Source organism: Marinomonas phaeophyticola (genome assembly GCF_026966905.1).
GTDB lineage: Bacteria > Pseudomonadota > Gammaproteobacteria > Pseudomonadales > Marinomonadaceae > Marinomonas > Marinomonas phaeophyticola.
The window spans coordinates 1-57,671 of sequence record NZ_JAPUBN010000018.1 but is presented as its reverse complement, the minus strand read 5'-3'; the positions used below and the strand labels follow the sequence as shown (position 1 = coordinate 57,671).

Below are 57,671 nucleotides of genomic sequence, written 5' to 3'. Positions count from 1 at the left end.
ATGGTTAGCTTTTCGGGTAATGCGGCTCTTGAATATGTCGATTATCGTTTAGGTAAACCAGTGTTTGATGTTAAAGAGTGTCAATTGCGTGGTGTTACTTACGCAGCACCTTTACGTGTCCGTGTTCGACTCATTATTTATGATAAAGAGTCTTCTAACAAGGCAATCAAAGACATTCGCGAGCAAGAAGTCTACATGGGTGAAATTCCACTCATGACAGAAAATGGTACCTTTGTAATTAACGGCACTGAACGTGTAATCGTTTCTCAATTACACCGTTCACCAGGTGTTTTCTTCGACCATGACCGTGGCAAGACTCACTCATCTGGTAAATTGCTACATTCTGCTCGTGTTATTCCTTATCGTGGTTCATGGTTGGACTTCGAGTTTGATCCAAAGGATTGTGTTTTTGTTCGTATTGACCGTCGTCGTAAGTTACCAGTAACAATCTTACTGCGTGCTTTAGGGTTCAGTACAGAGCAAATCCTAGAGCAATTTTTTGAAACAACATCTTTCTATGTAAGTCGTGATGGCTTCGAGATGGAGTTGATTGCAAACCGCCTGCGTGGTGAAACGGCTTTATTTAATATTGCTGATGCAAATGGTGAGTTAATTGTAGAAGAAGGTCGTCGTATTACGGCTAAGCATATTCGTTTGATAGAAAAAGCGGGCTTAGAGCGATTGACGGTTCCTTTGGAATACTTGCTGGGTAAGGTTTCAGCGAAAAACTTAGTTCATCCTGCAACGGGTGAGTTAATCGCAGAGGCAAATACTGAGCTGTCTGTTGAGTTGTTGGAAGTGTTGGTTTCTGCTGGAATTACAGAAGTTGCAACATTGTTTACGAACGATCTGGATAATGGTCCATTTATTTCGGATACATTACGTATTGACCCAACAAACAATCAGCTTGAGGCATTGGTTGAAATATACCGTATGATGCGCCCAGGAGAGCCGCCAACAAAAGAGTCGGCAGAGAGCTTGTTCCAAGGGTTGTTCTTCACTGAAGATCGCTATGATCTTTCGGGTGTTGGTCGTATGAAATTTAACCGCCGTTTAGGGCGTGATGAAGATACTGGTTTGGGTATCTTGGATAATGACGACATCATCGCAGTGTTAAGAACCTTGCTAGACATTCGTAACGGTAATGGCATGGTCGATGATATCGATCATTTAGGTAACCGTCGCGTACGTTCTGTAGGTGAAATGGCTGAAAACCAATTCCGTGTTGGTTTGGTTCGTGTTGAAAGAGCTGTAAAAGAGCGTTTGTCAATGGCAGAGGCTGATGGCTTAATGCCACAGGATTTGTTAAATGCGAAGCCTGTTGCTGCTGCAATCAAAGAATTCTTTGGTTCTAGTCAGTTATCACAGTTTATGGACCAGAATAACCCGCTTTCTGAGATTACGCACAAACGTCGTGTTTCAGCATTAGGGCCTGGTGGTTTGACTCGTGAAAGAGCGGGCTTTGAGGTTCGAGATGTGCATGCGACTCACTATGGTCGTGTTTGCCCAATCGAAACGCCTGAGGGACCGAATATCGGTTTGATTAACTCTTTATCGACGTATGCTCGTACAAACAGTTATGGCTTCTTAGAGACTCCATACCGTAAGATTGTTGATGGCAAGATGACAGATGATACTGTTTATGTATCTGCTATTGATGAAGCGAAATACGTCATTGCCCAAGCATCTGCAAATGTGGATGGTGAAGGGCGTTTGGTTGATGAGTTGGTGCAGGTGCGTCACATGCATGAAACCACTTTGCTACCAAAAGAGAAAGTAAACTTGATGGACGTATCTCCACGTCAGGTTGTTTCTGTTGCGGCGTCATTGATTCCATTCCTTGAGCATGATGATGCGAACAGGGCCTTGATGGGATCAAACATGCAACGCCAAGCGGTTCCAACGTTGAAGGCAGATAAGCCTGTAGTTGGTACTGGTATGGAGCGTAATGTAGCAAAAGACTCTGGCGTTTGTATCGTTGCTCGTCGTGGTGGTGTTATTGAGTCTGTTGATGCAAGTCGTATTGTTGTACGTGTAAATACAGAAGAGACGGTCGCTGGTGAAGCGGGTGTGGATATTTACAATCTAACAAAATACGTTCGATCAAACCAAAATACCTGTATTAACCAGCGTACCTTGGTAATGAAGGGTGAGTCTGTTGCCTCTGGCGATATTATGGCCGATGGTCCTTCAGTTGATATGGGTGAGTTGGCATTAGGCCAAAACATGCGTATTGCTTTCATGCCTTGGAATGGTTTCAACTTCGAAGACTCGATTCTTGTGTCTGAGCGCGTAGTTGAAGAAGATCGCTTTACATCGATCCATATTCAAGAGCTTACTTGTGTCGCTCGTGATACTAAGCTTGGGCCTGAAGAAATTACCGCCGATATTCCTAATGTTGGTGAAGGTGCTTTGTCTAAATTGGATCAATCGGGCATTGTGTATATCGGTGCTGAAGTTGAGCCAGGTGATATTCTTGTTGGTAAAGTAACACCGAAAGGTGAGACTCAGTTGACTCCTGAAGAGAAGCTTTTGCGAGCTATCTTTGGTGAAAAGGCGTCTGATGTTAAAGATACCTCTCAGCGTGTTAAAACGGGTACTCGCGGTACAGTTATTGATGTGCAGGTGTTTACTCGTGACGGAATTGATAAAGATGAACGTGCGAAATCAATTGAGAAATCTCAGTTAGATCAAGTCCGTAAAGATTTAAATGAAGAATTCCGTATTGTTGAGCAAGCCACATTTGAGCGTTTGGCTGAAGCGTTAATTGGTCAGGTGGCTGATGGTGGTCCGGGCTTGGCGAAAAATGCTGTTATTGCTCAAGACTATCTTGATGCGTTGGATCACCCTGATTGGTTTAAGATCCGTGTTGCTGATGAAAGTGCAAGTGAGCAATTAGAAAAAGCTCAAGCCGCATTAGTAGAGCGTCGTAAAGAACTGGATGCGAAATTTGAAGATAAGAAACGTAAGCTTCAATCTGGTGATGATTTAGCTCCAGGTGTTCTTAAGATTGTTAAGGTCTACGTAGCAATTAAGCGCCGAATTCAGCCGGGTGATAAAATGGCCGGTCGTCATGGTAATAAGGGTGTAATCTCAAAAATTATGCCAGTTGAAGATATGCCATACGATGAGAACGGTGATCCAGTTGATATCGTGCTTAACCCATTAGGTGTTCCGTCTCGAATGAACGTTGGTCAGGTGCTAGAAACTCACTTAGGTGCAGCTTCTAAGGGCTTGGGTCGTAAAATAAACGAAATGCTTGCTGTAGAGCGTGAGAAGGCTGAAAAAGTAGCTGAAGTGCGTGCTTTCCTTGATGAAGTTTATAACGGACATGAAGGTAGTGTGCCTCGTTGTGCTCGTTCTGAAGAGCTAGACACTTTTTCTGATGAGGAAATTCTTCATCTTGCTGAGAACTTGAAAGGCGGTGTGCCGATGGCTTCTGGTGCGTTTGATGGCGCCAAAGAGATCGAAATTAAGCGTATGCTTCGCCTTGCTGGTATCAATGAAAGTGGCCAAATCACTTTGTTTAACGGACGTACGGGCGTAGCTTTCCAGCGACCTGTAACCGTAGGCTACATGTATATTTTGAAATTGAACCATTTGGTTGATGATAAAATGCATGCTCGTTCTACTGGTTCTTATAGTCTTGTTACGCAGCAGCCATTGGGCGGTAAAGCTCAATTCGGTGGTCAGCGTTTTGGTGAGATGGAAGTATGGGCGCTTGAAGCTTATGGTGCGGCTTATACTTTACAAGAAATGCTAACAGTTAAGTCTGATGACGTTAATGGTCGTACTAAGATGTATAAAAACATCGTAGATGGCGATCATAGAATGGAGCCAGGCATGCCAGAATCCTTCAACGTATTGGTGAAGGAAATTCGTTCTTTAGGTATCGACATCGAGCTTGAAAACGAATAAGAGCAATCACATTTGACCTGCTGGGGAAGGTGAACCTTCCTCAGCATTACGACGGGGCGAATATCCATGAAAGACTTATTAGGTCTTCTAAAGTCACAGGGGCAGTCAGACGAGTTCGAAGCGATTCGTATCGGTCTTGCGTCTCCAGACATGATACGTTCATGGTCTTTTGGCGAAGTTAAAAAGCCAGAGACTATTAACTATCGTACTTTCAAGCCAGAGCGTGATGGTTTGTTCTGTGCAAAAATCTTTGGTCCTATTAAGGATTATGAGTGCTTGTGCGGTAAATACAAGCGCTTGAAACACCGTGGTGTTATTTGTGAAAAATGTGGTGTAGAGGTAGCTCTGTCTAAAGTGCGTCGTGAACGTATGGGACATATTGAGCTTGCTTCACCAGTTGCTCACATTTGGTTTTTGAAATCGTTACCATCTCGTATTGGTCTTATCTTAGATATGACTTTGCGTGATATTGAACGAGTTTTGTACTTCGAATCTTTTATCGTTATTGATCCTGGTATGACAACCCTTGATAAAGGTCAGTTGTTAAACGATGAGCAATATTTTGAAGCGTTAGAAGAATTTGGTGATGAGTTTGATGCTCGCATGGGTGCTGAAGCAATTCAGATGCTATTGCGAGATCTTGACATGGGTGAAGAAATCACGCAAATGCGTGAAGAACTGAATTCGACTAATTCAGAAACTCGTATCAAAAAACTTTCTAAACGCCTTAAGTTGATTGAGGCATTTAATGCGTCTGGTAACAATCCTGAGTGGATGGTTCTAGAAGTATTGCCAGTACTACCGCCAGACCTTCGTCCGTTGGTTCCTCTTGAAGGTGGTCGATTCGCAACGTCTGATCTTAATGATCTTTATCGTCGTGTAATTAACCGTAATAACCGATTGAAGCGTCTACTTGAGTTGTCAGCTCCAGATATTATCGTACGTAATGAAAAACGTATGTTACAAGAATCTGTTGATGCTTTGCTTGATAATGGTCGTCGCGGTCGTGCAATTACAGGTTCGAATAAGCGTCCTTTGAAATCTCTCGCCGATATGATCAAAGGTAAGCAGGGTCGTTTCCGTCAAAACTTGTTGGGTAAACGTGTTGATTATTCTGGTCGTTCTGTAATTACAGTGGGTCCTTCTTTACGTTTGCATCAATGTGGTTTGCCTAAAAAAATGGCTCTAGAGCTATTTAAACCATTTATTTTCTCTAAATTAGAGCTTCGCGGAATGGCAACAACCATTAAGGCGGCGAAGAAAATGGTTGAGCGTGAAACGCCAGAAGTTTGGGATATTTTAGATGAAGTGATTCGTGAGCATCCGGTTATGTTAAACCGTGCACCAACACTTCACCGTTTAGGTATCCAAGCATTTGAGCCGATGTTGATTGAAGGTAAAGCGATTCAATTACACCCATTGGTATGTGCGGCTTATAACGCCGATTTCGATGGAGACCAAATGGCGGTTCACGTACCGTTAACAATTGAGGCTCAATTGGAAGCGCGTGCGCTAATGATGTCGACTAATAACATTTTGTCTCCTGCGAATGGTGAGCCGATCATTGTTCCTTCTCAGGATGTTGTATTAGGTTTGTACTACATGACTCGTGAGCGCATTAATGCTCGCGGTGAAGGCATGATGTTTGCAGATATTAAAGAAGTTCATCGTGCATATGGCGCTGGTCAAGTAGAACTTCATGCAACATGTAAAGTTCGTATCAGTCAAGTAGATACCACGTTGGAAGGTGAAAAAATACCATCCACATTTGTTGCGGACACAACAGTTGGTCGTGCATTATTGTTTGATATTGTTCCTGATGGCCTACCGTTCTCCGTTGTTAACCAAACAATGAAGAAAAAGGCGATTTCTAACCTAATTAACGAATGTTATCGTAAGGTTGGTTTGAAAGAGTCTTGTGTATTTGCGGATCAGTTGATGTATACCGGATTCCAGTATGCAACTGAATCTGGCTCATCTGTTGGTGTTGACGACTTCGTTATTCCACCAGAAAAGGCCGGTATCATTGATCAGGCCGAGGCTGAAGTTAAAGAAATCGAATATCAATATGCTGATGGTTTGGTAACACAGGGTGAAAAATACAACAAAGTAATTGATTTATGGTCTCGTACCAATGAGAAAGTTACTGAAGCCATGATGAAAAACTTGGCGAAAGAGTATGTTGTAAATAAAGCTGGAGAAACTGTTGAGCAACAATCGTTCAACTCAGTATATATGATGGCTGATTCCGGCGCCCGTGGTAGTGTTGCTCAGATGCGTCAGTTGGGTGGTATGCGTGGTTTGATGGCGAAACCAGATGGTTCTATCATCGAGACACCAATTACCGCTAACTTCCGTGAAGGCTTGTCGGTTCTTCAGTACTTTACGTCTACTCATGGTGCACGTAAAGGTTTGGCCGATACGGCGTTGAAAACGGCTAACTCAGGTTATTTGACGCGTCGTTTGGTTGATGTGGCGCAGGATCTTGTTGTTACTCAGGTTGACTGTGGTTCTCAAAATGGCTTAACCGTAAGTGCTATGATTGAGGGTGGTGATGTTGTTGTTCCTCTTGGTCAGCGTGTTCTAGGGCGTACGACATCTATCGATGTACTTGATTCTAAAGGCGATCTGATATTGCCGGCTGGCACACTAATTGACGAACACAATGTTCGTACAATTGAAGCGGCGGGTGTAGATGAAATGTTGGTTCGTTCTGTTATTACTTGTGATACTAAGCACGGAGTTTGTGCTAAGTGTTATGGTCGTGACTTGGCGCGCGGACATTTGGTCAATATCGGTGAAGCGATTGGTGTAGTTGCAGCCCAGTCTATCGGTGAGCCAGGGACACAGTTAACAATGCGTACCTTCCACATCGGTGGTGCGGCGTCTCGAGCGTCTGCAGTTGATAGTGTTCAAGTTAAAAACGGCGGTACAGTTCGTTTCCATAAGATGAAGATCATCCCTCGTGGAACGGGTCACTTAGTGGTTGCGTCTCGTTCTTCTGAATTGGCTATTGCGGATGACGCAGGTCGTGAAAAAGAGCGTTATAAACTGCCTTACGGTGCTGTATTAACTGTTAAAGAAGGTGATGAGGTTGTTGCAGGACAAGTAATTGCTAACTGGGACCCTCATACACACCCAATTGTTTCGGAGATGGAAGGTCGTCTAGAATTTAGCGGCATGCAGGAGGGCGTTACAATACGTCGTCAATCTGATGAAATGACTGGTTTGACAACAATTGAAGTATTGGAGCTGAAAGATCGACCTGCTGCGGGTAAGGATTTACGTCCAATGATTGCGGTTGTTGATGTTGAAGGTAATCCAGTTCTGATTCCGGGAACAGAATCTCCTGTACAATATTTGCTACCTGAGAAAGCACTATTAAGTCTTGATCATGGTGCAACCATCAAATCTGGTGAAGTACTTGCGCGTATTCCACAAGAATCGATTGGTAACAAAGATATTACCGGTGGTTTGCCGCGAGTAGCGGATTTATTTGAAGCCCGTCGCCCGAAAGATCCTGCTATAATGGCAGAAGCATCGGGTGTTGTGAGTTTCGGTAAAGAAACTAAAGGTAAGATTCGATTGATCATTATTCCACAAGATGGATCAGATCCAATTGAAACCTTGATCCCTAAATGGCGCCAAATCAACATCTTTGATGGTGAAGAAGTGTCACGTGGTGAGATTATTGCTGATGGCCCTTTAAACCCGCATGACATATTGCGTCTGCAGGGTGTTGAGGCTTTATCAGATTATATCGCTCTTGAGATTCAAGAGGTATACCGCTTACAAGGCGTTGTGATTAACGATAAGCATATTGAAGTTATTGTGAATCAGATGTTGCGTAAAGTTGATATCGTTGAGCCTGGAGATACTACGCTTATTCAGGGTGACCAAGTGGAGCTTACTCAAGTGCTTGAGGCAAATGAGAGGGCTGAAGCTGAGTCTCAATTCCCTGCTAAGTATGAACGAGTATTGCTTGGTATTACGAAAGCCTCTTTGGCTACTGAGTCATTTATTTCTGCAGCTTCTTTCCAAGAAACTACACGAGTATTGACGGAAGGTGCTGTCACGGGTAAGAAAGATTACCTAAGAGGTTTGAAAGAAAACGTTGTGGTTGGTCGACTTATTCCTGCAGGAACGGGCTTGGCTTATCACAGTGAACGCAAGCGTAAAAAAGAGCTTGCGGCAGCAGCGAAAGATGGTGGTAGTGTGACAGTTAGTGCTTCAGATGTTGAAGAAGCGCTAAGTGCAGCACTAAAAGACTAACTTTTCGTTCTTTATTGGTCAAGGAGGCGATTTTTTAGTCGCCTCCCTATTGACTGTTTTATAGGCGCAAATTAAACTTGCGCCTCCTTAATGTTGGCGATTTCCGCCAAGTGTATTGGATTCAGTGGAGCTTGTTTAATGGCAACCATTAACCAGTTGGTTCGTAAACCACGTAAACGTAAAGTGGCAAAGAGTGACGTACCTGCGTTACAGGCTTGTCCGCAACGCCGCGGTGTCTGCACACGCGTATATACTACTACACCTAAAAAGCCTAACTCGGCTTTGCGTAAAGTATGTCGTGTTCGCTTGACTAACGGCTTTGAAGTAACATCATACATCGGTGGTGAAGGTCACAACCTACAAGAACACAGCGTAGTGCTGATTCGTGGCGGTCGTGTAAAAGATTTACCAGGTGTTCGTTATCACACAGTTCGTGGTAGCTTAGATACTTCAGGCGTACAAAATCGTAAGCAAGGTCGTTCTAAGTACGGTACTAAACGTCCTAAGAAATAAGTATTTATTACTGTCTTAGAAAAGTACGTTTAGAAATAAATTAAATCGAGTAAGGCCAAGCCAGATATTCTTGTCTTGGGCTAACCTGAAGAGGATATAAATATGCCTAGAAGACGCGTCGTCGCTAAGCGTGAGATACTTCCTGATCCTAAGCACGGAAGTCAAGTTCTTGCAAAATTCATTAACCATGTAATGGTTAGTGGCAAGAAATCAGTTGCTGAGACAATTGTTTACACAGCTTTAGAAAAAGTTTCTGAGCGCGCAAAAACAGAAGAGCCAATGGCTATTTTTGAAAAAGCTTTAGAAGCGATCCAGCCTATGGTTGAGGTTAAATCTCGCCGTGTAGGTGGAGCAACATACCAAGTTCCTGTTGAAGTACGCCCTGCGCGTCGCTCAGCATTGGCTATGCGTTGGTTGGTTGATGCATCACGTAAGCGTGGTGAAAAATCAATGGCTTTGCGTTTGGCTGGCGAAATCGTAGATGCGGCTGAAAATAAAGGCTCTGCGGTTAAGAAACGTGAAGACGTTCATCGCATGGCTGAAGCAAACAAAGCATTCTCACACTACCGTTTCTAAGCGATCGGAGAGTATATCGTGGCACGTAAAACACCTATCAATCTATATCGCAATATTGGTATTTGTGCGCACGTGGATGCTGGTAAAACGACTACTACTGAGCGTGTTTTGTTCTATACAGGTCTATCTCATAAAATTGGTGAAGTGCATGATGGTGCAGCAACAATGGATTGGATGGAGCAAGAGCAAGAACGTGGTATTACCATAACTTCAGCGGCAACAACTTGCTTCTGGAGTGGTATGAGTAAGCAGTTTGAGCAACACCGCATTAATATCATTGATACGCCTGGGCATGTTGACTTTACTATTGAAGTTGAACGTTCTTTGCGGGTTCTTGATGGTGCGGTTGTTGTCTTGTGTGGTTCTTCAGGTGTTCAGCCTCAAACTGAAACTGTTTGGCGTCAAGCTAATAAGTATGAAGTTCCGCGCATGGTTTTTGTCAATAAAATGGACAGGACTGGCGCTGATTTCTTTATGGTTGTTGATCAACTGAAAAGTCGTTTAGGTGCGAATCCTGTACCAATTCAAATTAACATTGGCTCCGAAGATAATTTTCAAGGCGTTGTGGATTTGGTTTTGATGAAAGCCATTAAATGGAATGAAGAAGATCAAGGTATGACCTTTGTCTATGAAGATATTCCATCTGATTTGATTGATGAGGCGACTGAGTGGCATGAAAATATGGTGGAGGCGGCAGCTGAAGCTAATGATGAACTGATGGATAGGTACCTAGAAGAAGGGGATTTATCTGTTGATGATATTAAGGCAGGGCTTAGGGCTCGAACGCTTGCGAATGAGGTGGTCTTAGTAACATGCGGTTCTGCATTTAAGAATAAAGGTGTTCAGGCTGTTTTGGATGCGGTTGTTGAATATATGCCTTCACCGTTAGAGGTGAAACCTATTGATGGTTTATTAGAGGATGGAGAAACTCCTGTTCATCGCGAAGCCGATGATGATGCTCCGTTTTCTGCTCTGGCATTTAAAATTGCAACTGACCCATTTGTTGGGACATTAACTTTTATTCGTGTGTACTCAGGTGTTTTGGTGACAGGTGATGCAGTATATAACTCGACTAAATCTAAGCGAGAGCGTGTGGGCCGAATGGTGCAAATGCATGCAAATGATCGCGAAGAGATAAAAGAGGTGCGTGCTGGTGATATCGCAGCGGCAATTGGTATGAAAGACGTGACTACGGGAGATACTTTGTGTCATCCGGGGCATGTTGTGGTCTTGGAGCGTATGGAGTTTCCAGAGCCAGTGATATCTGTTGCTGTTGAACCTAGATCTCAAGCAGATCAGGATAAGATGGCGATTGCTTTGGGTAAATTGTCCCAAGAAGACCCATCTTTCCGAGTGGAGACTCATGCAGAGACTGGTCAAACTATTATTTCTGGAATGGGCGAGCTGCATTTAGATATTCTTGTTGAGCGAATGAAGCGCGAATTTAAAGTTGAGGCAAACATTGGTAACCCTCAAGTTTCTTATCGTGAAAAAATTCGTAAAGAAGTTGAAGTAAATCATAAATTTGTTCGTCAATCTGGTGGTAAAGGTCAGTACGGTCACGTTATTATGAAACTTATTCCGACTGATGGTGAGGGATTGGAGTTTATTAACGAGATTGTAGGTGGTGCTATTCCTAAGGAATATATCCCCGCAGTACAAAAAGGCATTGAAGAGCAAATGAAGAACGGCGTTATTGGAGGTTTTCCTTTATTGGGGCTGAAAGTGGTGTTGTTTGATGGTTCATTCCATGATGTTGACTCTAATGAGATGGCCTTTAAAATAGCAGCTTCTCAGGGTTTAAAAAAGGGTGCGGCGGAAGCTGATGCCTGTATTTTAGAGCCAGTTATGAAGGTAGAAGTTGTTACTCCTGAAGAATACATGGGTGATGTGATGGGTGACTTGAATCGTCGTCGAGGTATTGTTCAGGGAATGGAAGATTCCCCATCAGGGAAAATAATCCGAGCTGAGGTGCCTCTAGGCGAAATGTTCGGCTATGCAACTGATGTGCGTAGCTTGTCGCAAGGGCGTGCAAGTTATGCAATGGAATTTGAAAAATACGCTGAAGCACCGGCTAGTGTGGCAGATGCGATTATCAAATATGAATATTAATCATCATACTTACTAATTCATTAAGGTGTATGTATCATGGCAAAGGCTAAATTCGAACGTAATAAACCACACGTTAACGTTGGTACTATCGGTCACGTCGACCACGGTAAAACTACTCTAACTGCTGCTCTTACTCGCGTATGTGCAGAAGTATTTGGTGGAACTGCTGTTGCATTTGATGGTATCGATAACGCTCCTGAAGAGCGTGAGCGTGGTATCACAATCTCTACTTCTCACGTAGAGTATGATTCTACAGATCGTCATTATGCACACGTAGACTGCCCAGGACACGCCGATTATGTTAAAAACATGATCACTGGTGCTGCTCAAATGGATGGCGCTATCCTTGTATGTGGTGCGACTGACGGTCCTATGCCACAAACTCGTGAGCACATCTTGTTGTCTCGCCAAGTAGGTGTTCCATACATCGTAGTTTTCTTAAACAAAGCTGATTTGTTGGCTGAAGACTGTGGTGGTGCGGATTCTGAAGAATACGCTGAAATGCTAGAGTTGGTTGAAATGGAATTGCGTGACCTGTTGTCTGAATATGACTTCCCAGGTGATGACACTCCAATTATTGCTGGTTCTGCTTTGATGGCGTTGAATGGTCAAGACGAAAATGGCATGGGTACTACTGCTGTTAAAACTCTTGTTGAAACTCTGGATTCTTATATTCCTGAGCCTGTTCGTGTTATTGACAAGCCATTCATCATGCCAATTGAAGATGTTTTCTCTATCCAGGGTCGTGGTACTGTTGTAACTGGTCGTGTAGAGCAAGGTATTATCAAAGTTGGTGAAGAAGTAGAGATTGTTGGTGTTAAAGACACTACTAAAACTACTTGTACTGGTGTTGAGATGTTCCGTAAGCTTCTCGATGAAGGTCGTGCTGGTGAGAACGTTGGTGTACTACTACGTGGTACTAAGCGTGATGATGTTGAGCGTGGTCAAGTTTTGGCTAAGCCTGGTTCTATCACTCCTCACACAGATTTCGAATCTGAAGTTTATGTATTGTCTAAAGATGAAGGTGGTCGTCATACTCCATTCTTCAAAGGTTACCGTCCACAGTTCTACTTCCGTACAACTGACGTAACTGGTGCTTGTGAGCTTCCAGAAGGCGTAGAAATGGTAATGCCTGGTGATAACGTACAGATGGTTGTATCTCTAATTCACCCAATCGCGATGGACGAAGGTCTACGTTTCGCGATTCGTGAAGGTGGTCGTACAGTTGGTGCTGGTGTTGTTGCTAAAGTCATCAAATAATAAGTTTTATACTTATTGTTGAATTGGTTTTTAAAAAGGCCGCTTGAATAACAAGCGGCTTTTTTTGTCACTATTAAAAACGCATTAGTTTTTATTGGTTACTTGACAACCAGTTTTAGGCTCGCTATTATTCGCCGTCCTTAAAAAAAGGATGGTGCCTTAATTAAATTACGATTAAGTCATCAAAACATTGTATTTGGAGTTGGAAATGCAAAGCCAAAAAATCCGTATTCGTCTGAAAGCATTTGATCACCGTCTGATTGATGCTTCGACACAAGAGATTGTGGACACAGCGAAGCGTACTGGTGCGCAAGTGCGTGGTCCTATTCCGCTTCCTACTCGTAAAGAGCGTTATACAGTATTGATTTCTCCACACGTAAATAAAGATGCGCGTGACCAATATGAAATCCGTACACACAAACGTGTTCTAGATATTGTTGAGCCAACTGAAAAAACAGTTGATGCTTTAATGAAGCTAGATCTTGCGGCAGGCGTGGAAGTTCAAATTTCTTTAGGTTAATTTCTAAAGATTGGGGTGCGAGAATCGGCTGGTTATCAGTCGACTTATGCACAATAGTGGAATGATCTGGAATGATCAGCCGTAGCGGGTGATAGCCCCTTACACAACTGGCAAATGAGGTATAAAATGGCTATTCAATTAGTCGGACGTAAAGCCGGTATGACAAGAGTCTTCACTGAAGATGGTCAATCCGTGCCAGTAACCGTCATCGAGGTAGAACCGAATCGCGTTACACAAGTGAAAACTGCAGAGGTTGATGGCTATCAAGCTATTCAAGTTACTGTTGGTTCTCGCCGTGCGAGCCGTGTAAACAAAGCAGCAGCAGGTCATTTTGCTAAAGCGAATGTTGAAGCTGGTCGTGGTTTGTGGGAGTTCCGCCTGACAGGTGACGAAAAAGAAATTAGTGTTGGTGATGAGCTAACAGTTGCTGATTTCGAAGCCGTATCTATGGTTGATGTAACTGGTCAATCAAAAGGTAAAGGTTTTCAAGGTGCCATTAAACGTCACAACTTCTCTATGCAAGATGCGACTCATGGTAACTCATTGTCTCACCGTGCTCCTGGTTCTATTGGCCAATGTCAAACACCTGGTCGTGTTTGGAAAGGCAAAAAGATGGCAGGTCACATGGGCGCTGAACAAGTAACTACACAATCTCTAGAAGTTGTTCGCGTAGATTCAGAACGCAACTTGATTCTAGTTAAGGGTGCGGTTCCTGGCGCTGTTGATGGTGACGTCATTCTTCAAACAGCAGTTAAATCTCGCTAAGAGAGGGGTAGACAATGAACTTGAATCTTACAGGCTCTGAAGGAACGATTGACGTTTCTGAAAGTACCTTTGCACGTGAGTATAACGAAGCGCTAGTACATCAGGTAGTTACAGCTTACCTAGCTGGTGCTCGTCAAGGTACTCGTGCTCAAAAAACTCGCTCTGAAGTGGCAGGCGGCGGACGCAAACCTTGGAAACAAAAAGGTTCTGGTCGTGCTCGTGCAGGAACTATTCGTAGTCCTATCTGGCGTTCAGGTGGCGTAACATTCGCTGCTAAACCGCAAGATCACTCACATAAAGTGAACAAGAAGATGTATCGTGCAGCAATGCGCACCATCTGGTCTGAACTTGTACGTCAAGACCGTCTTGTTGTAGTAGAAGAATTGTCTTTGGAAGCTCCAAAAACAAAACTCTTCAAAGCAAAAATGGCAGAATTGAATATTGAGAATGCATTAGTTATTACACAAGATTTTGTGGATAATGTTTTCTTGGCAGCTCGCAATATTCCTAACGTAGATGTACGCGATGCGGCGTCTATTGACCCTGTTAGCTTGATTGCTTACGACAAAGTGTTGGTGACAGTTGGTGCTCTTAAGCAAATTGAGGAGTCACTGGCATGATCGGCGAACGCATTTATAAAGTTTTGTTGGGACCACACATTTCTGAGAAAGCAACAATTGTTGCAGAAGGTAATGGTCAATACGTTTTTCGTGTTGTAAGTGATGCAACGAAACCTGAAATTAAACAGGCAATCGAAGCACTATTTGAAGTTAAAGTTGAAGATGTACGCACCTTGAATCAAAAAGGTAAAACTAAGCGTACAGCTCGTGGCCTAGGTAAGCGTAGCGACGTTAAAAAAGCGTACGTTCGTTTAGCTGAAGGTCAAGAAATTGATTTCATAGACGCTGAATAAGGGGAGATAGGTCAATGGCTGTTGTAAAATGTAAGCCAACGTCTGCAGGCCGTCGTCACGTTGTTAAAGTTGTAAACGATGAGTTGCACAAAGGCGCACCTTATGCACCTCTTCTTGATAAGAAGAGTAAGTCAGGTGGTCGTAACAACAACGGACGCATCACTACGCGTCACGTAGGTGGTGGTCATAAGCAGCATTACCGTATGGTTGATTTTCGTCGTAATAAAGATGGGATTCAAGCGGTAGTTGAGCGTTTGGAATATGATCCAAACCGTTCTGCAAACATTGCATTAGTATTGTATGCTGATGGTGAACGTCGTTACATCATTGCCTCTAAAGGCATGGTAGCAGGTACTGTAGTTTTTAATGGTGCAGATTCACCTATTAAACCAGGTAATAGCTTGCCTTTGCAAAATATTCCTGTAGGTAGTCTTGTACACTGTGTAGAGTTGAAGCCAGGTAAAGGTGCGCAGGTTGCGCGTTCTGCCGGTGCATCAGCTCAGCTTGTTGCTCGTGAAGGTCGCTACGTTACACTTCGCCTACGTTCAGGTGAAATGCGTAAGGTTTTGACTGAATGTCGCGCAACTTTAGGTGAAGTATCTAATTCTGAGCATAGCTTGCGCGTGCTTGGTAAAGCAGGTGCTAACCGCTGGCGCGGTATCCGTCCTACTGTACGTGGTGCGGCTATGAACCCGGTTGATCACCCGCATGGTGGTGGTGAAGGTCGTAGTAAAGGTGGTCGTCACCCTGTTACACCTTGGGGTGTGCCTACTAAAGGCTACAAAACACGCAGTAACAAGCGTACTGACAAACTTATTGTACGTCGTCGTACTAAGTAACAAGAGGAAACGACTGTGCCACGTTCACTAAAAAAAGGTCCTTTCATCGACCTTCATTTGTTGAAAAAGGTAGAGGCTGCGGTAGAGAAAAACGATCGTCGACCAATAAAGACTTGGTCACGCCGTTCTACTGTCTTCCCTGAATTTGTAGGGTTGACTATCGCGGTCCATAATGGTCGCCAACATGTACCAGTTATTGTAACTGAAGACATGGTCGGTCATAAATTGGGTGAGTTCGCTCCAACCCGCACGTATCGCGGCCATGCTGCGGATAAGAAAGCCAAACGCTAAATAGGGGATTATTATGAGTGAAGTAAGCGCTTCATTAAAAGGTGCTCGCCTCTCAGCACAGAAAGCCCGTTTGGTTGCTGATCAAATCCGTGGTAAGTCTGTGAGCGAAGCACTGAACATCTTGGCGTTCAGTCCTAAAAAGGCGGCAGCTATTGTCAAAAAAGTACTAGAGTCTGCTGTTGCAAATGCTGAGCATAACGATGGTGCTGATATAGATGACTTGCGTGTTTCTACGATCTTCGTTGATGAGGCTATGACTCTGAAACGTATTAAGCCACGTGCGAAAGGACGTGCAGATCGTGTATTCAAACGCAGTTGCCATATTACAGTCAAAGTCGCTGACTAATTAGGAGAAACCCAATGGGTCAGAAGGTTCATCCAACTGGAATACGCTTAGGAATAGTTAAAGATCATACTTCAACTTGGTATGCTAATAATCAAAACTACTCCAAGCTGCTATTAAACGATCTTCAAGTGCGTAAGTTCTTGGAGAAAAAATTAGTACAGGCTTCTGTTTCTCGTATTGAGATCCAGCGTCCTGCTCAAACTGCTCGTATTACTATTCATACGGCTCGTCCGGGTATTGTGATTGGTAAGAAAGGCGAAGATGTTGAGAAATTGCGTAATGCTATTTCTACAATGATGGGCGTGCCAGTCCACATCAACATTGAAGAAATTCGTAAGCCTGAATTAGATGCTAAATTGGTTGCGCAAAATATCGCGGGTCAATTGGAGCGTCGTGTAATGTTCCGTCGTGCCATGAAGCGTGCTGTGCAAAATGCAATGCGTGGTGGAGCGAAAGGTATTAAGGTTCAGGTTAGTGGGCGTTTAGGTGGTGCTGAGATAGCACGTGCTGAATGGTACCGCGAAGGCCGTGTGCCGCTACACACTCTGCGTGCTGACATTGACTACGCTACTTATGAAGCAAACACTACTTACGGCATTATTGGCGTAAAAACGTGGATCTTCAAAGGCGAAATCTTGGGCGGTATTGAACAAGTGCGAGCTAATAAAGGCGCACAAAAGAAGAAGTCTAAGTAGGGGGTGAGTCATGTTACAACCGAAACGTACTAAGTTCCGTAAGATGATGAAAGGCCGTAATCGTGGTCTAGCTATTCGCGGCTCTCAAGTTAGCTTTGGTGAATACGGATTGAAGTCGACCCAGCGTGGTCGAATTACTGCTCGTCAAATTGAGGCGGCGCGTCGTGCAATGACTCGTCACATCAAGCGTGGTGGTAAAATCTGGATTCGTGTATTCCCTGATAAGCCGATTACCCAAAAACCTCTTGAGGTTCGTCAGGGTAAAGGTAAGGGTAACGTAGAATATTGGGTTGCACAAATTCAACCTGGTAAGATGCTTTATGAGGTTGAGGGTGTTTCTGAGCAACTTGCACGCGAAGCATTCGCGCTAGCAGCTGCTAAGCTTCCTTTGTCCACAACTTTCGTAACGCGTACGGTGATGTAGATGAAAGCAAAAGAACTACAAACAAAGACTGTAACTGAGTTGCAGCAAACTTTGATTGAATTGCTTAAAGAGCAGTTCACTCTGCGTATGCAGAAGGCAACTGGCCAGCTAACGCAAACTCATTTGCTTCCTCAGGTTCGCCGCAATATCGCACGAGTTAAGACCGTGCTAAACGATAAGGCAGGTAACTAAGATGGCAAGTGCAGAAACAAAACCTCGTATTGCTACTGGTAAAGTAGTAAGCGATAAGATGGATAAAACCATTACAGTACTGGTTGAACACACGGAAAAACATGCTCTTTATGGTAAGTTTATTCGTCGTTCTACTAAATTACACGCTCACGATGAAAACAACGAATGCCAAATTGGCGACACTGTAAAGGTCGTGGAAGCGCGTCCTTATTCTAAGTCCAAGACTTGGAAGCTAGTGCAAGTTGTTAACAAAGCAGCAGCTATTTAAGCTGCTCCTTCGTGAGACTTGTTATCTAATTTGATTGGAGAGCAGTTATGATTCAAACAGAATCGATGCTTGATATTGCAGATAACAGCGGTGCAAAGCGTGTTCAGTGTATAAAAGTACTGGGTGGCTCACATCGTCGTTACGCTGGTATCGGTGACATTATTAAAGTCACAGTGAAAGAAGCGATTCCTCGTGGTCGTGTTAAGAAAGGGCAAGTTCTAAACGCAGTTGTTGTTAGAACTAAAAAAGGTGTTCGTCGTCCAGATGGCTCCGTGATCCGTTTTGATGTAAACTCTGCGGTTCTATTAAATGCGTCTGGTCAACCAATTGGTACTCGTATCTTTGGCCCAGTTACCCGTGAGTTGCGCTCTGAGCAGTTCATGAAAATTATTTCTCTTGCACCTGAAGTGTTGTAAGAGGGAGGGGGCTAAATATGCGTAAGATCAAAAGTAATGACGAAGTTGTTGTAATTGCTGGTAAAGATAAAGGCAAGCGCGGCAAAGTTGTTAAAGTTGTTGACGAAAACCGTGTTCTTGTTTCTGGTATCAATTTGATGAAGAAACACGAAAAGCCAAACCCTATGAAGGGTACGACTGGCGGTATCGTTGAGAAAGAAGCACCTATCCAGGTTTCGAATGTAGCTATATTTAATGCAGCTACAGGAAAAGCGGATCGCGTCGGCTTTAAAGTGACTGAAGATGGTACTAAAGTACGTATCTTTAAATCAAACAGTGAAGCGATCGACGCCTAAGAGCGAGAATTATAGCCATGGCGAGACTTAAGCAAGTTTATAAAGATCAAGTAGTAACTCAACTGTCTGAACAGTTTGGTTACGAAAATGTAATGCAAGTGCCGAAAATCACTAAAATTACATTGAATATGGGTGTGGGTGAAGCAATCGCTGACAAGAAACTTCTTGAAAATGCGGTTAATGATCTACAAGCACTTAGCGGCCAGAAAGTAGTCGTAACTAAAGCGCGTAAATCAGTAGCAGGCTTTAAGATCCGTGACGGTTATCCGATCGGTTGTAAAGTTACTCTACGTGGTGAGCGTATGTGGGATTTCTTTGACCGTTTGGTTGATGTTGCTATCCCTCGTATCCGTGACTTCCGTGGTTTAAACCCGAAGTCATTTGACGGACGTGGTAACTACAGCATGGGTGTTAAAGAGCAGATCATCTTCCCTGAAATCGATTACGATAAAGTAGATCGTGTACGTGGTATGGATATTACCATTACGACTACAGCTCGTACCGACGAAGAAGGTCGTGCTTTGCTAGCCGCCTTTAGTTTCCCTTTCAAGAAATAAGAGGTAAGGAATCATGGCTAAAATATCAATGATTCAGCGCGAAGCAAAACGCACAAAATTAGTAGCTAAGTATGCTGAAAAGCGTGCGGCTCTAAAAGCAATTATTAGCGATGTGAATGCATCTGATGATGAAAAGTGGGAAGCAACGCTTAAATTGCAAGCTCTTCCACGTGATTCATCTTCTTCTCGCCAGCGTAACCGTTGTCAAATAACGGGTCGCCCACATGGTGTTTATCGTAAATTTGGTTTGTCAAGAATCAAATTGCGTGAAGCAGCTATGCGTGGTGATGTACCTGGCTTGAAGAAAGCTAGTTGGTAAGCAAGTAGAGCGCGATCATACTACATTGCAGTGAAGAGATGTTCAGTTCTTCTGGACATTTCGTTCGCTGCTGTGTACTATGCGCGAGCTCTATTTGCTGCACAATGGTTTTAATTTAGGAGCTCTTAAATGAGTATGCAAGATACACTTGCGGATATGTTTACACGTATTCGTAATGCGCAGATGGCTTCAAAAACCTCTGTTAGCATGCCTTCATCTAAAATGAAGGTTTCAGTTGCTTCTGTTCTACGCGAAGAAGGTTATGTAACTGACTTCTCTGTAACTGAAGAAGCAAAACCGACTCTTACAATCGATCTTAAGTATTTCGAAGGTAAGCCGGTAATTGAAGTAATTAAACGCGCTTCTCGTCCAAGTTTGCGTCAATACAAGACAGCTACAAACCTTCCAAAGGTTGAAGCTGGTCTAGGTGTTGCTATCATCTCAACTTCTAAAGGTGTGATGACAGACCGTGCGGCCCGTGCCGCTGGTATTGGTGGCGAAGTAATCTGCACTGTATTCTAGGAGTTAGTATGTCTCGTGTTGCTAAAAGTCCCGTGACGCTTCCTACTGGTGTAGATGTAACTCTAAATGGTCAACACTTAGTCGTTAAAGGCGGCAAAGGTTCATTAGAGTTAAATGCCCACCAGAATGTTGAAGTTGCTCAACAAGATAATGTAATCACTTTTGCTCCTCGTGATGGAGCAAAACAAAGTCGCGCTTTGGCTGGTACAATGCGTTCTTTGGTGAATAACATGGTTATCGGCGTAAGCCAAGGTTTTGAGAAGAGATTATTGTTGCAAGGTGTTGGTTATCGTGCGGCAGTAAAAGGCAATGTTTTAAACTTAAGCCTTGGTTTCTCACACCCTGTTGAATATGAATTACCTGCTGGCGTTACTGCTGAGTGTGCTTCTCAAACAGAAGTTGTTCTTCGTGGCATTGACAAGCAAGTGATTGGTCAAGTTGCTGCTGAAGTTCGTGGTTTTCGTCCTCCTGAGCCTTATAAGGGTAAAGGTGTTCGCTATGCTGACGAAGTTGTTCGTCGTAAAGAAGCTAAGAAGAAGTAGGTAAGTATTCATGAACACTAAAAAACAATCTCGAATTCGTCGCGCACGTCGCGCACGTTTGCATATTCGTGAGTTAGGTGCGCATCGTCTTACTGTACATCGCACACCACGTCACATGTATGCACAAGTTATTTCTCCATGTGGTAGTCAAGTGCTAGTAAGCGCCTCTACTTTAGATGGGGACCTGCGTTCAGAAGCGACTGGTAACAAAGATGCTGCACAAAAAGTTGGCACTTTAATCGCTACTCGCGCGAAAGAAGCAGGTATCACAGCGGTCGCGTTTGATCGTTCTGGTTTTAAATACCACGGTCGTGTTCAAGCTTTGGCTGACGCAGCTCGTGAAGCCGGTCTAGAGTTCTAAGGGGCAGCAAATGGCAGTTAATGATCAACAAACTAGCGACCTCCAAGAGAAGCTAGTTCAAGTCAACCGTGTTGCAAAAGTTGTTAAGGGTGGTCGTATCTTCTCTTTCACAGCTTTAACAGTGGTTGGTGATGGTAATGGTAAAGTTGGCTTCGGTCGTGGTAAAGCGCGTGAAGTTCCACAAGCTATTCAAAAAGCTATGGAACAAGCTCGTCGTAACATGATCTCTGTTCAACTTAATGGTGATACTCTTCAGTACCCAGTAAAAGCGGCTCATGGTGCATCTAAAGTTTATATGCAGCCAGCGTCACAAGGTACAGGTATCATTGCAGGTGGTGCAATGCGTGCAGTTCTTGAAATTGCAGGTATTCACAACGTTTTGGCTAAGTGTTACGGCTCTACAAACCCAGTTAATGTTGTTCGTGCAACTATTAAAGGTTTGCAAGATATGCAAGCTCCTGAGCAAATTGCAGCTAAACGCGGAAAGTCAGTCGATCAAATTTTGGGGTAATGTGTTATGGCAAATAAAACCATCACAGTTGAACTAACCCGCAGTCCGATCGGTCGTCTTCCTAAGCACCGTGCGACTGTTCAGGGCTTAGGTTTACGTAAAGTCGGCCAGCGCCGTGAATTAGAAGATACACCTTCTGTTCGTGGTATGGTTAATAAAGTTTATTACATGGTTAAAGTGGTAGGGGAATAAAATGTTCTTAAATACTATTAAACCTGCTGAGGGCAGCAAGTCTGCTCCTAAACGCCGTGGCCGTGGTATTGGTAGTGGTTTAGGTAAGACAGGTGGACGTGGCCATAAAGGTCTTAAATCTCGTTCAGGTAGCTCTGTTAAACCAGGTTTCGAAGGTGGTCAAATGCCTTTACAGAAACGTCTACCTAAATTCGGTTTTACATCTCGTCAAGCAAAATATGTTGCTGAAGTTCGTTTAAACGAATTGGCGTCTGTAAATGCTGAAGTTATTGATTTAGCTGCTTTGATTAGCGCAAATGTTTTTGGTCATCAAATTAAGACTGCACGTGTAATCTTGTCTGGTTCTATCGACAAAGCAATTACCGTTCGAGGTCTTAAAGTGACTAAAGGTGCTCGTGCTGCTATTGAAGCGGCTGGCGGAAAAGTCGAGGAATAAATGGCAAAGCGTGGCTCACTACCTGCAAATGCACAAAAAGGCTTAGGGGAACTTTGGTCTCGTATTCGTTTTGTGTTTTTAGCAATTATTGTATATAGAATAGGTGCACACATTCCGGTTCCAGGTATAAATCCTGATCGCTTGTCTGCTTTGTTTGATCAAAATGAAGGCACAATCCTGAGTCTATTTAATGTATTCTCTGGTGGGGCACTTGAGCGCATGAGTATTTTTGCGCTGGGCATACTCCCTTATATTTCTGCCTCTATTATTATGCAGTTATTAACGGTAGTTAGTCCGCAGCTAGAACAACTCAAGAAGGAAGGTGAAGCTGGGAGACGTAAAATCACTCAGTATACTCGTTATGGCACAGTCCTTCTTGCGTTAGTTCAGTCTGCTAGTATGGCAGTTGGTCTGGCTAGTCAAGGTATCTCGTTTACTAGTGGTATAGAGTTTTATGCAGTTGCTGTCATAACTCTTGTTTCTGGTACGGTGTTCTTGATGTGGCTGGGAGAACAGGTTACTGAAAAAGGTATTGGCAATGGTATTTCTATACTTATTTTTGCTGGTATTGTTGCAGGCCTGCCTTCTGCGCTTGGCAGATCTTTTGAGTCGGCTCGTCAAGGCGATATAAATATTCTAGCGTTGTTGTTGATTGGCATAATGGCTGTAGCCACTGTAGCGTTTGTTGTCTTTATTGAAAGAGGGCAGCGTCGCATTACAGTTAATTATGCTAAGCGTCAGCAAGGTAAGAAAGTGTTTGCTGCACAAAAGAGTCATCTACCGCTTAAAGTGAATATGGCTGGTGTTATACCTCCAATATTTGCTTCAAGTATTTTGTTATTTCCTGCATCGATTGGCCAATGGTTCGGCCAAGGTGAAGGTATGGAATGGCTGCAGGATGTATCTTTGGCTCTTGCCCCTGGGCAACCGCTCTATGTGTTGTTATTCTCGATAGCGATTGTTTTCTTTTGCTTCTTTTATACGGCACTTGTGTTTAATCCTAAGGATGTGGCAGATAACTTAAAGAAATCCGGCGCTTTTTTACCGGGAATTCGTCCAGGCGATCATACCGCTCGATACATTGACGGTGTAATGACCCGTTTGACGCTTTTTGGTGCTTTATATATCACCTTGGTGTCTTTGATGCCTCAGTTCTTTGTAGTTGCATGGAATGTACCTTTCTACTTCGGTGGAACATCTATGTTAATCGTAGTTGTAGTGGTTATGGATTTCATGACGCAAGTGCAAAGTCATTTAATGAGCCATCAGTACGAGTCATTAATGAAGAAATCTAATCTGACTGGTTATGGTCCAAATGGCCTGATGCGTTAAGCATAGGTTTGGAGTTGAACATGAAAGTACGTGCATCTGTTAAAAAAATCTGTCGTAACTGTAAAATCGTTCGTCGTAACGGTTCAGTTCGAGTGATTTGTATTGAACCAAGACATAAACAACGTCAAGGTTAATACTTATTAACTCTTTGATGGGGAAGGGTGGTTGATTTTTCGTCTGAAAGACGGCATAATCGCCGCCCTAATGAAAGCAAAGTGGTGATATGTATCACCCTAACAACGGAGTAAAGTGAATGGCCCGTATAGCCGGTGTCAATATTCCTGACAATAAACATGCGGTCATTTCTCTGACTTACATCTTCGGAATCGGTCGCACCCGTTCACGCGCAATTTGTGCGACTACTGGGGTTCAGGAGACAGCAAAAATTGGTTCATTGAGCGATGAAGTTCTTGACCAATTACGCGGAGAAGTTGGTAAGTACACGGTTGAAGGTGATCTTCGACGTGAACTAAGCATGTCTATCAAACGTCTGATGGATATGGGTTGTCATCGCGGTATTCGTCACCGCCGCAGCCTACCTGTTCGTGGTCAACGTACCAAAACGAACGCTCGTACACGTAAAGGCCCTCGTAAGCCTATTCGTAAGTAATATAAACGCGTTTCGCTCTAGCCACAATGTCGCTAGAGCTGAGCATTTAAAATAGGAAAAGTGCAATATGGCTAAGCCAGCTACGCGCAATACCAAGAAAAAGTCAAAAAGTCAGTTGTTGACGGTGTTGCTCATGTACACGCGTCTTTTAACAACACTATTGTGACTATCACCGATCGCCAAGGCAATGCTTTGTCTTGGGCTACTGCAGGTGGTTCTGGTTTTCGCGGATCTCGTAAAAGTACGCCTTTCGCAGCTCAAGTTGCTGCCGAACGTGCCGGTGCTGTTGCTCAAGAATTTGGTTTAAAAAACGTAGACGTTATGATTAAGGGTCCTGGCCCTGGTCGTGAGTCCGCAGTTCGTGCATTGAATGCATTAGGATTGCGTATCAATAACATTACAGATGTGACGCCGATACCACACAATGGTTGTCGTCCACCTAAGAAACGTCGCGTTTAATTGAGGAGACAGATACATGGCTCGTTATATAGGTCCAACTTGTAAGTTGTCTCGTCGTGAAGGTACGGACTTGCAATTAAAGAGCGGCTCACGTGCTCTAGAATCAAAATGTAAATTAGAAGCAGCTCCAGGTGTTCATGGCGCACGCCGTGGTCGTTTGTCTGATTATGGTTTGCAGTTACGTGAAAAACAGAAAGTTCGTCGTACATACGGCATTCTTGAAAAACAGTTCCGTAATTATTATAAAAGTGCTGCTCGCTTGAAGGGTGCTACAGGTGAAAACTTGTTACAACTTCTTGAGTCTCGCTTGGATAATGTTGTTTACCGCGCTGGTTTTGGCTCTACACGTGCTGAAGCTCGTCAATTGGTCGGACATAAAGGTGTTCTGGTCAACGGTGCAACAGTTAATATCGCGTCTTACCAAGTTAAATCTGGTGACGTTGTATCTATTCGTGAAAAAGCTAAGAAGCAACTTCGTGTACAAAATGCACTTGAACTTGCTAAGAATCGTACAGCTGTTCATTGGATTGAAACTGACTCTACTAAATTGGAAGCAGTTTATAAATCAGTTCCTGAGCGTGGCGATTTGTCAGCTGAAATTAATGAGAACCTAATTGTTGAGCTTTACTCTAAGTAAGGTTGAGCAGTTGGGAGAAGAAATAGGTGGATCTATGCAGCGTTCAGTGAGCGAATTGTTAACCCCACGCAACATTGAAGTGCAAGAGTTGGGCAAAACACGCGCTAAAGTTACTCTGCAACCACTAGAACGTGGTTTTGGACATACTTTAGGTAATGCTTTGCGTCGTATACTATTGTCTTCAATGCCTGGTTGTGCGATTGTTGAAGTTGAAATCGACGGTGTATTGCATGAATACAGCGCAATTGAAGGGGTGAAAGAAGACGTAATTGAAATTCTTCTTAACCTTAAAGGAGTTGCAATCGCTCTACACGGGCAAGATGAAGCAACTCTTACTTTAAGTAAAAAAGGTCCTTGTGTTGTTACTGCTGGAGATATTCAGTTAGTAACTGACGCTGAGATCGCTAACCCTGACCATATAATTGCACATTTGGATGAGTCTGCAGAGCTTAATATGCAGATCCGAGTTGCACGTGGTCGTGGTTATGAGCCTGCTGATGCTCGTATTGCAAGTGATGATGAGACTCGTCCTATCGGTCGCTTGCAGCTGGATGCTTCATTCAGCCCTGTACGAAGAGTAGCTTACAGTGTTGAAAATGCTCGTGTAGAGCAACGTACTGACCTAGATAAACTTGTCCTAGACATTGAATCTAACGGTACTATTGACCCTGAAGAAGCGATTCGACGTGCAGCTACTATTCTGCAACAACAAATTGCTGTGTTTGTCGCCCTTGAAAGCGAAAGCGAAGCGCCTGTTGTGGAAGAAGAGGATGAAATCGATCCAATTTTGCTACGCCCGGTTGATGATCTTGAATTGACCGTTCGAAGTGCTAACTGTTTAAAAGCAGAGAACATTTATTACATCGGTGATTTGATACAACGTACTGAAGTTGAGCTTCTTAAGACGCCTAACTTAGGTAAAAAGTCGTTAACTGAAATCAAAGATGTTTTAGCACAGCGTGGTTTGTCTTTGGGAATGCGTTTGGAAAACTGGCCTCCAGCTAGTTTGAAAGACGATAGCAAGGTACTAGCTCGCTAGGTCATTGTTCCCTGACCACCGTAGTTTGGTAAGGAATTTATAATGCGTCATCGTAAGAGTGGACGTCACTTAAACCGTACTAGCTCGCATCGTAAAGCGATGTTCAAAAATATGGCTGCTTCTTTATTCGAGCACGAAGTTATTAAAACTACGTTGCCGAAAGCCAAAGAACTTCGTCGCGTTGCTGAGCCATTGATCACATTGGCTAAAAATGATTCCGTAGCGAATCGTCGTTTAGCTTTTGCTCGTACTCGTAGCAAAGATGCTGTTGGTAAATTATTCACTGAACTTGGTCCTCGTTACCAAGCTCGCCCAGGTGGTTATGTTCGCATTCTTAAATGTGGCTTCCGTGCTGGTGATAATGCCCCTATGGCTTACGTTGAATTGGTCGATAGACCTGTTGCTGACGTTGAAGATGCTGCTGAATAAGCAAAGTCTTATAAAAAAACCAGACTTTATGTCTGGTTTTTTTATGTCTAAAGTTTGGTAGTTACATTAAAAAACCTAAACAGTACAATGTGGCGTTCCACTTTATGGGGTTACTTCCAGTCCATTTAGGTTTTAATTATGCTAGCATTTACCTTACACTTTGTTTAATAAAGGCTTTAAGAATCTCGCGGTATGTGACGTCTCGACTTCTGCAATTTCTTCAGGCGTACCTTGCGCTAGGATATAGCCACCGCCACTGCCGCCCTCTGGGCCTAAGTCAATAATCCAATCTGCTGTTTTAATGACATCGAGATTATGTTCTATTACGACAACTGTATTTCCGTGATCTCGCAATCTATGCAATACTTTTAGTAGTTGTTCAATATCGGCAAAGTGTAAACCTGTCGTAGGTTCATCTAATATATAGAGAGTTTGTCCTGTATCTCTTTTAGACAGCTCTTTCGATAGTTTCACGCGCTGAGCCTCACCACCAGACAATGTCGTTGCAGACTGCCCCAATCGGATATAACCTAGGCCTACGTCCATTAATGTCTGAAGTTTGCGAGCTATAGATGGTACTGGATCAAAAAACTCTCTGGCGTCTTCAATTGTCATTTCAAGACAGTCATGAATGTTCTTTCCTTTATATTGTATCTCTAATGTTTCACGGTTGTAGCGTTTACCTTTACATACATCACATGGAACATAAACATCGGGTAAAAAGTGCATTTCTACTTTAATAACTCCATCACCTTGACATGCTTCACAACGTCCGCCTTTCACATTGAAACTGAATCGACCTGGCTTATAACCACGAGATCTTGCTTCTTGAGTCGCTGAAAACAGCTCTCTCATTGGAGTGAATATGCCTGTGTAGGTTGCTGGGTTTGATCTTGGTGTTCTACCTATTGGACTTTGATCGATATCAACACACTTATCAAAATGTTCAAAACCTTCAATTCTGTCATATGGTGATGCTTTTAAAGTTGTAGCATTATTAAGTGCTGTGGCAGCTAATGGGTACAATGTGCTGTTGATTAGAGTTGATTTTCCTGAGCCAGAGACACCTGTAACACAGGTCATGACACCAATTGGTATATGTAGATCAACGTCATTTAAATTATTCCCACAAGCCCCATAAAGCGACAAATGTAGACCATCCTTAGCCATTATTCTCTTATCTGGTAATTCTATTCGACGAGTACCATTCAAAAATTGGCCGGTAATGGAGTTAGGGTTGTTCATGACGTCTTCAGGTGTACCACTCGCAATCACTTGTCCACCGTGAACACCGGCTCCTGGACCAATATCGACAACAAAATCCGCTACTCGAATCGCATCTTCATCATGTTCTACAACGATAACTGTATTGCCGAGGTCTCTTAGTCGGGTCAATGTTGAGATCAATCGTTCATTATCTCTTTGATGTAATCCAATAGAAGGCTCATCCAGTATGTACATTACACCAACTAGCCCTGCACCTATTTGACTTGCAAGGCGAATGCGTTGAGCTTCACCACCTGATAATGAGTCTGCTTTACGATTAAGGGTGAGATATTCTAGCCCAACATTAGCTAAAAAGGTTAGGCGATCTCTAATTTCCTTTAGTATTTTTGAGGCGATTTCGCCCTTAGCTCCAGGTAGTGAAAGGGCGCTAAAATAGTCTAAACAATCAGCAATAGGTTTTGCCGTAATTTCAGGAATAGTAAGCTCTTCAATAAAGACGTTTCGAGCGGCTTTATTTAGTCGTGCACCATCACATTCGGGGCAAGCTTGAACACTTATGTATTGTGATAAATCATCACGAACGGAGTCTGACTCGGTTTCATGATAGCGACGTTGCAAATTAGGAATTACTCCCTCGAATGCATGGGAGCGAGTCATTTTATCTCCACGTTCATTGATATAAACAAAGGATATTTTGTCTTTACCTGATCCGTTTAGAATATGATTTTTGTGGTTGTCTGGGATGTCTTTGAAAGGGAGCTCAATATCAAACCCATAGTGTGTTGCTAGTGCTTGTAGCTGTTGGAAATAGAAGATGCTACGCCTTCCCCAGCCTCGAATTGCCCCTTCTGCAAGTGTTAATGTGTCATCAACGACAATTAAACTTGAATCAAACAGTTGGTGCGTACCTAAACCATCACAAGTCGGACAAGCGCCGTTAGGATTATTAAATGAAAACAATCTGGGTTCCAGCTCGGTAATACTATAGCCACAGACAGGGCACGCAAATTTACTGGAAAAAATATGGATTTCATCTGGAGCGTCCATATTAATGACTTTAGCGATGCCATCTGAAAGTGCTAAGCAGGTTTCAAAAGATTCGGCCAGTCGTAATTGTAAATCGTCTCTGACTTTGAATCGGTCAATAACCACTTCAATAGTGTGTTTTTTGTTTTTTTCTAGCGTAGGCGCATCATCTAGGTCAACAACTAAACCGTCAATGCGAGCACGTATAAATCCTTTAGATAAAAGATCGCTAATGGTGTGTAGGTGCTCGCCTTTCCGGTCCTTCACTACAGGGGCTAATAGCATCATTTTTGTTTCAGTCGGCAGAGAAAGAACTTTATCGACCATTTGAGAAATCGTCTGCGCTTCTAAAGGCTCTCCATGATCAGGACAACGAGGCTGTCCTGCACGAGCGAAAAGAAGACGTAAGTAGTCATAGATCTCGGTAATAGTACCAACGGTAGATCTAGGATTATGAGATGTAGATTTTTGCTCTATAGAAATAGCGGGAGACAAGCCTTCAATATGATCAATGTCTGGTTTTTCCATCATGGATAAAAATTGACGAGCATAGGTTGAAAGTGATTCCACATAACGTCTTTGTCCTTCGGCATAGAGAGTATCAAAGGCTAAAGACGATTTTCCTGAGCCAGATAACCCAGTAATGACAATTAACTTGTCTCTTGGGATATCTAGGTCGATATTTTTGAGGTTATGGGTACGTGCCCCTCGAATGGTGATATTATCCATTTGTCTCCGGCCCTGTAGTAAAACAAAAAATCATTATACGTATTTGTTAAAATAACTGTCTATTTTTACAGTAGTTAAGATAGAGCTTCAACGCTATTTTTTGTAAAATACCATTTTATAAACTTTTCATTTTTAAATTTGCGCGGTTATAACCTTTTTATGGATGCATTTGAGCGTCGTTCAGTTGTTGCTTTAGCTTCGGTTTATTTATTTCGTATGCTGGGACTGTTCCTTATTATGCCTGTCATCAGCCTTTCAGCGGTTGATTTAAACGGTTCCAGTGCTGCGTTAATTGGGACAGCAATTGGTATTTATGGGTTAACGCAAGCTTTGTTTCAAATTCCTATGGGGATGTTGTCAGACAAAGTGGGACGTAAACGTATTATTGTCATTGGTCTTATTTTATTTGCTTTGGGCAGTGTTATTTGTGCGAATGCAGATGACATTATAAATTTAATTATTGGTCGTGCCGTACAAGGTGCGGGAGCGATTGCTAGCACATTAATGGCATTGTTGAGCGACGTTACACGAGAGCAAAATAGAACCAAAGCTATGGCAACGGTTGGGATTAGCATTGGTGTCTCTTTTATGTTGTCTTTGGTATTAGGTCCTTGGCTATATTCGCTTGTTGGTTTATCTGGCTTATTTTATCTGTCTTTTATTTCTTCCTTGATCGGCATTTGTTTGATTGTTTGGATGGTACCGAGTGTTAAACAACATACTTTTAGGAGAGATACGACACCAAGTTTATCGGCCTTACGGAGTGTCCTTCAAAATGAACATTTACGTTCGCTAAATATCAGTGTGCTACTATTGCATGCTAGCTTAACCGCGTTATTTGTTTGTATTCCTAGTTTGTTGGTAAACCAGTTTGATTTTGCAATAGTCAATCATAGTTGGCTTTACTTATTTGTCATGGGATTGGCCTTTGTTGGTATGATACCATTAGTCATTATTGCGGAAGCAAAAGGTAAAATGAAACAAGTCATGACCAGCGTAATGCTGCTGTTATCGGTTTCAACGGTATTTATGGGTGTTGTACAGAGCCTCTGGCTGTTTGCTGTATTGCTCTGGGCTTACTTTGTTGCTTTTAATACATTAGAAGCGACCTTACCTTCCGTTGTGAGTAAATTAGCTCCTGTAGGCTATCGTGGTACCGCAATGGGGGCGTTTTCTACTCATCAGTTTTTCGGTGCTTTTATTGGTGGTGTAGGCGGTGGTTGGCTATTACAGAATACGTCCATAGAAACCTTATTTATTACTGTGGGGGGGGTTATTTATTTGGGCCTTGCTTTTTTTACGTCAACCTGCACCACCTCAGTTAACCAGCTTGGCTTTTAGTCTCGGCGGCTTAAGTCAACATGATATAAAAGAGTTATCATCAAGATTAATGACAATCCAGGGAGTGGAAGATATGCAATTATTTGAAGATGAACAAACAGCGTATTTAAAAATTAATAAGAAACAACTAGATAGAGATGGTTTGCTGCGTGTTGTACCGCAAGTAACGCTTTAAAGAACATAAATAGACAGAATCGGAGAACGTCATGGCACGTGGAATAAATAAAGTTATCTTAATAGGTAACGCTGGTAATGATGCAGAAGTACGCTTTATGCCGAATGGTGGTGCAGTTGCTAATGTAAGTTTAGCGACTTCTGAAAGCTGGAGAGACAAGCAAACCGGTCAGATGCAAGAACGTACAGAGTGGCATCGTGTTTCTTTTATGGATCGTGGTAATTTTCGCTTAGGACAGATTGCTGGAGATTTTATCAAGAAAGGTTCCAAAGTTTACGTAGAAGGTTCATTGAGAACTCGCGAATGGGAAAAAGATGGCGTTAAACGTTATACAACGGAAATCATTGCCAACGAAATGCAATTGTTAGATGGCCGAAATGATCAAGGTGGCCAAGGGGGTTACGATAACAACAATAACCAAGGTGGTTATCAACAACGTCCTGCTGCACAGCCTCAAGGTGGCTACGGTAATCAACAGCCTAATCAAGGTTATGGTCAACCAGCCGCAGGCGGATACGGACAATCGCCACAACAGCCTCCGCAGCAATCAGCACCAGCACAACCACAGTCTTTTGGCAGTTGGGGTGATGCACCACAACAAGCCGCACCACAGCAGCCAGCTCAACGTCCTGCGGCACCAACTCCTCAGCCTGCAGCAGCACCAAAGCCACAAGCGGCGCCACAACCCGCTCCAAACTTTGATGACTTTGATGACGATATCCCTTTCTAGCCCATACATAAATCAAATATGTCTAATTAAGCTGATAAAGTCCCTTTAATAGGGACTTTTTTATTTATATGATTGTCTTGTCCTGAAATGTGTTTACACATTTAGGACTTATTTGTAATCGTGCTATCTGATTGTTCACATCGTTTAAATAACCTGTTTTTAGCCATACTTTCGCGCCTTGATTTCCAGCTTTAGCGTTAATCTTTGAATTGACGGGAAGTCTTAACCAGCTGTGCTTTTTCAGTAAGTCATTGTTTTCTGTTAGTGAGCCTTCTATTACCAATAGTTCTGCGCCTTGCGGAAGATCCCAGTCTATGGTGGTATGAGGCTGGAGATGTAGTAGGCTGACGTCTTCAATATGGTCTTTATACAGAGGGGTGATTGAAACACCAGTATGATTTGCCAGTTCAATCGAGCCCATTTTATTCGTTTGAAGACGGATGTGGGTGCGGTCTTCTGGCTGGAATTGCCAAAGCTTTACAAGCATCATACAACCTTTTTCAGAGCTCGGTGTATGGCTTGATTGAGGTGGGTTGCGAATATAGGAACCAGCAGGAAAATCGCCATGTTCATCTTGGAAGGTTCCTTCTAATACGAAAAATTCTTCACCGCCTGTATGGACATGAGGAGAAAAAGCACTTCCTGGAGCATAGCGAACTATCGTTGTTGCTCTTGCTACTTCCTCACCTACTCGATCAAGTGGACGACGGTCGACTCCTTTCATTGGTGATGCCTTCCATGGTAGAGCCTCACTGTGAACAATGATGCGTTTAGAAAAATCTGCGGCAATTTTCATGTCTGATTCCTATTGGTTCTGATCGTTAAATACTTGTAAATGGTTATAGCTTGATACTTGGGCGCTCAGCAACCAATGATAACCAGCGATGAATGTGAGTTAAGTCAGCAGGGATGTCGATTTTAGCAAAGCCTGCAAAACCAATCCCTGCATAAAGGGTGATATCTGCAATTGTAAAGTGATCTCCAGCAAGATAGGTATTATCCGCTAATACTGTATCAAAATAGGATAGGCCCTTTAATGATATTTCTTTTTGTTTCTGGCCCCATTCTTTATTTTGATAGATTTCAAGCGCAGGGCCTAAACCATCGGTCGCGTGGTGGAAGTAGGTACCGACAGGTTCTAAAACCATAGATTCAGCACGTTTTTGCAACATATTTATCACGGCTCTTTCTTTTGCAGTGGAGCCTGTTAATGATGGCCCTTCAAATAAATGGTCAATATATTCTGTAATAGCAGTGCACTCAGAAATATAAGTACCATCATCTAGCTCTAAGACAGGTACACTTGCCGCTGGGTTTTTTGCAATAAAAGCGGCAGTTCTATGTTCTCCATTCATGAGATCAACAGGGATAAACTGTACGTTATTCGTTGCATTTTTTTCGGCTAAAGCAATACGAACGCGTAAAGGATTTGGGAAATTAGCAACATCATATATTTTCATAATGGTCTCTTTTATCTATCGATAGATAGTTTTTAGGAGGTAAATAAAACGACTTTCGCCGTTTGATTCTAGTAAGTGAAGATTTTAAACACATCTAAGTCATAGTTGTTATGAGAATGTGGTTATCTATCTTCCGGTAGGTAGTTACCTTAATGTGCAATTTCTTGCTTGTCAATATCTATCTACTGATTGATAATTTAGTTAACTGGATTTGAGTAAAGACATAATGACCAAAAAAGAAGCGCTACTAATGATTGCGGAAAATAAAGTTCGTCAAGGAGGCTACAGTAATTTTAGTTTTCGTGAATTGGCTAAAGAGGTGGGCATCAAGAGTGCCAGTGTGCATTATCATTTTCCAACTAAGGCGGATTTAGGGGCAGAGTTGGCCCGTCGTTATGCGGATAGCTTTTTATCTGCTTTAGGCGATCCAGATGTGATTAAAGTTTCTGGGAAACACCCTATCGATGTCTTTATAGGTCTTTTTCAGAACGCCTTAATTACCGATAAACAAATGTGTTTATGTGGTTTATTAGGCGCTGAGAGTGATAGTTTACCGGAATCAGTACGCCTTGAAACCAAGCATTTTTTTGAGCGTAATTTAGTGTGGTTAAAAACCGCATATCTGTCCCTTGGGTATTCTGAGAACAGTGCTCGCTACAGTGCTATTAAAGCAATCTCTTTGTTAGAAGGCGCTATGATGGTAAGTAAAGCCGTTCAAGATGATGCACTTTTTCTTGAAATGGTGACTTCAGTTGATCGATAAATTAATTTTATAATCAGGCTGTTGAAGCTTCAAATAAGCTAAAAAAACATGTGTACATAGCGTATACTCTGCGATTTTTTGAACATGAAAGTGGTAATAGAAAGTGAGGAATTTCTGTGGTTGATGACGATGATTTCTCTTTATTCTCCCAAGAAGTGGAAGGCATTAAAAAGCTAGAAACCAATGCTATGTATTTAGGGAAGAAAGGGTCAACTGTTGATTATTCCGTAAGGAAAGAAGCCGCGACTCATGCTCCAGTAAAAGATACGAATCACCTTACAGCCGACTATGTCGAAAGGGTGGCCGCATTAGATATTTTGCAATACAAAAAAGACGGTGTACAAGACGGGGTTTTTAAGCGGTTGCGACAAGGTAAATATGGCATTGAGTCACGTTTAGACTTACATCGTCGTACAGTGGAACAAGCCCGGCAGCAAGTTTATCAGTTTGTGCAGGACTGTATGAATAATGATATTCGAGTCGCTATTATTGTGCATGGTCGAGGCGATCGAACTCCGGATAGTGAAGCTACATTGAAAAGTTATTTAAATAAATGGTTAAGAGATTTAGACGATGTGCTGGCGTTTCATAGTGCCCAAAAATACCATGGTGGTGGTGGCGCTGTGTATGTTTTATTTAAGAAAAGTGAAAAAGCCAGATTAGAAAACTGGGAAAAGCATCAAAAACGTTAATAATGATGTAATAAGCCGGTGTTTCTTGGTATATGTGGTCATTGTTCGTGCAGTAAAACTGCGTCGTTTGCTATAATTCATTAACTTTGTCTTCTATATATCGAGACATAACATTATTGCCAAAGCAAGGCATAGTCTGATCTAGCTAACTCGGACTACACCATATTTATAGAGGTAAAGAATGACAAATAATACCGAACACCATTCGGCATTTTCTTTTGTGCGAAGTGAATTTATTGAAGCACTAAATGTTGAAGTTTTTGAATACGAACATAAAGTCACTGGGGCGAAACATATACATATAGCCTCTGAGAATGATGAAAATGTATTTCTTGTTGGATTAAAGACGGTTCCTACTGATTCCTGTGGTGTTGCACATATTCTGGAGCACACGGTTTTGTGTGGTTCTGAGCGCTTTCCTGTGCGAGACCCTTTCTTCATGATGATTCGACGCTCTCTGAATACCTTTATGAACGCATTTACGTCATCGGATTGGACGGCCTACCCCTTTGCAAGTAAAAATAAAAAGGACTTTCGTAACCTGTTAGACGTGTATTTAGATGCTGTTTTCTTTTCTCGTCTTGATCCTTTGGATTTCTCACAAGAAGGACATCGTCTTGAATTCGCAGAACCGACAAATCCTGAATCTGATTTGACCTTTAAAGGCGTGGTCTTTAATGAAATGAAAGGCGCGATGAGTTCTACCAATTCAGTCTTATGGCAAACCATTACTAAATATTTATGTCCAAATAACACCTACCATTTTAATTCCGGTGGTGAGCCAACGGACATCCCTGATTTGTCCTACGATGACTTGATGGCGTTTTATCGAACGCATTATCATCCTTCGAATGCTGTTTTTATGACGTTTGGTGATTTATCTGCCATCGAGTTGCAGACAGAATTTGAAGAAAAAGTACTCAGCCGCTTTGAGCGTTTAGATAAAAAAATTATTGTACCAAATGCGAAACGTTATTTTTCACCTGTTAGAGTAGAGGAAGCTTACGCGGCTGATGAGGCAAAAGAAGATGCTTGTCATGTTGTGGTTGCTTGGTTACTTGGGGAGAGTACGGATTTATCGCAACAATTTGAAGCTGAATTGTTATCCAACGTATTGCTTGATAATAGTGCATCCCCATTACGTCGAGTATTGGAAGGCTCAAAACTAGGTAATGCACCTTCTCCAATGTGCGGGTTAGAGGATAGCAATAAAGAAATGAGCTTTATGTGCGGCCTTGAAGGGGTTGCCCGTACCGATGCGGAGAAAGTGGAAGCCTTAATTATCGACACCTTGACGCAAGTTGTTGAGGAAGGTGTGCCTCAAGATATGGTTGAGGCAATGCTACATCAACTTGAATTAAGTCAGAGAGAGATCGGTGGTGACAGCTACCCATTTGGTTTGCAATTAATTTTAGGTGGTTTATCAACCGCGATGCATTCTGGTGATGTCATTGCGCAACTGGATCTAGATCCGGTTATTGCTGATTTACGTGAGCGTATACAAGATCCTAAATATATTCCTAACCTTATTCAAAGCTTGATTTTGGACAATGCTCATCGTGTTACCGTGACGCTACGACCTGATACGGAACTCGAAGGTCGCCGTAATCAGGCAGAAAAAGATCGCTTGGCAGAAGTTAAAGCCCGCTTATCAGGTGTAGAAACACAGCAAATCATTGAGCGCAGTGAGGCGTTGAAAGTGCGACAATCACAGGTTGATGACATGAGTATCTTGCCTAAAGTTGGGTTAGAAGATGTACCTGCTGAATTGCCTACTTATATTCGTGAACAGTTAGAACAGACATTGCCAGTAACCTTTTATCCACAGGGCACGAATGGCTTGGTATATCAACAATTGGTTATTGATTTACCAGAGCTTGATAAAGAAGAAACGGAGTACTTACCTTTATTTTCTTATGCGCTAACAGAATTGGGGGCCGGTGATTTTGATTATTTGGCGATGCAAGAGCGTCAGGCTCAAGTTTGTGGTGGCATTGGTGCATCCACTTCCTTAAGAGCGACAGCTGATGATCGTCAAAAACTAGGCGCGTACTTTGTTATATCTTCAAAGGCATTGGTATCAAACTTTGCGGGCATGAGCGAATTAATGTGCGACAGTATTTGCCAGCCTCGTTTTGATGAGGTTGAGAGATTAAAAGAATTAGTGTCTCAGCGTCGATCTCGTAGAGAGCAATCTATTACTGGTCAAGGGCATGTCTTGGCGATGGCGGTTGCATCAAGTGGAATATGCGGCTTATCAAATCAGCAAGAGGCTTGGGGTGGCATGACTGGCATCCAGTCACTGAAGGCCTTGGATGATGTGTTAAAATCTGATGAACAAAAAGCCATTGATTTAATGACTGTGTTTGCTCGTATACATGACAAACTGTTAAAAGCGAACAAACAACTACTGATTGTTGGAGAAGAGCAGCAGCAAGCAACACTGCTGGAGCAGGTTGATAAAGTTTGGTCTTGCCTTGAGAAAGGGTCCATTGAGAATAAGTTTGTCTTAGATGCCGTTGATAAAACAGTGAAACAGGCTTGGTTAACGTCTACACAAGTGAGTTTCTGTGCCAAATCTTATCGAACTGTGATGGGAATGCACCCGGATGTTGCACCGTTAACCGTATTAGGTGGCTTTTTGCGAAATGGCTTCTTACATAGAGCTATTCGTGAACAAGGTGGAGCATATGGCGGTGGTGCAACATTTGACTCAAGCATTGGTGCATTCCGCTTTTATTCATATCGTGATCCTCGACTTGCCGAAACATTGAATGATTTTGATGCATCGTTGGAATGGCTAGCGACATTTGAACATACAGAGGAAGCACTTGAAGAGGCCATTTTAGGTGTAATTGGGTCTATGGATAAACCAGGCTCTCCTGCTGGTGAAGCGCAAGGTGATTTCTTTATTCAGCTTCATGGTAGAACTAAAGAACAGCGAGAGCAATTCAGGGCACAGATTTTAGCGGTCACAATTGAACAGTTACAAAGTGTTGCGAAACGCTATTTAACATCTGCAAATGAAAGTGTTGCAGTTATTAGTTCTTCGAGTCAGAAAGAGACGCTAGCTACGTTAGGTTTTGATATCACGACATTATAAAAATAATACAAAGCCTTGCTATTTTAATTGTAGTGAGGCTTTTGATAAATAGCGGAAAATTGAATGGATCAGTTTCATGATATACGCCCTTACAATGATAACGAAGTTGTAGAGGTATTAGAGCGTTTAATAAACACCCCTGATTTTATTAATACAATCATTAGTTTTCGTTTTCCTTCGTGGCCTCAATTTATGCATAAGCCGTTAGTAATGGCTGTGAAGTGGCAACTCAGGAGACAACTATCCAATATTAGTGATGTGTACGATTTCCAGAGACGTATCGCTGGTTATATGGAACGTATGATTAAAACGACAACAACCAGTGTTGAGTATCGTGGGGTAGATAAATTAGAAAAGGGTAAAGGGTATCTGTTTATATCAAATCACCGTGATATAGCTATGGATCCAGCATTTATTAATTATGGCCTCTATTTATCAGATTTTGACACGGTGCGTGTTGCGATTGGTGATAATTTATTACGTCGACCTTTTGTTTCAGACTTAATGAGATTGAATAAAAGCTTTATTGTTAAGCGTTCTGTTGCCGGTGTGAGGGAGATGATGGCGGCGTTTGGTCAGCTCTCTAATTACATAAACCATTCCATCACAGAGGAACGTTGTAATATTTGGATTGCTCAGAAAGAAGGTCGAGCTAAAGATGGCTTAGATAAAACCGATCCTGCCATTGTAAAAATGTTTTATATGAGCAAAAAGAAAATGGCTTCTTTTCCTGATGCCATGAAAGATTTGAATATTGTTCCGGTTTCAATCTCCTATGAATATGACCCTTGTGCTTTAGATAAAGCCGCGGAATTAGTGGAAAAGTCGACAACAGGTGAGTATGAAAAAGCCGAGTTTGAAGACATTGATAGTATTAAGAATGGTATTGTAGGTCAGAAAGGAAAAGTAATTGTTACCTTCGGAGATGTGTTGACAAATGGTTATGATACACCGGATGAACTAGTTACTGAGATTGATCGTCAGATTATTGGTAATTATGCGATTCATTCTACGAATAAATCGGCCATGTCGATGTTGGAAGGCGCAGGGGAGGTTGACCCTGAATTTGATGCCTATATGGCCTTATGTCCTGAACCTTTACGTGAGACTGTGTTGAAAATGTATGCCAATCCTTTAATTCAGCAATTAAGCCAAAGTATAAATAAAGAGTGAAAATAAAAGGAGAGAGTTAGATGAGTGGACTTCGGTCTTTAAGAGGGTTTGTTGGCTCTATTCTATTTGGTATTTGTTATGTGGTGTTAACGATAGTGTCTGGGGTTATATCTCCACCAATTGCCCTATTGTTTAAGCCTAAAAATAGACAGCTAGTGCTGAATGTACATAACGCTATTTTGTTGGCGTTATTTAAGATCTTCTGTGGAGTGACAGTTAGAGTAAAAGGGCGAGAGCATTTGGTGAAAGGCAAGCCTGTGATTTTAGTGGCCAATCATCAATGTGAATGGGAAACGTATTTTTTGCAGGTGTTAGTGACCCCGTTATCAACCGTACTAAAGAAAGAGTTACTTTCTGTACCTTTTTTTGGTTGGGGTTTGCGTATGGTGCAACCAATTGCCATTGATCGGAGTCAAAAAAGTAATGCTTTAAAGCAAATTTTGAGACAAGGGAAAGAACGCATTGAAGATGGACGATCTGTTTTGATCTTTCCTGAGGGAACGCGAGTTAAAGTAGGTGAAAGAAAGGAGTTTAATAAAGGGGCTGCCATGCTTGCGACCTCTGCAAATGCGCCTATCTTACCTATGGTTCATAATGCCGGTTATCTTTGGACAAGTAAGTCATGGCGTAAATATTCAGGTGTCATTGATGTTGTTATTGGTCCTGAAATTTCTTCTGAAGGTAAAAAAACGGGTGAGCTGCATGAAGAGATGCAAAATTGGATGAGAGAAGAAATGGCCAAACTTCCTGTGGGAAGGTAGATGTCAGTTCTTGATATGGCGGATGTTAGTGCTGTAAATTTAAGACATAAAAAAACCCAACATTGAGTTGGGTTTTTTTATGTCTTAATAAGTGCTTAGGTTAGGCTTGGTATTTTTTGAATATCAAGCTGGCGTTAGTGCCTCCAAAGCCGAAGCTGTTTGACATGATGTGCTGTAAATCAGCATTGTCTTTTCGAGTAACAACGACTGGTATGTCTCCTGCAGCTGGATCAAGATCGTCGACGTTTGCTGATGCTGCAATAAAGTTGTTTTCCATCATTAGCAAGCAATAGATAGCTTCATGAACACCTGCTGCACCCAGAGAGTGCCCTGATAAAGACTTAGTGGAGCTGATTAAAGGGATATCAGAACCAAAAGTCTCGTTAACAGCTTGTAGTTCTTTCATATCACCTGCAGGTGTACTGGTTCCATGAGTGTTGATGTAATCAATCTTACCATCTACAGTACTCATGGCCATTTTCATGCAGCGAACAGCACCTTCTCCTGATGGTGCTACCATATCGTAGCCATCAGAAGTTGCGCCATATCCAACAAGCTCCGCGTAAATTTTGGCGCCACGAGCTTTCGCATGTTCTAATTCTTCAATCACTAGCATGCCGCCGCCTCCAGCGATAACGAAACCATCTCGGTTTGCATCGTATGCACGAGAGGCTTTTTCTGGTGTGTCGTTATACTTAGAAGATAGCGCACCCATAGCATCAAACATACAGGTTTGAGTCCAGCTTTCTTCTTCGCCGCCGCCAGCAAAAACAACGTCTTGTTTACCTAGCTGAATGAGTTCCATTGCGTTACCGATACAGTGAGCACTGGTAGAACAAGCTGATGTAATGGAATAGTTCACACCTTTTATTTTAAATGGTGTGGCTAAACACGCTGATACCGTACTCCCCATGGTTTGGGTCACACGGTATGGACCAACACGCTTAACACCCTTTGCTCGTAATGTATCTGCTGAGTCAACTAAATTTTGTGCTGAAGCGCCACCAGAGCCAGCAATTAAGCCTGTTCGGATATTTGAAACTTGTTCTTCAGTAAGGCCTGAATCCGTAATGGCTTGTTGCATAGAAACATAAGCATAAGTTGCTGCAGGCCCCATGAAACGACGTGTTTTACGATCAATTAAGTCGTCAGACTCTAAATCGATACGACCACAAACATGGCTGCGAAAGCCCATTTCTTTATAGTCATCAGCAAAGCGAATACCAGATTTGCCTTCCAATAGTGAATTTAGGACGCTGCTCTTGTCGTTACCAAGACAGCTCACAATACCAAGACCAGTTACAACTACGCGACGCATAGAAAGTGCCTCTCTATTCTTAATCTTTTTAGAAGTTTTCAGTTGAGGTAAATAAACCTACACGTAAGTCAGTCGCGGTATAAATCACACGACCATCAACAGCAACCGTTCCGTCAGCAATACCCATAACCAATTTGCGTTCAATGACGCGTTTTAGCTGAATATTAAAAGTTACTTTTTTTGCGGTTGGAAGAATTTGACCTGTAAATTTCACTTCTCCGCACCCTAAAGCACGACCTCTACCTTTGTTGCCTTTCCAGCCAAGGAAAAAGCCAACTAATTGCCACATTGCATCTAGGCCTAGGCAGCCAGGCATAACGGGGTCGCTTGGAAAATGACAATCAAAGAACCAAAGATCTGGAGTGATATCAAGTTCTGCGATAATTTCTCCTTTTCCATGTTCACCGCCTTCAGCAGTAATTTTGGTAATGCGATCCATCATAAGCATGTTGCCAACTGGTAATCTTGCATTACCTTCGCCAAACATTTCTCCGTAACCGCACTTTAATAATTCGTCTTTTTCAAACGATGAAGCTGTAGTCATTGTAATCCTATTCCCCTAGCTTAATGGCGCTTATTTATTTGCACCGCTATGGTCCAATTTACGTTTTTAAAATTTGCCAGATTATATCGCTTCAAGCTACTAATATGAATGTTTGTATGGAAAAAAACCAACTTAGCACATAAAAAGCCCCAAAAAAACCAAGAAAAATGGCTCCTTGTGTGAATTTTTGCCTGTCTTCATGATGTCTCTAGGTTGTCATATTACTTTTGCTTATAGCATTCTCTGAGCTTATGTAGGTTGTGTCGTTGGCTAATCAATGGATGAAATGCTGATAATTCATTCCTATTTGTATTCCATCCATGTCAGGATTTGCGTTTTACCGATGCGTTAGCCAGTGCAATCAGAGCCTCTTTATAGCTACTGTTTGGTAAACTTGAGATAGCGCTACAGGCCAGTTTGGCTTGTTCTTCCGCTTTCTCTTGGGTGTAGTTGATGGCCCCACATTCAGAAACATCGTGCATTATTTGCTCTATGTTGTCCAAGCCACCATTTATGATAGCTTCTCTTACACGTTGTTTGGCTTCATCAGAACCGTATTTCATAGTATAAATTAATGGCAATGTTGGTTTGCCTTCAGCAAGGTCGTCCCCCACACTTTTCCCCATTTCTTCTGCTGTACTGGTATAATCCATCACATCATCAATGAGCTGAAAGGCTGTGCCGACATGCATTCCGTATTTTGCCATTGCTTGATTTTGCTGCTCACTGGCCTTAGCTATGACCGATCCACAAAGAGCGGCGCCTTCAAAAAGCTTGGCCGTTTTGTACTGAATGACTTTTAAGTAACTTTCTTCCGTTGTATCTGGATCACCACAGTTTATTAGCTGCTGCACTTCGCCTTCAGATATTATGTTGGTGGTCTCTGACAAAATCTGCATACAGCGCATACTGCCTACTTCAACCATAATTTGAAACGCACGAGAGTATAGGAAATCTCCTACTAAAACGCTCGGTGCATTGCCCCACTCCTCATTTGCAGTTTTTTTGCCGCGCCTCATGTCAGACTCGTCAACCACATCATCGTGTAACAGGGTAGCCGTGTGAATGAACTCAATAATGGTCGCAAGGCGAACCATATTGCTCTCTTCTATTAACTCCTCGGATTCTTCTTTATAGCCGCATGCTCTTGCTGATAACAGCACCATAAGCGGCCTTAAGCGCTTTCCGCCATTACTGATAATGTAATAGCCGATTTGCTCGATAAGGGGAATGTCACTTTTTAATTGCGACATTATATGTGAGTTTACGTTGGCAAATTCATTAGCCACAACATTATGAATAGGGTTGGATTGCATGCAATTTCCGAAATTAAAATAGTCTCAAGCTGACCCGTAGGTTGACTCATGCTAGGTAAGTGAAGGCTTTTGGTCAACCCATAGATGAAAAATCCTACATCATTCAGCTTTTTACTTGTCAAACATGGTTCGATTTTGTACAATCCTGCGTCCGATTTATCCACATTTTGCTCCCTATCATATGGTAATCTGACATTGGTTATATGGAATACCATTTAACTGGTGTTGGGCCACTAGAAGTAGGTCAAATTATCCTAGTAGCCGGATAAATCTTATTGGAGAGAATACATGTTTGCAGTTATTAAAACTGGTGGTAAACAATACCGCGTTCAAGAAGGCCAAGTCCTTAAAATTGAAAAATTGAATGTTGAAGCAGGTAACGCTGTTGATTTCAACGATGTATTGCTAGTTAGCAATGGCGACGACGTAAAAGTTGGCGCTCCAGTTGTTGATGGTGCATTAGTAACAGCAGAAGTTGTTTCTCATGGCCGTGGCGATAAAGTTAAGATCCTTAAGTTCCGTCGTCGTAAGCATTCGATGAAGCGTATGGGTCACCGTCAATGGTTCACAGAAGTTAAAATTACTGCTATCAAATAAGCGTAATTGATTCAATATTAAGGGGTGTAAATTATGGCTCATAAGAAAGCCGGTGGTAGTACTCGTAACGGTCGCGACTCCGAGTCGAAACGATTAGGTGTCAAGCGTTTTGGTGGTCAAGTTGTTATCCCAGGTAACATCTTAGTTCGTCAACGTGGTACACAGTTCCATCCAGGTGAAGGCGTTCGTTGTGGTAAAGACCACACATTGTTCGCTGTTGCTGAAGGTCAAGTTAAGTTTGAAGTTAAAGGTAAATTTAAGCGTCGTACAGTTTCTGTAGTTGCTGCTTAATTCTCTTTGAATTCAGAAAAGAGCTCCGCAGCGGCGGGGCTTTTTTTTGGAAAAATTCTATAGACTAGGTAATACTAGTCATTTGTTATACACCTAAGAGGGTGACTCTGTGAAATTCGTTGATGAAGCCAGTATCTATGTTCGAGCAGGCAAGGGCGGTAATGGCTGTTTAAGTTTTTGGCGCGAAAAATTTGTTGCAAAAGGCGGCCCAGATGGCGGTGATGGCGGTGATGGCGGAAGTGTCATTTTACAAGCAGATGCCGCACTGAACACGCTAATCGATTATCGTTATACACGTAGCTATCAAGCCGAGACTGGTGAAGGTGGTAAAGGGCGTGATATGACTGGTTCGAAGGGCGAGGACTTGATATTAACTGTCCCTGTTGGTACGACTGTTATTGACGAAGATACAGGGGAGACCTTAGGTGATCTGACTCGTGATGGTGAGCAGCTGAAAGTGGCTCAAGGTGGTGATAAAGGTTTGGGTAATACTCGTTTTAAGTCGAGTACCAATAGAGCACCTAGACAGACAACTAAAGGCACCGAAGGTGAGGAGCGCTCATTGAAATTGGAAATGAAGCTACTTGCTGATGTCGGTTTGTTAGGTTTACCTAACGCGGGTAAATCTACTTTTATTCGCTCGGTGTCTTCGGCGAAGCCAAAAGTGGCTGATTACCCATTTACTACTCTAGTGCCAAATTTGGGTGTGGTAAAAGTTAAGAAGCATCAGAGCTTTGTTATTGCTGATATACCAGGAATTATAGAAGGTGCAGCGGACGGTGCTGGTTTAGGTATTCGCTTTTTGAAGCATTTGGTTCGTAATCGTATTTTATTGCATTTAGTAGACTTGGCTCCTTGGGATGATGTTACTCCGGCTCAAGCGGCAAAAATTGCAGTTAATGAATTGCATCAATTTAGTCCAACGCTAGGTGGGCGTGAGCGCTGGTTAGTATTGAATAAAATTGACATGGTGCCCTCTGATGAGCTGGAAGAGCGTTGTCAATCAGTCATTGACGCTTTGGGTTGGGAAGGTCCGACATATCGAGTAGCGGCTATTTCTGGAGAGGGGACTCAGGTTCTTTGTTTGGATTTGATGACTGCCTTAGATGAAAGGCGTTTATTGCTAAAAGAAAGCCCAGAAGCTCGTGAAGCGGAAGAGGAAATGCGTCGTCAGATTGACGAAGAAGGTCGTGATCGTATTCAGTCCTATCGTGCCGCGAAAAGAGCGGAAGCGAGAGGTGATGATGGAGATGATGATTATGATGACGACGATTATGATGTAGAAGTAGAATACGTTAAATAGTGTTTTTTTGTCTGAATGAGAAAGTGAGAAAACCAACACCATGGAAATGCGAGAGAAAATAGCAAAAGCTCAGAGAGTTGTCGTGAAGATAGGGAGTGCTTTACTGACAAATGATGGACAGGGCTTAGATGTAGAGAGTATAGCGAAATGGGTGGAGCAGATTGCTCGTTTACGTGAATCAGGGAAGGAGGTGGTGTTGGTGTCATCGGGTTCTATTGCAGCAGGTATGACTCGTTTAGGTTTTTCCTCTCGTCCTAAGCAGGTGAATGAGTTGCAGGCCGCGGCAGCGTTAGGGCAAATGAAGTTGATTGGTCTATATGAGTCTTATTTTGTCAATCATGGATTGTATACGGCGCAAATTTTATTGACCAATGATGATTTGTCCAATCGCCGCCGTTACCTTAATGCTCGCTCCACATTGAGAACCTTGTTGTCTTTTGGTGTTGTTCCTATTGTGAATGAAAATGACACCGTAGTGACGGATGAAATTCGTTTTGGAGACAACGATACTTTAGGGGCGTTAGTTGCTAACTTGGTGGAAGCGGATGTGCTTATTATTCTGACTGATCAATTAGGACTATATGACAAAAATCCTAGAAACCATGATGATGCTCAATTGATCCCCCGTGCATTTGCTTCCGATGATCGTTTAGAAGCGATGGCGAGTGGTGGTGCGGGTGCGCTTGGTAGTGGTGGTATGTTGACTAAGATTCGCGCGGCTAGATTGGCAGCCCGTTCTGGGGCGGATACCGTTATTGTTTCTGGTCGAGAAAATGAGGTGATTTCTCGTGTAGTGGCGGGTGAGGCTATGGGAACTTGGTTGCAGCCAGAGCATGGTCGATTAGCCGCACGTAAACAGTGGTTGGCTGGACACTTAAAGAGTCGAGGGTCGCTTGTCTTGGATGATGGTGCTGTTAAGGCGTTACGCTCTGGGGGGAAAAGTCTTTTGCCTGTGGGAGTGCTTGATGCGGAAGGTGCTTTTTCGCGAGGTGATATGGTTCGATGTACTGATGAGCGAGGTCTGCTTGTTGCCAGGGGCTTGGTTAACTACGGTGTGGCAGAGGCGTTAAAGTTGATGGGGCATGCATCTTCAGAGATAGGGTCTATCTTGGGTTATGAAGGTGAGCCTGAGTTGATTCATTGTGATGATTTGGTGATAGTGTAAGTGTTATTTCATCTGAGGGTTGTAGTGTATGGCTAAGCCAGGTAAATCAGGAATGGCTAGAATATTGGCAGCGATGAAGTATTCTCATCAAGGTTTGATGGCTCAGTGGAAGTATGAGGCGGCATTTCGTCAAGAGGTGGTATTGTTTATTGTGGCTGTGCCATTGGCTTTTTGGTTGGGAGAATCTCGATTAGAGCAGGCGTTTATGATTTTTTCAGTTGCGTTGATTGTTGTTGTCGAAACATTAAACTCAAGTGTTGAGGCTGTGGTCGATCGTATTAGTAATGAGCATCATGAATTATCTGGGCGAGCAAAAGATCTTGGTTCGGCAGCGGTAATGCTGTCTCTGTTTTTAGCTGCGTTTGTTTGGGGAATGTTGCTGTTTTAGGTTTGAAGAAGAATGATGTGTTTGGCTGATGCCAAGTATTAGTCATAAAAAAACCGGCTGAGGCCGGTTTTTTTTGCGTTCAAATTAAGCGATTGCTTTGATTTGAGCGTTTAGGCGGCTCTTATGACGAGCTGCTTTGTTTTTGTGATAAAGGCCTTTAGTAGTCGCTTTATCCAATTTAGAAGTTGCTACAACATAAGCTGCTTGAGCTTCTTCTTTGTTACCTGCTTCGATAGCTGCATCTACTTTTTTCAAGTAAGTGCGCACCATTGAGCGTAGGCCACCATTGTGAGCGCGACGTTTGATCGCCTGGCGCGCACGTTTTTTTGAACCGGCGGAATTTGCCACGGTTGGCTCCTTAAATTCGAAAATGAAACGATACAACACTGCGTTGTTTCGTGAAATCAATGTCAAGTGTAACTTGAAAATCTCGCGGCAAATTTTACCAGCTTTTGATCACACCACAACCCCAAACGGTGAATTATTCGAACAATCAGAGGCGTTTTTTCTTATTCTAGTAGGATAATGGGTGTTATTCTTTCGATTTTACAAAAGTAAGCGAGCTTTTTTCATGCGGCATGAGTCAAAATCGATAAAGAAACCGTCTTTCTCATTATTGCGGTCTGGTGTCATTGTTTCTATTTGTACTTTTTTATCTCGGATTCTTGGTCTAGTGAGGGATGCCTCTTTGGCCTTTGTGTTGGGGGCGAGTGGTGGTGCTGATGCGTTTTATGTGGCATTCAAAATCCCTAACTTCTTTCGTCGCTTATTTGCGGAAGGCGCTTTCTCCCAAGCATTTGTTCCTGTCTTGAGTGATTATAAAGTGAATAAAAGCTATGAAGAAGTGCGGGGCTTAGTTGCGGCGGTAACGGGATCTTTAGGGTTGATTCTTTTGCTGATGACGGTCTTTTTCATGTTAGGGGCTCCTTGGATGATTAAGCTTTTTGCTCCAGGATTTTCTGAGAATGAATCTCAAATGGTTTTGGGTGCCGAGTTACTTACAATTACATTCCCTTATTTAATGTTTATTTCTTTAACGGCTCTAGCTGCCGGTATTTTGAATAGTCATGGGGAGTATGCCGTTCCCGCTATAACGCCAATTTTTTTGAATTTGTCGTTAATTGTTGCGACTTTGGTCTTTGCTGTAGAGGCCAGTGAAAAGGAAATTATTATTGCTTGGGGCGTTTTTTTCGCAGGAATTATTCAGCTGTTATTTCAAGTGCCTTTCCTTGCTAAATTGAAGTTGCTACCAATGCCTAGCGTGGGTTTCTCCCATCCTGGAGTGAGGCGCATTTTAACCCTTATGTTGCCCGCTTTGTTTGGGGTGTCTGTAAGTCAAATTAATTTGCTTTTAGATACAGTACTGGCTTCATTTTTAGAAACTGGCAGCATTACCTGGCTGTATTTATCTGACCGTTTATATGAGCTACCTCTTGGTGTATTTGCTATTGCGATTAGTACGGTTGTATTGCCATCTTTGTCTCGCAGTTTTTCTGGAGGAGAGGACGGGAAATTTATAAAAACATTAGATTGGGGGATGCAGATTATCTTTTTCATTGCTTTGCCGTCCTCGCTGGCTTTGTTTTTATTAGCTGAACCTCTGATAGCCACTATTTTTTTTCGCGGATTGTTGACCGTTAATGATGTTTCGATGGCATCCCAAAGTTTGCAAGCTTATTCGTTGGGTTTGCTATTTATGATGTCGATTAAGGTTTTGGCGCCAGGGTATTATGCTCGCCAAGATACTAAAACGCCGGTGAGGATTGGAATAATTGCAATGGTAGCTAATATGGTGCTTAACCTTATTTTAGTAGGGCCGTTCGGTCACGTAGGTTTAGCGTTAGCAACATCCATAGCCTCTGCTTTAAATGCTTTTTTACTTTGGAAAGGGCTGTCTAAGGCGGGATATTATCAATTTTCAATCGCTTGGTTGAAAATGCTAAGGGTGTCTGCCGCTGGTTTATTTTGTCTTGGGCTAGGACTTTTTTGGGTTCATCAACAGGGGCTGATTTGGACTTCATTGGCCGACCTAGAAAGGGTGATGTATCTGTTGGTTGTGGTTGTTGGAGGTGTGATTACTTATACTGCAGGCGCATTTAGTCTTGGGTTTCGCCTGAAAATGCTGAGACTCTAGCTTTGCAGCCTACCGTATAAAGTGGAACTGCTATATAATCCCAGTATTTTTCGGTAGAAAATAATTTTAGCTTAGATGGGGCTCTATGGAGTTAATTAGAGGTATTCATAATATACGGTTACACCACCAAAAGTGTGTCTTAACAATTGGCAATTTTGATGGTGTTCACCGTGGACATCAAGCTATTTTGTCACGAGTTAGATTTTTGGCATGTAAGTATAAGGTGCCTTCTTGCATTATGATCTTTGAGCCTCAGCCGCGGGAGTTTTTTTCGTCAGAAAAAGCCCCTGGTAGAATCTCACGATTAAGGGATAAAGTAAGACTCTTAGAGGGCCAGGGCATCGATTATGTATTAATCATGCCTTTCAATAAAAAATTGCAACAATTAACCGCACAATCATTTTGTCGCTCAATTTTAACGGATGGATTAAAAGTTCGGCACCTGGTCGTCGGGGATGATTTTCGTTTTGGGTGTGACCGACAAGGCGATTTCAACTATCTAAATCAGTTCGGAATGGAGCATGGTTTTGTTGTGGAAAATACAATGTCTGTGGTTACTCGAAACCAAGAGCGTGTTAGTAGCTCTTTAATAAGGGAATTGCTGCAAAAGGGGGATATAGATCAAGCTGAGGCGGCATTAGGCCATCCTGTAGAGTTGTCTGGACGGGTTGTACATGGTAAGCAATTGGGAAGAACATTAGGCTTTCCAACGGCCAATGTGCATTTGAAAATGACAAAACCAGCTCTAAATGGTGTCTATGCAGTCGTGTTTGTTCATAATGGTATCGAATACCCATCTGTAGCGAATATAGGAACACGACCAACGGTTAATGGTGTGTTAACCATTTTAGAGGTCAATATATTTGATTTTAATGGCGACTTGTATGATGAGTACGTCAAAGTTCGATTCTGCGAGTTTATACGAGAAGAGCGTAAAATGTCTGGTCTAGAAGAGCTAGAGAGTCAAATTCAATTAGATAAAGAAAAAGCACAACATTATTTTATTAATCAGTGAACGATGATCTTTGAGGATAAATCGAAAAACCATGAGTGATTATAAACCAACACTGAACTTGCCAGAAACGAGCTTCCCTATGAGAGGGGATCTGGCAAAACGTGAGCCTGTTATGCTAAAACATTGGCAGGACATTGATCTATACAGCAAAATCCGTGAAGTGAGTAAAGGTCGAACGCCATTTATTTTGCACGATGGTCCTCCGTATGCAAATGGCGATATTCATATTGGTCACGCAGTAAATAAAATCCTCAAAGATATTATTGTGAAATCAAAAACCGTTAGTGGTTTTGATGCCCCTTATATACCAGGGTGGGACTGTCATGGCTTACCTATTGAGCATAAAGTTGAGCAACTAATAGGGAAGGCTGGAACTAAGGTTTCTTATAAAGACTTTCGTGCTAAATGTCGAGAATATGCGTTAACTCAAGTAGCGGGTCAGAAGAAAGATTTTATTCGTCTAGGTATTTCTGGTGATTGGGAAAACCCCTACCTAACGATGAATTTCAAAACTGAAGCTAATATTGTGCGTGCTCTTGGTAAAATCGCTGAAAATGGACATTTAGTTAAAGGTTTTAAACCTGTTTATTGGAGTGTGGTTGGTGGATCGGCTTTAGCAGAAGCGGAAGTTGAATATCAAGACAAAACATCGCTTTCTTTAGATGTACGTTATGCGGCAGTCAACCAAGAAGAAATGCTTGCGAAGTTTGATGCGGTGCAAGGTGGAGGTCCTGTCGCTGTTGTTATTTGGACAACAACTCCTTGGACATTACCAGCCAGTCAAGCGGTATCTGTACATGCTGAGTTTAACTATGCTCTTGTTGAATTAGATGTCGGTGCTGGCAAAGAGCGTTTGGTTGTAGCTGAAGATATGGTTGAATCTATTATGTCTCGCTACGATGTCGCCGATTATAAGTTAGTGGGTCGCTGTGTTGGCGCCGATTTAAATGGTCTTCAATTACAGCATCCATTCCTAGAAAAACACTTACCTATTATCTTAGGTGAGCATGTTACTACGGATGCAGGTACTGGTGCGGTTCATACAGCGCCAGATCATGGTGTAGACGACTTTAATGTTGGCCGTGAAAATGGTTTGGGTACGTTAAACCTTGTTCAAGATAATGGGGTTTACAGTGATGCGGCGGGCGAGTTTGCTGGACAACATGTTTATAAAGTCGACGCCTCAATTTTGGCGGCTCTAGAGAAGCATCAAACACTGGTTAAACAAGATAAAATCTTCCATAGCTATCCTCATTGCTGGAGAACGAAAACACCTTTGATCTATCGTGCTACCCCTCAGTGGTTTATTAGCATGACAGAAAAAGGCTTGTTAGATGCCGCAAAGCATGCTGTTGAAGGTGTGAAATGGGTGCCTAGCTGGGGTAAAAATCGCATGGAAGGGATGTTAAACAACAGCCCTGACTGGTGTGTCTCCCGTCAGCGCACGTGGGGTGTACCAATAGCCTTGTTCATTAACAAAGAAACTCAAGAGCTTCATCCTGAAACGCCTCGCTTGATTGAAGAAGTGGCGAAGCGTATAGAGGTTGAAGGTATTGATGCGTGGTTTGATCTAGATGCCGCCGATTTATTGGGTGATGAATCCGAAAAATACAGTAAGGTGACTGACACGCTGGATGTGTGGTTTGATTCTGGCGTCACACATTATTCTGTTATTGATCAACGAGAAGAGTTAAGTTTTCCTGCTGACCTTTATTTAGAAGGATCGGATCAACATCGTGGTTGGTTTCAGTCTTCATTAAAAACATCCATTGCCATTCGTGGAGTGCCTCCATATAAGCAAGTGCTTACTCATGGTTTCACTGTTGATGGTGATGGTCGTAAAATGTCGAAGTCCTTGGGTAACGTATTATCTCCACAAAAGGTAATGGATACATTGGGGGCTGACATCATTCGTTTATGGGTGGCCGCAACAGACTACACTACAGAAATGACAGTGTCTGATGAAATTCTAAAACGGGTGGCGGATTCATATCGTCGAATTCGTAATACGGCTCGTTTTATGTTGTCTAACCTTAATGGTTTTGACCCAGCATTACATACAGTTGCTCCTGAGAATATGATTGCTTTGGATCGTTGGATTGTAGATAAAGCGGCAAAATTGCAGAAAGAGTTGGATACGGCTTACAACGAATATCAGTTCCACGCAGTGAACCAGAAAATTCAGAATTTCTGTTCTGTAGAGCTTGGTGGTTTTTATCTTGATATTGTAAAAGATCGTCAATATACAACTCAAGAAAATAGCTTGGCGCGTCGTTCAGCTCAAACTGCTCTGTATCATATTGTAGAAGCGTTCACTCGCTGGATTGCACCTGTATTAAGTTTTACCGCTGATGAACTTTGGCAGTCATTACCAGGAGAAAGAGGAGAGTCTGTCTTCCTTGAAACTTGGTATGAAGGTTTAACTGAATTGCCGGAAGATGCTGAGTACGGTAATGCATTCTGGTCAACTATTCAGTTGGCAAAAGAGTCGGTTAATAAAGTGCTTGAGCAAAGTCGTAGTGAAGGCAAGATTAAGGCATCACTAGGGACTGAGTTAGGCCTCTATTGTGACGGATCTCTTCATGATACGTTAGAGTCTTTATCTGATGAATTACGTTTTATACTTATTGCATCTAAAGTGACTGTATTACCTTTATCCGAAGCCCCTGATAATTCAGTATCTACTGAATTGGATGGCCTAAAAGTGACCGTAACATTAAGTGAGAATGCTAAATGTGTTCGTTGCTGGCATCACCGAGAAGAAGTAGGTACACGTGAAGCGCACCCTGAGTTGTGTGATCGCTGTATTTCTAATCTCCCTGATGGAGAAGGTGAGAGTCGCCTTTACGCATAATGATTTCAATGAGTGCGTTTAAACAAGTTCAGCGCTGGTGGGCGCTGGCTTGTATTATTATTATTTTGGATTGGCTTACTAAGCAGTGGGCTAATACAAGCTTATTTTATGGGCAAGAAATTCCTCTCTTGCCTTTTTTTGATCTAACTTTACGGTACAACACGGGAGCCGCTTTTAGCTTTTTAGCTCAGGAAGGAGGTTGGCAACGTTGGTTTTTTACTGTTATTGCTCTAGCCGTGAGCGTTGGTATTAGTTGGCGTTTGTTGAAAATTGGCAATGCTAACCCTTGGGAATCCTTATCACTATCGTTAATACTTGGTGGGGCTCTAGGTAATTTATATGATCGTTTAGCCTATGGTCATGTGATTGATTTTATCCAGCTTCATTGGCAGCAGTCTTGGTATTTTCCCGCATTCAATATAGCAGACAGCGCTATATCGATAGGTGTTGTTGTAATGTTGTTAGAAGGCTTTTTCAATAAAAAAGCAGTGAGTGATTAGCATGAACAGTATTACAGAAAAAAGTAGCATTACATTGCATTTCGAATTGTCATTGAATGACGGTCAGATTATTGATTCAACCTTTGATAAAGCGCCAGCGCAATTTAATTATGGGGATGGTAGTTTATTGCCATCTTTTGAAGAAATGCTATTGGGATTAGAGCCGGGACAAGAAGCCACATTTAATATGTCGCCAGAAAACGCCTTTGGAATGAGAAACCCAAATAATATCCAAAACATGCCTCGCAGTCAGTTCTCGATTGATATAGAAGAAGGGATGATTGTTTCTTTTGCCGATGTGGGAAAAAACGAACTTCCTGGGGTGATATCTAACATAGGGGAAAACGAAGTCGAAGTAGACTTTAATCATCCTTTATCAGGGCGTGACCTTGTGTTTAGAGTGCAAGTGATAGCTGTAGGAGTAATTGAATGAGCTTCTTGATTCAGCTTGCTAATCCTAGGGGGTTCTGTGCTGGTGTTGATAGAGCTATTGAGATAGTAAATCGTTGCTTGGATTTATTTGAAGCTCCTATCTATGTACGCCATGAAGTTGTTCATAATAAGTTTGTCGTAGAAACATTAAAGTCTCGAGGCGCTGTCTTTGTTGAAGAGCTAGATCAGGTGCCAGACAATAATATTGTTATTTTCAGTGCTCATGGGGTTTCTCAAGCGGTTCGATCTGAAGCCGAGCGTCGTGGGTTAAAAGTTTTTGATGCGACCTGTCCTTTAGTTACAAAAGTACATCTTGAAGTTGTACGCTTTTCAAGGGATGGAATGGAGTGTGTGTTAATCGGCCATGATGGTCACCCTGAAGTAGAGGGAACTATGGGGCAGTACGACTCAAGCAATGGCGGCGCTATCTATTTAGTAGAAAGTCCGGATGATGTATCAAAGTTGAAAGTTAAGAACCCTGATGCATTGGCTTTTGTGACTCAGACTACGTTGTCAATGGATGATACATCAGTGGTTATCGATGCGCTAAGAAGTGAGTTCCCTAATATACAGGGTCCAAAAAAAGACGACATCTGCTATGCGACGCAAAACCGACAAGATGCAGTAAAAACACTAGCACAAGATTCGGAGTTGGTTTTGGTTGTTGGCTCTATTAATAGTTCTAACTCTAATAGGCTAAAAGAGTTGGCGGAAAGAATGGGTTCAACCGCCTATTTAATCGATAATGCTGAAGAAATACAGGTGGATTGGTTGAATGATGTTAACAGTGTTGGGGTAACTGCGGGAGCTTCAGCGCCAGAGGTCTTGGTTAATCAGGTAATTGAGCGATTAAGGCAAGAAGGTGGTGAGCCTCCTTCAGAGTTAGCCGGTAGAGAAGAAAATGTGTCTTTTTCTATGCCAAAAGAGCTGAAAGTGATTAACCTATAAAATGATCTACTTTTTTTGTGTATATATTAGAGTGCTGGGTTTGTTTGTATGATTTTTGTTCGCTTATTGCTTTTCTATGTGTAAAAAATAATCAAAAAAGCTTCTTTATCATTTTAATTACCCTTTTTTACAATAAATACCAAAAAAAGGTTGCACTAAATCTGTAGATCCTTAATATACGCCCTCGCTGACACGGACAACCACTCAGAACAACGAGTAAGCGTCCAACAAGAAAAACAACACAGTTTGTTCTTCTTGTCTTATTTTAGTTAGCACGCTCTTTAAAATAGTTAATCAGATAATTTGTGTGGGCGCTCGCTGGAGACTTCGAAAATATTTTGAAGTCTTACGAGAGTCCAAACACTTTCAATTCGTTCATGTTTGTTTGATTTATCAAACAAACATGTAAGTTTAGTTAGAGTTAAATTTGAGTAAGCAAGCTGATTTATCAGCAAAAGATCTTAAACTGAAGAGTTTGATCATGGCTCAGATTGAACGCTGGCGGCAGGCTTAACACATGCAAGTCGAGCGGAAACGATGTAGCTTGCTACAGGCGTCGAGCGGCGGACGGGTGAGTAACGCGTAGGAATCTGCCTAGTAGTGGGGGACAACATGTGGAAACGCATGCTAATACCGCATAATCCCTACGGGGGAAAGGAGGGGATCTTCGGACCTTTCGCTATTAGATGAGCCTGCGTGAGATTAGCTAGTTGGTAGGGTAAAGGCCTACCAAGGCGACGATCTCTAGCTGGTCTGAGAGGATGACCAGCCACACTGGGACTGAGACACGGCCCAGACTCCTACGGGAGGCAGCAGTGGGGAATATTGGACAATGGGCGCAAGCCTGATCCAGCCATGCCGCGTGTGTGAAGAAGGCCTTAGGGTTGTAAAGCACTTTCAGAGGGGAGGAAAGGTAATTGATTAATACTCGATTGCTGTGACGTTACCCTCAGAAGAAGCACCGGCTAACTCTGTGCCAGCAGCCGCGGTAATACAGAGGGTGCAAGCGTTAATCGGAATTACTGGGCGTAAAGCGCGCGTAGGTGGTTTGTTAAGTCGGATGTGAAAGCCCAGGGCTCAACCTTGGAATGGCACCCGATACTGGCAGGCTAGAGTACGATAGAGGAGTGTGGAATTTCCTGTGTAGCGGTGAAATGCGTAGATATAGGAAGGAACATCAGTGGCGAAGGCGACACTCTGGATTGATACTGACACTGAGGTGCGAAAGCGTGGGGAGCAAACAGGATTAGATACCCTGGTAGTCCACGCCGTAAACGATGTCTACTAGCCGTTGGGTTGTAATGACTTAGTGGCGAAGCTAACGCGATAAGTAGACCGCCTGGGGAGTACGGCCGCAAGGTTAAAACTCAAATGAATTGACGGGGGCCCGCACAAGCGGTGGAGCATGTGGTTTAATTCGACGCAACGCGAAGAACCTTACCTACTCTTGACATCCAGTGAATCCGAAAGAGATTTTGGAGTGCCTTCGGGAACACTGAGACAGGTGCTGCATGGCTGTCGTCAGCTCGTGTTGTGAAATGTTGGGTTAAGTCCCGTAACGAGCGCAACCCTTATCCTTATTTGCCAGCACTTCGGGTGGGAACTTTAAGGAGACTGCCGGTGACAAACCGGAGGAAGGTGGGGACGACGTCAAGTCATCATGGCCCTTACGAGTAGGGCTACACACGTGCTACAATGGCGCATACAGAGGGCTGCGAACTAGCGATAGTAAGCGAATCCCACAAAGTGCGTCGTAGTCCGGATTGGAGTCTGCAACTCGACTCCATGAAGTCGGAATCGCTAGTAATCGTGAATCAGAATGTCACGGTGAATACGTTCCCGGGCCTTGTACACACCGCCCGTCACACCATGGGAGTTGATTGCTCCAGAAGTAGCTAGCTTAACCTTTCGAGGAGGGCGGTTACCACGGAGTGGTCAATGACTGGGGTGAAGTCGTAACAAGGTAGCCCTAGGGGAACCTGGGGCTGGATCACCTCCTTAAACGATACGAAGCTCTGGTGAGCGTTCACACAAATTATCTGATGACTACTTTATAGCAGCAATTGTTCTAGGATAGAGTCCTAAGCAAGGGGTTGATGAAAGCGATTATGTGATGACCAGTCATCATAATGTTCGCGTTATTCATGAATGTCTGACTTAGTGCTTTGCACTAAACTTGCTCTTTAACAATGTGACTTTTTGAAATAGACGATAATCAAGCGTCAAACCGGTGGAAAGCATCTTTCTCTTTATTGAGAATAACCTGGATGACTTTCTAAATCGTAAAATCCAGTGATGACACAAAAGCATCGTTGGTATGTGATCTGAGTGTTGTTTTGATACTGACTTTTCTTTTAGAAAAGTGAGGGATTAAAAAACTACTTTGGGTTATATGGTCAAGTGACCAAGCGTGCACGGTGGATGCCTTGGCAGTCAGAGGCGATGAAGGACGTGGTAATCTGCGATAAGGTTCGGGGAGTTGATAAACAAACTTTGATCCGAACATTTCCGAATGGGGAAACCCACCCGCTTGCGGGTATCATTAAGTGAATACATAGCTTAATGAGGCGAACTCGGGGAACTGAAACATCTAAGTACCCGAAGGAAAAGAAATCAACCGAGATTCCCTAAGTAGCGGCGAGCGAAAGGGGATTAGCCCTTAAGTTGATTTGGTGTTAGTAGAACAAGCTGGAAAGCTTGGCCGTAGAGAGTGAAAGCCTCGTATACGAAAACACCTTTTCAATGAAAACGAGTAGGACGGGACACGTGGTATCCTGTCTGAACATGGGGGGACCATCCTCCAAGGCTAAATACTCCTGACTGACCGATAGTGTACCAGTACCGTGAGGGAAAGGCGAAAAGAACCCCGGCGAGGGGAGTGAAATAGAACCTGAAACCGTGTACGTACAAGCAGTGGGAGCGGACTTAGTTCCGTGACTGCGTACCTTTTGTATAATGGGTCAACGACTTATTTTCAGTAGCAAGGTTAACCATTTAGGGGAGCCGTAGAGAAATCGAGTCTTAATAGGGCGTTTAGTTGCTGGGAATAGACCCGAAACCGGGCGATCTATCCATGAGCAGGTTG

59 protein-coding genes, 2 rRNA genes and 1 pseudogene (1 of these 62 running past the window's edge) are annotated in these 57,671 nt (G+C 42.7%); 55 read left to right on the top strand and 7 right to left on the bottom strand.

Annotated features, from left to right (window positions below; translation table 11 throughout):
- The 34 genes and pseudogenes from rpoB to rplQ all read left to right on the top strand — a co-directional run.
- Nucleotides 1–3,918: the 3' portion of a DNA-directed RNA polymerase subunit beta gene (gene rpoB, locus O1D97_RS13095; RefSeq protein WP_269126207.1), read on the top strand. 186 nt of this gene lie to the left of the window's left edge; only the last 3,918 of its 4,104 coding nucleotides appear in the window; its start codon lies off the left edge, out of view; the stop codon is at nt 3,916–3,918.
- A gap of 66 nt (nt 3,919–3,984) precedes the next feature.
- Complete coding sequence (rpoC, locus tag O1D97_RS13090) at nt 3,985–8,190, top strand: DNA-directed RNA polymerase subunit beta' (RefSeq protein WP_269126205.1); 4,206 nt, start codon at nt 3,985–3,987, stop codon at nt 8,188–8,190.
- Between the two features lie 138 nt (nt 8,191–8,328).
- Nucleotides 8,329–8,703, top strand: a complete 375-nt coding sequence (gene rpsL, locus O1D97_RS13085; RefSeq protein WP_191601887.1) for a 30S ribosomal protein S12 — start codon at nt 8,329–8,331, stop codon at nt 8,701–8,703.
- Between the two features lie 102 nt (nt 8,704–8,805).
- On the top strand, nt 8,806–9,279 hold the full coding sequence (gene rpsG, locus O1D97_RS13080; protein ID WP_191601888.1) for a 30S ribosomal protein S7: 474 nt from the start codon (nt 8,806–8,808) through the stop codon (nt 9,277–9,279).
- Between the two features lie 18 nt (nt 9,280–9,297).
- Complete coding sequence (gene fusA / locus O1D97_RS13075) at nt 9,298–11,391, top strand: elongation factor G (protein ID WP_269126203.1); 2,094 nt, start codon at nt 9,298–9,300, stop codon at nt 11,389–11,391.
- Between the two features lie 36 nt (nt 11,392–11,427).
- Complete coding sequence (tuf, locus tag O1D97_RS13070) at nt 11,428–12,651, top strand: elongation factor Tu (protein WP_269126201.1); 1,224 nt, start codon at nt 11,428–11,430, stop codon at nt 12,649–12,651.
- A gap of 208 nt (nt 12,652–12,859) precedes the next feature.
- Nucleotides 12,860–13,171 (top strand): 30S ribosomal protein S10, encoded by a 312-nt coding sequence (rpsJ, locus tag O1D97_RS13065; RefSeq protein WP_012071937.1) that lies wholly within the window; start codon nt 12,860–12,862, stop codon nt 13,169–13,171.
- Between the two features lie 126 nt (nt 13,172–13,297).
- Complete coding sequence (gene rplC, locus O1D97_RS13060; protein ID WP_269126188.1) at nt 13,298–13,936, top strand: 50S ribosomal protein L3; 639 nt, start codon at nt 13,298–13,300, stop codon at nt 13,934–13,936.
- 14 nt (nt 13,937–13,950) lie between these two features.
- A complete protein-coding gene (gene rplD, locus O1D97_RS13055; RefSeq protein ID WP_269126187.1) occupies nt 13,951–14,556 on the top strand; it encodes a 50S ribosomal protein L4 in 606 nt (201 codons plus the stop codon).
- Nucleotides 14,553–14,849 (top strand): 50S ribosomal protein L23, encoded by a 297-nt coding sequence (gene rplW / locus O1D97_RS13050; RefSeq protein ID WP_191601893.1) that lies wholly within the window; start codon nt 14,553–14,555, stop codon nt 14,847–14,849. The genes rplD and rplW overlap by 4 nt, the downstream gene beginning before the upstream one ends.
- Before the next feature lie 14 nt (nt 14,850–14,863).
- Entirely contained in the window at nt 14,864–15,688 is an 825-nt protein-coding gene (gene rplB, locus O1D97_RS13045; RefSeq protein ID WP_269126186.1) for a 50S ribosomal protein L2, read from the top strand.
- Between the two features lie 15 nt (nt 15,689–15,703).
- Nucleotides 15,704–15,979, top strand: a complete 276-nt coding sequence (gene rpsS, locus O1D97_RS13040; protein WP_191601895.1) for a 30S ribosomal protein S19 — start codon at nt 15,704–15,706, stop codon at nt 15,977–15,979.
- A gap of 13 nt (nt 15,980–15,992) precedes the next feature.
- Complete coding sequence (rplV, locus tag O1D97_RS13035; protein WP_191601896.1) at nt 15,993–16,325, top strand: 50S ribosomal protein L22; 333 nt, start codon at nt 15,993–15,995, stop codon at nt 16,323–16,325.
- Between the two features lie 14 nt (nt 16,326–16,339).
- Nucleotides 16,340–17,020, top strand: a complete 681-nt coding sequence (gene rpsC, locus O1D97_RS13030) for a 30S ribosomal protein S3 (RefSeq protein ID WP_269126185.1) — start codon at nt 16,340–16,342, stop codon at nt 17,018–17,020.
- A gap of 10 nt (nt 17,021–17,030) precedes the next feature.
- Nucleotides 17,031–17,444 (top strand): 50S ribosomal protein L16, encoded by a 414-nt coding sequence (gene rplP / locus O1D97_RS13025; protein ID WP_191601898.1) that lies wholly within the window; start codon nt 17,031–17,033, stop codon nt 17,442–17,444.
- Entirely contained in the window at nt 17,445–17,636 is a 192-nt protein-coding gene (rpmC, locus tag O1D97_RS13020) for a 50S ribosomal protein L29 (RefSeq protein WP_191601899.1), read from the top strand.
- Between the two features lies 1 nt (nt 17,637).
- Nucleotides 17,638–17,904, top strand: a complete 267-nt coding sequence (gene rpsQ, locus O1D97_RS13015; RefSeq protein WP_269126184.1) for a 30S ribosomal protein S17 — start codon at nt 17,638–17,640, stop codon at nt 17,902–17,904.
- Between the two features lie 47 nt (nt 17,905–17,951).
- A complete protein-coding gene (rplN, locus tag O1D97_RS13010) occupies nt 17,952–18,320 on the top strand; it encodes a 50S ribosomal protein L14 (RefSeq protein WP_009834615.1) in 369 nt (122 codons plus the stop codon).
- A 17-nt stretch (nt 18,321–18,337) separates the two neighbouring features.
- Nucleotides 18,338–18,655 (top strand): 50S ribosomal protein L24, encoded by a 318-nt coding sequence (gene rplX / locus O1D97_RS13005; protein WP_269126183.1) that lies wholly within the window; start codon nt 18,338–18,340, stop codon nt 18,653–18,655.
- Between the two features lie 17 nt (nt 18,656–18,672).
- Entirely contained in the window at nt 18,673–19,212 is a 540-nt protein-coding gene (gene rplE / locus O1D97_RS13000) for a 50S ribosomal protein L5 (protein ID WP_269126182.1), read from the top strand.
- A 13-nt stretch (nt 19,213–19,225) separates the two neighbouring features.
- Complete coding sequence (gene rpsN, locus O1D97_RS12995; RefSeq protein WP_269126181.1) at nt 19,226–19,531, top strand: 30S ribosomal protein S14; 306 nt, start codon at nt 19,226–19,228, stop codon at nt 19,529–19,531.
- Between the two features lie 129 nt (nt 19,532–19,660).
- Nucleotides 19,661–20,053, top strand: coding sequence for a 30S ribosomal protein S8 (rpsH, locus tag O1D97_RS12990; RefSeq protein WP_269126180.1), 393 nt, complete (start codon nt 19,661–19,663; stop codon nt 20,051–20,053).
- 8 nt (nt 20,054–20,061) lie between these two features.
- Nucleotides 20,062–20,595, top strand: a complete 534-nt coding sequence (gene rplF / locus O1D97_RS12985) for a 50S ribosomal protein L6 (protein WP_269126179.1) — start codon at nt 20,062–20,064, stop codon at nt 20,593–20,595.
- Nucleotides 20,596–20,605: 10 nt separating this feature from the next.
- Complete coding sequence (gene rplR, locus O1D97_RS12980) at nt 20,606–20,956, top strand: 50S ribosomal protein L18 (RefSeq protein WP_269126178.1); 351 nt, start codon at nt 20,606–20,608, stop codon at nt 20,954–20,956.
- Nucleotides 20,957–20,966: 10 nt separating this feature from the next.
- The gene (gene rpsE / locus O1D97_RS12975; protein ID WP_269126177.1) at nt 20,967–21,467 is read left to right on the top strand and encodes a 30S ribosomal protein S5; all 501 of its coding nucleotides are present in this window, start codon (nt 20,967–20,969) and stop codon (nt 21,465–21,467) included.
- A gap of 6 nt (nt 21,468–21,473) precedes the next feature.
- Nucleotides 21,474–21,659 (top strand): 50S ribosomal protein L30, encoded by a 186-nt coding sequence (gene rpmD, locus O1D97_RS12970; RefSeq protein WP_269126176.1) that lies wholly within the window; start codon nt 21,474–21,476, stop codon nt 21,657–21,659.
- Between the two features lies 1 nt (nt 21,660).
- On the top strand, nt 21,661–22,095 hold the full coding sequence (gene rplO / locus O1D97_RS12965; RefSeq protein WP_269126175.1) for a 50S ribosomal protein L15: 435 nt from the start codon (nt 21,661–21,663) through the stop codon (nt 22,093–22,095).
- Complete coding sequence (gene secY / locus O1D97_RS12960) at nt 22,096–23,427, top strand: preprotein translocase subunit SecY (RefSeq protein ID WP_269126174.1); 1,332 nt, start codon at nt 22,096–22,098, stop codon at nt 23,425–23,427. It abuts the gene before it with no gap.
- 20 nt (nt 23,428–23,447) lie between these two features.
- Complete coding sequence (gene rpmJ / locus O1D97_RS12955) at nt 23,448–23,561, top strand: 50S ribosomal protein L36 (RefSeq protein WP_110577380.1); 114 nt, start codon at nt 23,448–23,450, stop codon at nt 23,559–23,561.
- 119 nt (nt 23,562–23,680) lie between these two features.
- Nucleotides 23,681–24,037 (top strand): 30S ribosomal protein S13, encoded by a 357-nt coding sequence (gene rpsM / locus O1D97_RS12950; protein WP_269126171.1) that lies wholly within the window; start codon nt 23,681–23,683, stop codon nt 24,035–24,037.
- A gap of 93 nt (nt 24,038–24,130) precedes the next feature.
- Nucleotides 24,131–24,496: pseudogene (gene rpsK, locus O1D97_RS12945) on the top strand (30S ribosomal protein S11); the annotation flags it as partial.
- A gap of 16 nt (nt 24,497–24,512) precedes the next feature.
- A complete protein-coding gene (gene rpsD / locus O1D97_RS12940) occupies nt 24,513–25,133 on the top strand; it encodes a 30S ribosomal protein S4 (RefSeq protein WP_191601912.1) in 621 nt (206 codons plus the stop codon).
- Nucleotides 25,134–25,167: 34 nt separating this feature from the next.
- The gene (locus O1D97_RS12935) at nt 25,168–26,172 is read left to right on the top strand and encodes a DNA-directed RNA polymerase subunit alpha (RefSeq protein ID WP_269126168.1); all 1,005 of its coding nucleotides are present in this window, start codon (nt 25,168–25,170) and stop codon (nt 26,170–26,172) included.
- Nucleotides 26,173–26,214: 42 nt separating this feature from the next.
- The gene (gene rplQ / locus O1D97_RS12930) at nt 26,215–26,601 is read left to right on the top strand and encodes a 50S ribosomal protein L17 (RefSeq protein WP_269126166.1); all 387 of its coding nucleotides are present in this window, start codon (nt 26,215–26,217) and stop codon (nt 26,599–26,601) included.
- A 153-nt stretch (nt 26,602–26,754) separates the two neighbouring features.
- Here the strand turns inward: rplQ and uvrA are convergent, their stop codons facing one another.
- Nucleotides 26,755–29,583 carry an excinuclease ABC subunit UvrA gene (gene uvrA, locus O1D97_RS12925; protein WP_269126164.1) on the bottom strand — a complete coding sequence of 943 codons (2,829 nt, stop codon included), beginning with the start codon at nt 29,581–29,583 and terminating at the stop codon, nt 26,755–26,757.
- A 159-nt stretch (nt 29,584–29,742) separates the two neighbouring features.
- Here uvrA and O1D97_RS12920 point away from each other — a divergent pair, with 159 nt between their 5' ends.
- The 3 genes from O1D97_RS12920 (at nt 29,743) to ssb (ending at nt 31,829) form a co-directional block, all read left to right on the top strand.
- On the top strand, nt 29,743–30,924 hold the full coding sequence (locus O1D97_RS12920) for an MFS transporter (protein ID WP_269126162.1): 1,182 nt from the start codon (nt 29,743–29,745) through the stop codon (nt 30,922–30,924).
- A gap of 73 nt (nt 30,925–30,997) precedes the next feature.
- Nucleotides 30,998–31,099, top strand: coding sequence for a hypothetical protein (locus O1D97_RS19950; RefSeq protein WP_428981125.1), 102 nt, complete (start codon nt 30,998–31,000; stop codon nt 31,097–31,099).
- Between the two features lie 31 nt (nt 31,100–31,130).
- Nucleotides 31,131–31,829 (top strand): single-stranded DNA-binding protein, encoded by a 699-nt coding sequence (gene ssb / locus O1D97_RS12915; protein ID WP_269126161.1) that lies wholly within the window; start codon nt 31,131–31,133, stop codon nt 31,827–31,829.
- Nucleotides 31,830–31,893: 64 nt separating this feature from the next.
- Here ssb and O1D97_RS12910 read toward each other — a convergent pair whose 3' ends face one another.
- Both O1D97_RS12910 and O1D97_RS12905 read right to left on the bottom strand, forming a co-directional pair.
- Nucleotides 31,894–32,625, bottom strand: a complete 732-nt coding sequence (locus tag O1D97_RS12910; RefSeq protein WP_269126159.1) for a cupin domain-containing protein — start codon at nt 32,623–32,625, stop codon at nt 31,894–31,896.
- A 43-nt stretch (nt 32,626–32,668) separates the two neighbouring features.
- Complete coding sequence (locus O1D97_RS12905; RefSeq protein ID WP_269126157.1) at nt 32,669–33,289, bottom strand: glutathione S-transferase family protein; 621 nt, start codon at nt 33,287–33,289, stop codon at nt 32,669–32,671.
- A 226-nt stretch (nt 33,290–33,515) separates the two neighbouring features.
- Between O1D97_RS12905 and O1D97_RS12900 the strand changes: the two genes are divergently transcribed.
- The 5 genes from O1D97_RS12900 (at nt 33,516) to O1D97_RS12880 (ending at nt 39,781) form a co-directional block, all read left to right on the top strand.
- Nucleotides 33,516–34,052, top strand: coding sequence for a TetR/AcrR family transcriptional regulator (locus O1D97_RS12900; RefSeq protein WP_269126155.1), 537 nt, complete (start codon nt 33,516–33,518; stop codon nt 34,050–34,052).
- Nucleotides 34,053–34,168: 116 nt separating this feature from the next.
- On the top strand, nt 34,169–34,744 hold the full coding sequence (gene smrA / locus O1D97_RS12895) for a DNA endonuclease SmrA (protein WP_269126153.1): 576 nt from the start codon (nt 34,169–34,171) through the stop codon (nt 34,742–34,744).
- 181 nt (nt 34,745–34,925) lie between these two features.
- Nucleotides 34,926–37,847, top strand: a complete 2,922-nt coding sequence (locus O1D97_RS12890; protein WP_269126151.1) for an insulinase family protein — start codon at nt 34,926–34,928, stop codon at nt 37,845–37,847.
- Nucleotides 37,848–37,910: 63 nt separating this feature from the next.
- The gene (locus O1D97_RS12885) at nt 37,911–39,020 is read left to right on the top strand and encodes a 1-acyl-sn-glycerol-3-phosphate acyltransferase (protein ID WP_269126149.1); all 1,110 of its coding nucleotides are present in this window, start codon (nt 37,911–37,913) and stop codon (nt 39,018–39,020) included.
- A 20-nt stretch (nt 39,021–39,040) separates the two neighbouring features.
- Nucleotides 39,041–39,781, top strand: a complete 741-nt coding sequence (locus O1D97_RS12880; protein WP_269126148.1) for a lysophospholipid acyltransferase family protein — start codon at nt 39,041–39,043, stop codon at nt 39,779–39,781.
- 100 nt (nt 39,782–39,881) lie between these two features.
- On the opposite strand, the gene fabB is transcribed toward O1D97_RS12880, so the two are convergent.
- From fabB to ispB, 3 genes are all read right to left on the bottom strand, one after another.
- Nucleotides 39,882–41,099, bottom strand: coding sequence for a beta-ketoacyl-ACP synthase I (gene fabB, locus O1D97_RS12875; protein ID WP_269126147.1), 1,218 nt, complete (start codon nt 41,097–41,099; stop codon nt 39,882–39,884).
- A 28-nt stretch (nt 41,100–41,127) separates the two neighbouring features.
- A complete protein-coding gene (gene fabA, locus O1D97_RS12870; RefSeq protein WP_269126145.1) occupies nt 41,128–41,643 on the bottom strand; it encodes a bifunctional 3-hydroxydecanoyl-ACP dehydratase/trans-2-decenoyl-ACP isomerase in 516 nt (171 codons plus the stop codon).
- A 323-nt stretch (nt 41,644–41,966) separates the two neighbouring features.
- Complete coding sequence (ispB, locus tag O1D97_RS12865) at nt 41,967–42,959, bottom strand: octaprenyl diphosphate synthase (protein WP_269126143.1); 993 nt, start codon at nt 42,957–42,959, stop codon at nt 41,967–41,969.
- Nucleotides 42,960–43,247: 288 nt separating this feature from the next.
- Here ispB and rplU point away from each other — a divergent pair, with 288 nt between their 5' ends.
- The 5 genes from rplU to O1D97_RS12840 all read left to right on the top strand — a co-directional run bounded on the left by rplU (nt 43,248) and on the right by O1D97_RS12840 (nt 46,703).
- Nucleotides 43,248–43,556: a 50S ribosomal protein L21 gene (gene rplU, locus O1D97_RS12860; RefSeq protein ID WP_269126141.1), complete on the top strand. Its 309-nt coding sequence runs from the start codon at nt 43,248–43,250 to the stop codon at nt 43,554–43,556.
- A gap of 33 nt (nt 43,557–43,589) precedes the next feature.
- Nucleotides 43,590–43,847, top strand: a complete 258-nt coding sequence (rpmA, locus tag O1D97_RS12855; RefSeq protein WP_191601927.1) for a 50S ribosomal protein L27 — start codon at nt 43,590–43,592, stop codon at nt 43,845–43,847.
- 109 nt (nt 43,848–43,956) lie between these two features.
- Nucleotides 43,957–45,150 carry an Obg family GTPase CgtA gene (gene cgtA / locus O1D97_RS12850; protein ID WP_269126139.1) on the top strand — a complete coding sequence of 398 codons (1,194 nt, stop codon included), beginning with the start codon at nt 43,957–43,959 and terminating at the stop codon, nt 45,148–45,150.
- A gap of 40 nt (nt 45,151–45,190) precedes the next feature.
- On the top strand, nt 45,191–46,315 hold the full coding sequence (proB, locus tag O1D97_RS12845; protein ID WP_269126137.1) for a glutamate 5-kinase: 1,125 nt from the start codon (nt 45,191–45,193) through the stop codon (nt 46,313–46,315).
- A gap of 28 nt (nt 46,316–46,343) precedes the next feature.
- Nucleotides 46,344–46,703, top strand: a complete 360-nt coding sequence (locus O1D97_RS12840) for a diacylglycerol kinase (RefSeq protein ID WP_269126136.1) — start codon at nt 46,344–46,346, stop codon at nt 46,701–46,703.
- A gap of 84 nt (nt 46,704–46,787) precedes the next feature.
- Here O1D97_RS12840 and rpsT read toward each other — a convergent pair whose 3' ends face one another.
- The gene (gene rpsT, locus O1D97_RS12835) at nt 46,788–47,051 is read right to left on the bottom strand and encodes a 30S ribosomal protein S20 (protein ID WP_191601930.1); all 264 of its coding nucleotides are present in this window, start codon (nt 47,049–47,051) and stop codon (nt 46,788–46,790) included.
- 223 nt (nt 47,052–47,274) lie between these two features.
- Between rpsT and murJ the strand changes: the two genes are divergently transcribed.
- The 8 genes from murJ to O1D97_RS12795 all read left to right on the top strand — a co-directional run.
- Nucleotides 47,275–48,837 (top strand): murein biosynthesis integral membrane protein MurJ, encoded by a 1,563-nt coding sequence (gene murJ, locus O1D97_RS12830; protein ID WP_269126133.1) that lies wholly within the window; start codon nt 47,275–47,277, stop codon nt 48,835–48,837.
- 85 nt (nt 48,838–48,922) lie between these two features.
- Entirely contained in the window at nt 48,923–49,852 is a 930-nt protein-coding gene (ribF, locus tag O1D97_RS12825; RefSeq protein ID WP_269126131.1) for a bifunctional riboflavin kinase/FAD synthetase, read from the top strand.
- Between the two features lie 31 nt (nt 49,853–49,883).
- Complete coding sequence (ileS, locus tag O1D97_RS12820) at nt 49,884–52,706, top strand: isoleucine--tRNA ligase (RefSeq protein WP_269126129.1); 2,823 nt, start codon at nt 49,884–49,886, stop codon at nt 52,704–52,706.
- Between the two features lie 8 nt (nt 52,707–52,714).
- Nucleotides 52,715–53,206 carry a signal peptidase II gene (gene lspA / locus O1D97_RS12815; protein WP_346433185.1) on the top strand — a complete coding sequence of 164 codons (492 nt, stop codon included), beginning with the start codon at nt 52,715–52,717 and terminating at the stop codon, nt 53,204–53,206.
- A 1-nt stretch (nt 53,207) separates the two neighbouring features.
- Complete coding sequence (locus O1D97_RS12810; protein WP_269126125.1) at nt 53,208–53,639, top strand: FKBP-type peptidyl-prolyl cis-trans isomerase; 432 nt, start codon at nt 53,208–53,210, stop codon at nt 53,637–53,639.
- On the top strand, nt 53,636–54,586 hold the full coding sequence (ispH, locus tag O1D97_RS12805; protein WP_269126123.1) for a 4-hydroxy-3-methylbut-2-enyl diphosphate reductase: 951 nt from the start codon (nt 53,636–53,638) through the stop codon (nt 54,584–54,586). The genes O1D97_RS12810 and ispH overlap by 4 nt, the downstream gene beginning before the upstream one ends.
- 463 nt (nt 54,587–55,049) lie before the next feature.
- Nucleotides 55,050–56,587, top strand: a 16S ribosomal RNA gene (locus tag O1D97_RS12800).
- Between the two features lie 393 nt (nt 56,588–56,980).
- Nucleotides 56,981–57,671: ribosomal RNA gene (locus O1D97_RS12795) — 23S ribosomal RNA — on the top strand; the annotation flags it as partial.

Coding starts and splice junctions, on each gene's coding strand:
- rpoC (WP_269126205.1), top strand. CDS start 3,985: ATGAAAGACTTATTAGGTCTTCTAAAGTCACAGGGGCAGTCAGACGAG.
- rpsL (WP_191601887.1), top strand. CDS start 8,329: ATGGCAACCATTAACCAGTTGGTTCGTAAACCACGTAAACGTAAAGTG.
- rpsG (WP_191601888.1), top strand. CDS start 8,806: ATGCCTAGAAGACGCGTCGTCGCTAAGCGTGAGATACTTCCTGATCCT.
- tuf (WP_269126201.1), top strand. CDS start 11,428: ATGGCAAAGGCTAAATTCGAACGTAATAAACCACACGTTAACGTTGGT.
- rpsJ (WP_012071937.1), top strand. CDS start 12,860: ATGCAAAGCCAAAAAATCCGTATTCGTCTGAAAGCATTTGATCACCGT.
- rplC (WP_269126188.1), top strand. CDS start 13,298: ATGGCTATTCAATTAGTCGGACGTAAAGCCGGTATGACAAGAGTCTTC.
- rplD (WP_269126187.1), top strand. CDS start 13,951: ATGAACTTGAATCTTACAGGCTCTGAAGGAACGATTGACGTTTCTGAA.
- rplW (WP_191601893.1), top strand. CDS start 14,553: ATGATCGGCGAACGCATTTATAAAGTTTTGTTGGGACCACACATTTCT.
- rplB (WP_269126186.1), top strand. CDS start 14,864: ATGGCTGTTGTAAAATGTAAGCCAACGTCTGCAGGCCGTCGTCACGTT.
- rplV (WP_191601896.1), top strand. CDS start 15,993: ATGAGTGAAGTAAGCGCTTCATTAAAAGGTGCTCGCCTCTCAGCACAG.
- rpsC (WP_269126185.1), top strand. CDS start 16,340: ATGGGTCAGAAGGTTCATCCAACTGGAATACGCTTAGGAATAGTTAAA.
- rplP (WP_191601898.1), top strand. CDS start 17,031: ATGTTACAACCGAAACGTACTAAGTTCCGTAAGATGATGAAAGGCCGT.
- rpmC (WP_191601899.1), top strand. CDS start 17,445: ATGAAAGCAAAAGAACTACAAACAAAGACTGTAACTGAGTTGCAGCAA.
- rpsQ (WP_269126184.1), top strand. CDS start 17,638: ATGGCAAGTGCAGAAACAAAACCTCGTATTGCTACTGGTAAAGTAGTA.
- rplN (WP_009834615.1), top strand. CDS start 17,952: ATGATTCAAACAGAATCGATGCTTGATATTGCAGATAACAGCGGTGCA.
- rplX (WP_269126183.1), top strand. CDS start 18,338: ATGCGTAAGATCAAAAGTAATGACGAAGTTGTTGTAATTGCTGGTAAA.
- rplE (WP_269126182.1), top strand. CDS start 18,673: ATGGCGAGACTTAAGCAAGTTTATAAAGATCAAGTAGTAACTCAACTG.
- rpsN (WP_269126181.1), top strand. CDS start 19,226: ATGGCTAAAATATCAATGATTCAGCGCGAAGCAAAACGCACAAAATTA.
- rpsH (WP_269126180.1), top strand. CDS start 19,661: ATGAGTATGCAAGATACACTTGCGGATATGTTTACACGTATTCGTAAT.
- rplF (WP_269126179.1), top strand. CDS start 20,062: ATGTCTCGTGTTGCTAAAAGTCCCGTGACGCTTCCTACTGGTGTAGAT.
- rplR (WP_269126178.1), top strand. CDS start 20,606: ATGAACACTAAAAAACAATCTCGAATTCGTCGCGCACGTCGCGCACGT.
- rpsE (WP_269126177.1), top strand. CDS start 20,967: ATGGCAGTTAATGATCAACAAACTAGCGACCTCCAAGAGAAGCTAGTT.
- rpmD (WP_269126176.1), top strand. CDS start 21,474: ATGGCAAATAAAACCATCACAGTTGAACTAACCCGCAGTCCGATCGGT.
- rplO (WP_269126175.1), top strand. CDS start 21,661: ATGTTCTTAAATACTATTAAACCTGCTGAGGGCAGCAAGTCTGCTCCT.
- secY (WP_269126174.1), top strand. CDS start 22,096: ATGGCAAAGCGTGGCTCACTACCTGCAAATGCACAAAAAGGCTTAGGG.
- rpmJ (WP_110577380.1), top strand. CDS start 23,448: ATGAAAGTACGTGCATCTGTTAAAAAAATCTGTCGTAACTGTAAAATC.
- rpsM (WP_269126171.1), top strand. CDS start 23,681: ATGGCCCGTATAGCCGGTGTCAATATTCCTGACAATAAACATGCGGTC.
- rpsD (WP_191601912.1), top strand. CDS start 24,513: ATGGCTCGTTATATAGGTCCAACTTGTAAGTTGTCTCGTCGTGAAGGT.
- O1D97_RS12935 (WP_269126168.1), top strand. CDS start 25,168: ATGCAGCGTTCAGTGAGCGAATTGTTAACCCCACGCAACATTGAAGTG.
- rplQ (WP_269126166.1), top strand. CDS start 26,215: ATGCGTCATCGTAAGAGTGGACGTCACTTAAACCGTACTAGCTCGCAT.
- uvrA (WP_269126164.1), bottom strand. CDS start 29,583: ATGGATAATATCACCATTCGAGGGGCACGTACCCATAACCTCAAAAAT.
- O1D97_RS12920 (WP_269126162.1), top strand. CDS start 29,743: ATGGATGCATTTGAGCGTCGTTCAGTTGTTGCTTTAGCTTCGGTTTAT.
- O1D97_RS19950 (WP_428981125.1), top strand. CDS start 30,998: ATGCAATTATTTGAAGATGAACAAACAGCGTATTTAAAAATTAATAAG.
- ssb (WP_269126161.1), top strand. CDS start 31,131: ATGGCACGTGGAATAAATAAAGTTATCTTAATAGGTAACGCTGGTAAT.
- O1D97_RS12910 (WP_269126159.1), bottom strand. CDS start 32,625: ATGAAAATTGCCGCAGATTTTTCTAAACGCATCATTGTTCACAGTGAG.
- O1D97_RS12905 (WP_269126157.1), bottom strand. CDS start 33,289: ATGAAAATATATGATGTTGCTAATTTCCCAAATCCTTTACGCGTTCGT.
- O1D97_RS12900 (WP_269126155.1), top strand. CDS start 33,516: ATGACCAAAAAAGAAGCGCTACTAATGATTGCGGAAAATAAAGTTCGT.
- O1D97_RS12890 (WP_269126151.1), top strand. CDS start 34,926: ATGACAAATAATACCGAACACCATTCGGCATTTTCTTTTGTGCGAAGT.
- O1D97_RS12885 (WP_269126149.1), top strand. CDS start 37,911: ATGGATCAGTTTCATGATATACGCCCTTACAATGATAACGAAGTTGTA.
- O1D97_RS12880 (WP_269126148.1), top strand. CDS start 39,041: ATGAGTGGACTTCGGTCTTTAAGAGGGTTTGTTGGCTCTATTCTATTT.
- fabB (WP_269126147.1), bottom strand. CDS start 41,099: ATGCGTCGCGTAGTTGTAACTGGTCTTGGTATTGTGAGCTGTCTTGGT.
- fabA (WP_269126145.1), bottom strand. CDS start 41,643: ATGACTACAGCTTCATCGTTTGAAAAAGACGAATTATTAAAGTGCGGT.
- ispB (WP_269126143.1), bottom strand. CDS start 42,959: ATGCAATCCAACCCTATTCATAATGTTGTGGCTAATGAATTTGCCAAC.
- rplU (WP_269126141.1), top strand. CDS start 43,248: ATGTTTGCAGTTATTAAAACTGGTGGTAAACAATACCGCGTTCAAGAA.
- rpmA (WP_191601927.1), top strand. CDS start 43,590: ATGGCTCATAAGAAAGCCGGTGGTAGTACTCGTAACGGTCGCGACTCC.
- proB (WP_269126137.1), top strand. CDS start 45,191: ATGGAAATGCGAGAGAAAATAGCAAAAGCTCAGAGAGTTGTCGTGAAG.
- O1D97_RS12840 (WP_269126136.1), top strand. CDS start 46,344: ATGGCTAAGCCAGGTAAATCAGGAATGGCTAGAATATTGGCAGCGATG.
- murJ (WP_269126133.1), top strand. CDS start 47,275: ATGCGGCATGAGTCAAAATCGATAAAGAAACCGTCTTTCTCATTATTG.
- ribF (WP_269126131.1), top strand. CDS start 48,923: ATGGAGTTAATTAGAGGTATTCATAATATACGGTTACACCACCAAAAG.
- ileS (WP_269126129.1), top strand. CDS start 49,884: ATGAGTGATTATAAACCAACACTGAACTTGCCAGAAACGAGCTTCCCT.
- lspA (WP_346433185.1), top strand. CDS start 52,715: ATGAGTGCGTTTAAACAAGTTCAGCGCTGGTGGGCGCTGGCTTGTATT.
- O1D97_RS12810 (WP_269126125.1), top strand. CDS start 53,208: ATGAACAGTATTACAGAAAAAAGTAGCATTACATTGCATTTCGAATTG.
- ispH (WP_269126123.1), top strand. CDS start 53,636: ATGAGCTTCTTGATTCAGCTTGCTAATCCTAGGGGGTTCTGTGCTGGT.